Source organism: Sapientia aquatica, assembly GCF_004358105.1.
Lineage (GTDB): Bacteria > Pseudomonadota > Gammaproteobacteria > Burkholderiales > Burkholderiaceae_D > Solimicrobium > Solimicrobium aquaticum.
In genome coordinates this window covers 1-57,671 of record NZ_SMYL01000005.1, presented here as the reverse complement: position 1 = coordinate 57,671, position 57,671 = coordinate 1, and the positions used below count along the sequence as shown (strand labels likewise).

Below are 57,671 nucleotides of genomic sequence, written 5' to 3'. Positions count from 1 at the left end.
AAAATTATGCGTTTGGGGTAACCACTCTCCAACAATGTACGCTGACTACCGTTTCGCAACTGTTGACGGCCAATCGGTCAAAGATTTGATCAACGATCACGTATGGAACAAAGACGTATTCCTGCCAACAGTTGGTAAGCGCGGTGCGGCAATTATCGAAGCGCGCGGCTTGTCTTCAGCAGCATCTGCTGCGAATGCGGCAATCGATCACGTACGTGACTGGGTTTTGGGCACAAACGGTAAATGGACCACGATGGGTATTCCATCTGACGGTTCGTATGGCATTCCAGAGGGCACAATCTTTGGTTTCCCAGTAACGACTGCAAACGGTGAATACCAAATCGTTCAAGGTTTGGCAATCGATGAATTCTCTCAAGAGCGCATCAATGTCACATTGAAAGAATTGTCCGAAGAACGTGAAGGCGTTAAGCATTTAGTTGGCTAATTTATTTTGCGAATTTTTGTTTGCGGATTTTGTTTGCAAATAACAGGTTTGATCCAGATCAAGCCAGCCAACAGTTCGCAAGGACTAGAGTAGTTAATTTTAAATGTAATTAAACATGTAAAACCACTACGTAAGCGCGGCGATTTTCAGTCATCTAAAGTCGCCAAGTTTGCGTAGTCTATACATACAAACAATGCACCCATCCAACGTATTATTCCAAGACGAACTTCAACCTCTATCGCTACCGGTTTGCGACCACTATGCGGGCTCCGAAAAGCTCATGCGCAAGTCGATGGCACTGCAACAAGAATCCACTACCCTATTTGATATTACGTTTGACTGCGAAGATGGCGCAGCCTTAGGTAATGAAGAACAGCACGCACGGCAAATTCTGGAATTAATCGACAGCGACGACAATCAATTGAATCGAATCGGTGTGCGCGTGCACGCGCCGTCCAGTTCTTTCTTTGCGCAAGACGTCAACATCATTTGTGCCAGCCGTAAATTGGCCTATGTGGTGATTCCTAAGATTCATTCACTCGCCGAGCTGCAAAGCGCGATCAAAGCAATTAGTTTGCAACGCGACTTTTCTGGGCTGCCGGCCATTCCAGTCCACGTCCTAATTGAAACCCACGGCGCATTAGCGCAAGTTGAACAGATCGCTGCGCTAAAACAAGTGGAATGCCTGTCATTTGGCATCATGGATTTTGTTTCGGCGCATTATGGAGCGATTCCCGGCAATGCCATGCGCACGCCAGGCCAATTTACACATCCTTTGGTAATTCGCGCTAAATTAGAGATCGCCGCCGCTTGTCATTTACACGGCAAAGTAGCTGCGCACAATGTGACGACCGAATTCAAAGACACTTCGATTGTGGCGAACGACGCACAACGCGCTTTCAATGAATTTGGCTACACTCGCATGTGGAGTATTCACCCAGACCAAATCAAGCCGATCATCAAGGCCTTATCGCCGCGCAGTTCGGAATTACAAGAAGCAATCAGTATTTTAACGGCAGCAAAAGAAGCCGCTTGGGGACCAATCCAATTGAACGGACGTCTGCATGACCGAGCGAGTTATCGCTATTATTGGATGGTATTAAAACGTGCCAAAACCAATGGTTTAGCGCTTTCTGATGCCGCGTTAGAACTACTCTAAACAGGAGATATTTGTGAAATTAAGCGCTCTTTGCACCACCTTATGTTTGTCGTTTTGCGCCACCCTGCTGCTAACTAATCAATTAGCCTTCGCGCAATCAACCACCACACCAACGACTAAAACTGTCGTAAAAAAGAAAGTCGCACCGGTAACCGAAGATGGCATACCTAACGACGACGAAGCTTCCCAAGACGTCAGCGGCAGCTCGACCTTCGAATACCGCTGCGAATTAAATGATTTTTTAACCATTTACACCAATACCGACGACAACGACCATTTGGCGCTGCGCTGGCGCAACCGCTTATTCCGCCTGACCCGCGTGGAAACCACAACAGGTGCTAACCGTTTTGAGAATAAAAAAGTCGGGCTAGTTTGGATCGGCATTCCAACAAAAGGTATGCTGCTAGATTCACGTCATGGAAAACAATTAGCAAACGAATGTAAAACTGCTGGCCAATAGCAACAAATGTAACGAAAGCGCTGTAATTTTTTAGTTAAGTAATGCATTGATTAATACATCTAAAGGAAGAGTCATGAGCCAAGACGCATTTAAAACCCTGAAAGAATTCAAAATTTCAGATTCCAAAAAAGGTAAGTTCTATTCATTACCTGCGTTAGAAAAAAAACTGGGCGCGAAAATCTCTCGCTTACCGGTTTCGATTCGTATTGTTTTAGAGTCCGTTTTACGTAACTGCGATGGCAAGAAAGTGACCGAAGAACACGTTAAGCAATTGGCCAATTGGGGCGCAACAGCAGAGCGCAACGACGAAATTCCATTCGTTGTATCGCGCGTTGTATTGCAAGACTTTACTGGCGTTCCATTGTTGGCTGACTTGGCTGCCATGCGTAACGTTGCATCAAAAATGGGCATCAAAGCGAAAAACATCGAACCCTTGGTTCCGGTGGATTTGGTTGTCGATCACTCAGTGACGATCGACCACTATCGCGAAAAGAAAGCGCTCGACTTAAACATGAAACTGGAATTCTCACGCAACAATGAGCGTTATCAGTTCATGAAATGGGGTATGCAAGCCTTTGATACCTTCGGCGTTGTTCCTCCAGGCTTTGGTATCGTTCACCAAGTCAATTTGGAATACTTAGCACGCGGCGTGCACAAAGTCGCTAAACAAGACATCTACTATCCAGACACCTTAGTGGGAACAGACTCCCACACGACGATGATTAACGGTATCGGTGTGGTTGGTTGGGGCGTGGGCGGTATCGAAGCCGAAGCAGGTATGCTCGGCCAACCAGTGTATTTCTTGACACCTGACGTAGTCGGCGTGAACTTGACTGGCAAATTGATCGAAGGCGTAACTGCTACCGACTTAGTTTTGACCATCACCGAATTGCTGCGTAAAGAAAAAGTCGTTGGTAAGTTTGTTGAATTCTTCGGCTCAGGCACAGAGACCTTAACCCTGACAGACCGCGCAACGATCGCCAACATGGCACCAGAATACGGCGCAACAATGGGCTTCTTCCCCGTTGACGACGCGACGTTGGATTACTTCAAAGGCACTGGCCGCAGCAAAGCAGAAATCGACGCATTCGAAGCCTATTTCAAAGCACAAAAATTGTTCGGCGTACCGAAAAAAGGCGACATCGATTACACCAAGGAAGTCACTTTAGATTTGTCGACCGTTACTCCTTCGTTGGCCGGTCCAAAACGTCCACAAGATCGTATCGAAATCGGTCACGTTAAATCAACCTTCACTGATTTGTTCTCCAAACCGGTATCGGAAAACGGCTTCAACAAAAAGCCAGAAGATTTGAATGCCGTCTATGAAAACGCCGATGGCGTAAAAGTCAAAAACGGTGACATCTTGATCGCCGCGATCACTTCTTGCACCAACACTTCTAACCCTAGCGTCTTGTTGGCCGCTGGTTTGTTGGCCAAAAAAGCGGTTGAAGCTGGCTTGAAAGTATCGCCACATATCAAAACATCGTTAGCCCCTGGATCGCGCGTGGTAACCAAGTATTTGGAAGCGGCTGGCTTGTTGCCATACTTGGAAAAACTCGGCTTTGGCGTTGCAGCTTATGGCTGTACTACTTGTATCGGTAATGCCGGTGATTTGACTCCAGCAATGAACGAAGCCATCGTTAAAAACGATATCGTGGCGTCTGCTGTGTTGTCTGGTAACCGTAACTTTGAAGCCCGTATTCACGGCAACATTCGTTCTAACTTCTTAGCATCGCCTCCATTGGTGGTGGCTTACGCGATTGCTGGTAACGTCACTCGCGATTTGATGACGGAGCCAGTTGGCCGCGTCAAAGGCAAAGATATTTTCTTGGGCGACATCTGGCCTACCAGCGCAGAAATCCAAAAACTGATGAAGTTCGCGATGAACTCCAAAACGTTTAAAGATAACTACGCTGACGTAAAAGGCGCGCCCGGTAAATTGTGGGAAGGTATCCAAGGCGTGGCAGAAGGTGACGTCTACAACTGGCCAAATTCAACCTACATTGCAGAACCTCCATTCTTCAATGACTTTGAAATGACGCCAAAAGCGGCAGCAACGAGCATCACTGGCGCACGCGCTTTGGGCGTATTTGGTGACTCCATCACGACTGACCATATTTCCCCAGCCGGTTCGATCACTGAATCGAGCCCAGCCGGTAAATGGTTGTTAGCCAATAACGTGCTCAAAGCGGATTTCAACTCCTACGGTTCACGCCGTGGTAACCACGAAATCATGATGCGCGGCACATTTGCTAACGTGCGGATCAAAAACAAAATGATCCCATTGAAAGCAGATGGCGGCCAAGTTGAAGGCGGCATCACAATTCACCAACCAACTGGTGAACAAATGGCGATCTACGACGCAGCAATGAAATATGTTGCTGACGGCGTGCCGACTATGATTTTCGGTGGCGAAGAATACGGTACAGGCTCATCCCGTGACTGGGCAGCGAAAGGCACACAACTGTTGGGCGTTAAAGCGGTCATCGTGCGTTCATTCGAGCGTATTCACCGTTCTAACTTAGTTGGTATGGGTGTATTGCCGTTGCAATTTATCGGCGACGACAGCGTGCAAACCTTGGGCATCACTGGTAAAGAAACCTTTGACCTCAAAGGCTTGGATGGTGAAATCAAACCACAACAAAACGCGACTTTAGTCATCCACCGTGAAGACGGCACATCACAAGAAGTCACCGTGTTGTTGCGCATCGATACACCAATCGAAGTTGATTACTACAAACATGGCGGTATCTTGCCGTTTGTGTTGCGTCAGTTGTTGGCAGCGTAATCGTTAGAGGAATTAGCGATGTGAAAAACAGGGACTTCGGTCCCTGTTTTTTATTGCGCTCTTGGTTCTAACGGATCGCTTTGAAGATGGCTTTATGCCTAATCGAGGTAAGAATTGCCTAGATTCAATATCTGCTTTACTATTTCCAGACAAAATTTCGCCTAGGTATCGGCTAAATGTCGTGCGTGGGATTTCGTTGAATCGATGCAATTGAAGCAAATTGGCCGTTCAATGTAAGAATCGACATTCGGTCGGAAGACATGTCACTTGTATCCACTGAGTAGAATTCCCGACTATTTCGAGTAGATATCGACCAACAAATCCTGACGCAGCCGTCTCAGAATGATTCATTGATTAGCTAAAATTTAGAACTTCTCTTGGAGCCCAGTATGTTGTTAGTTACTTCAATTATTGCCTCAGTTGCGACCATCTTCTTTATAAAACTCTCGTTCGCTGTTATTGGCCTGAGAAGGAAGAATAAAGTTGTCTTGGGCAGTGGCGGGCACGAGGACCTGGAGCGAGCAATTCGTGCTCAAGGTAATTTTGCTGAATATGTCCCAATCGGTCTGATCTTGATCGCGTGTCTTGAGTTAAACGGAGCTCCATGGTGGTTGAATAGTATTCTCGGCACGGCGTTACTTAGTGGTCGCTTGATCCACGCCGCCGGTATCAATGTACCTCCGCCTAATTTCCGCAAGCGGGTTTTGGGAATGCAACTTACTTTTGTGACACTCATAGCCTTAGTTATGTTGAACTTGGGATGGTCGCTGTACAAATTCGTTGGATAACGCGGCCACCTTGGCTGCAATCACTGCATTCCACGCGTTAATGGTGGGATTGCCCCGGCGCCCACCCGCGCTGCCATTCAGGTTTAATCCGCATCATGAGAAACCCCTCACCAAATTTAAACGAGGCTATCAATGAAATTCGGCTACACAATAATCTACGTCACATCAGTTCCCGACACACTCGCTTTCTACGATAAAGCATTCGGCTTCAAAACCCGCTTCCTGCACGAATCCAACATGTACGGCGAATTGGATACTGGCGAAACCGCGCTAGCCTTCGCTAGCCTTGAAATGGGCGACATGAATTTGGGCGATCAATTTCTGCCAGTCCAAGCCAGTGGCAAGCCGTTTGGGATTGAATTAGCCTTTGTCGCCGAGGACGTGGACGCCGCATTCAAGCAAGCGGTCGATGCGGGAGCCACTGCCATCAAACCGCCCACCGCTAAACCGTGGGGCCAAACCGTGGCTTATGTGCGCTCGCTAGAAGGCTCGTTAATTGAGCTGTGTTCGCCCATCGGCGGCTAAAGGTCCGAACTAACATCTTGTTACTGCCTAAGCTAAGTGTAACTAAGCCGAAGTTGACTTCACCCTGCCGGTATCCTATAAATAATAGGATAGTTGCGCATTAGAAATATATAAATTTCACTCATTTTAGTGCGACAGGAATTCCCCACGCTCTATGGCGACTAGAGCTGAACGCTCGAATTCTGCTCAATTTAACAACACACAATAATTGATCGCTAATGGAGAACAAGCATGGACAGACTTGAAGCCTTTCGCAGTATTGCGGCCCAGGCTAACAAAGGGGAAATCACCTTCTCGTCCAATATCAATGCCACCTTAAAGGTCAAGCAACTATTAGACGATCCAGACACGCATTTGGCCAGCGCAACCAAATTGGTGCTGGCTGACCCGCTGTTCTCGGCGCGCACTGTGGCAATTGCCAATTCCGCCGCCTACAACCGCACAGGCACAAAAATCAACAATGTGACCACTGCCGTGATGCGTCTGGGTTTTGGGACGCTGCGCTCACTGGCTATATCGCTCATCGTGCGTCAAATGAATAGCGGCATTAGCGACCCAGCGATCCGTCAAAAATCGGTTGAGCTTTGGGAGCACACCGCGTGCGTTGCTGCTTTGGCCCATGTGATCGCGCGCCGCATGACGCGCATTGATCCCGACACGGCGCTATTCGCCGGTATCGTGCACGAAGTTGGCGGATTTTACTTACTGTCCCGCTCGGATGAATTTCCTGGCTTGTTGGACGGTGAACTGGAAGGTTGGGTGGAATACGGCGAAAAAATTATTGGTCGCGGCGTGTTAAAAGCACTAGAAATCCCCGACGTTATTTGCGAAGGAATTGAAGCTGTTTGGGTAGGTCATGGAGCGCAACCGCCGGTCACCTTGGGTGACGTTTTAATTTTGGCGAATGACTTGGCAACCACCCTCTCCCCATTACAGCCAGCGTCCGAATTAGCCATTCGTGATGAGGCGACGCGTATCGACTTTGCGGTCGGGGATGAGACACTGAGTTCGATTTTGGATGACGCGACCGAACAAATCGAGTCGCTCAGAGAAGCCTTGCTGAATTGAGCGCTACCGGAACAGATCCGGTAGCAATCAAACGTTCAACACAAGTAATTACAGAGGTATTAGCGCGCCTATCTCAAATCGTTTTTGAGTAACGCAACGGTTCTTCTTTCTTACCTAAATACGCATCGAACACCATACAAATATTGCGGATTAATAAGCGCCCTTTTAAGCTGACTTTTAACGCGTCTTTTGATAAGGTCAACAAACCATTTTCTTCGAATGGCGCAAACTTGGCTAATTCGTTTTTAAAATAATCCACAAAAGCGATGCCATACGCCGCATTCAATTTGGCATAGTCCAACTCAAAATGGCACATTAATTGGCCAATCACATCGCGCCGCAAGACATCATCATTGCTTAATTTAATCCCACGGGCGATGGGCAATTCGCCTTGATCTAAGCGCGCATAGTACGCATCCAAGGTTTTTTCGTTCTGGGTATAACACGCACCAACCGCGCTGATAGCGGACACGCCGCAGGACAGCATTTCGGTCTGTGCATGAGTTGAATAGCCTTGGAAGTTACGCTGCAAGCGCCCTTCTTGTTGAGCCAGACATAAGTCATCGCTTGGCTTAGCAAAATGATCCATGCCGATGTACACATAACCGGCATTGGTTAATTTTTGAATGCATAAAAACAGCATCTGCAGTTTAGCTTCTGGATCGGGCAATTCATCGACATTGATGCGACGCTGCGGCTTAAACAAATGCGGCATATGCGCGTAGTTATAAATAGCGATACGGTCTGGATCAGCGCCAATAATTTGATCTAACGTTTGCGTCATGCTGGCAATAGTTTGCTTGGGCAAGCCATAAATCAAATCAACGCTGATCGAGCGGAAGCCTACATCACGCGCAGCCTTCATCACAGCCAGCGTATCTTCTTCTGGCTGAATCCGATTGACCGCTTTTTGCACCACATCGTTAAAATCTTGGATGCCCAAACTTAAGCGATTAAAGCCTTGTTGACGCAATACCGCGATGCGTTCTGGACTGACTGTTCTGGGATCAACTTCAATCGAATATTCACCAATTTCATCCGGTGCGAATTCAAAATGCTCACGCAAATTGGCTAACAAATCGCTCATCTGCGCATCGTCGATATACGTCGGTGAACCGCCACCAAAATGCAATTGCTCGACTTTTTTCATGCCATCGAACAGCTTGGATTGCAGCGCGATTTCGCGTTTTAAATAGTCGAGATAAGTAACCGCTTTGCTACGATCCTTGGTAATGACTTTATTGCACGCGCAGTAGTAGCAAATTGATGCGCAAAATGGGATATGGATATAGAGCGACAACGGCAAATGCTGCGTTTGCGCTTTTAATTCAGATACCGTCGATTCGTAGTCGGGAATGTGAAAACTATCGGTAAAACGATCTGCGGTTGGATACGAGGTGTAGCGCGGGCCGAGTTGGTTTAATTTGCGGATTAATTCCACATCAAACACCGGCGTGGTGTTGGCAATGTGCGTTTGGCTGTGGTTGGTTGGTGGCGCGCTGGATTGCTCTGCGTTGCTGGAATAAGCGGCCTCTGCTGCGGACTGTATCGTCGTATCTAACATGATTGTTTTCCATTTTTCGATTACCCATGACAGGTGGATAAGGTCGATTGGCTTGAGTGTACAAATGAATTACTTTTAGGAGCTTGATCTTGCACAAAAGGAATTCGCAAAGTTTCGCAACTTGGGAGAGCTTTATTATCTTTTTAGCAGCAAAACCAAATTCTCAGTGTCAACTGGTTCTATATGAGCGAAGAGCATAAGTAAATTTCAACATTGACTAGGATTGTTGACGTATAAAAAAGCCATCAGCAATAACGTTTGCTAAACTAGCGCGACATATATTTAACAGCGCAACAATCTTCGCCAACTATGAGCCAACTTCACATTCAATCCCGCTTACCCAATGTCGGAAGTACGATTTTTTCGGTGATGTCCGCCCTCGCGGTGCAGCACAAAGCCGTCAACCTTGGCCAAGGCTTCCCCGACTTTGGTTGCGATCCGCATTTATTGGAACTCGTCACCGAAGCCATGCAGCAAGGGCATAATCAATATCCGCCGATGGCTGGCGTTCCGGTACTACGTCAAACCATCGCGCAAAAAGTAGCACGCCTGTACGGACATCAATACGACCCGGAGACCGAAATTACAGTGACCGCTGGTGCCACGCAAGGCATCATGTGCGCCATTCAATGCAGCGTGCATCCGGGTGACGAAGTGATTGTGATTGAACCGGCTTACGACTGTTATTTGCCAGCGATTCAATTGGCCGGCGGCATTCCAATTACCGTATCAATGGAAATTAACGAGCAAGGTTTCAGCGTTAACTGGGCTAAGTTGGCGGCCAAAATCACGCCTAAAACACGATTAATCATTATCAATAGCCCCAACAATCCCACCGGCTCGGTATTGCAGCGATCCGACTTAAACGCCTTGGCGGACATCTTGCGCGAACCGCACAATGCGCATGTGCTGCTGCTCTCGGACGAAGTCTATGAGCACATGGTGTATGACGGTGCACAGCATGTTTCAGTAAGCGCGCATCCAGAATTGGCAAAACGGGCTTTTGTGATTTCTAGCTTTGGGAAAACCTTCCATGTCACCGGCTGGAAAGTCGGTTACGTCACCGCTCCCGCTGCCCTCATGACGGAATTCAAAAAGGTGCATCAATTCACCGTTTTTACCGTCAACACGCCGATGCAATATGGCTTGGCGGCCTATCTGCAAAATACTGCGCCGTATGAAAACTTATCCGATTTTTATCAAGCCAAACGCGACTATTTCCGCGCTGGCTTAAGTCAGTCGCGCTTTAAATTATTGCCAGCGCAAGGAACCTACTTTCAATGCGTGGATTATTCAGCGATTTCGGATTTGCCGGAGTTGGCGTTTGCGGAATGGCTAACCAAAGAAATCGGCGTGGCGGCGATTCCGGTGTCGGCGTTTTATCGGTCTGGAATGGAATCGGGATTGGTGCGTTTTTGCTTTGCTAAACAAGAGCAAACGTTGGCCTTAGCGTTGGAAAAGCTAGTGCGGATTTAAGCACCAATCTAAGCAGTCATTGAAACAAAATCATTCAAGGCGAATGCTGGCGTTGATCAAATTGATCAACACCCTGTTGAATCAACTCAATCATCCCGCGAAATTCTAACTTTTTCGCCATATCAAGCGCGGTTTGTTGCTGATTGTTCTGAATCGTCGGATCAGCGCCCTGGTCCAACAGCAATTTGACGGCGCTAGTTTTGTTTCCCTTTAATGCCAGCATCAGCGCCGTGTCTCCATTCGGCGTCTGCGCATCGATGTAGGCTGCGTGCTCCAGCAAAGCTGAAATGATTACGTCGTTACCGGACATCGCCGCGTAGTGCAGCGCAGTCCAGCCAGTTTTATTCACTTCCGCACCGCGCTCAAGCAGCGCCGTGACGGCATGACTATTTTCTAAATACGCTGCCAACATAATCGCGGTATTACCGTTTTTGGCTTGGGCGTTAATATCAACACCCTTTAGGCTCAATAACCAATCAAACACATCGTTGGCATTTTCATGCACCGCTAAGATCAAGGCCGTTTCGCCCCGAAGCGGTTCTTTGGCATTTGGGTCAACGCCGCGCGCCAACATAACGGGCAAGCTGCTGACATGATTGAATTGGATCGCGCTAAAAAAATCAGCTTGATCGCTGGCATAGGCTGATAGCGCAAATAGTGCAGCCAACAAGCCAACTAGAGTATTTCTGAAGACAGACGAAACAAACGACATTACAAAGTAACGTTAAACAAGGTGCAGAAATTTTCGGTAGTTTGTTGCTCGACTTGAGCAAGTGGAATTTGTTTTAAGTCGGCTAAATATTCCGCCACATGTTTGACCCAACCTGGCTCATTCATTTTGCCACGATGCGGAACCGGCGCTAAATAAGGCGAATCGGTTTCGATCAAAATACGTTCAAGTGGCAAAGCTTTGGCCACCTCTTGAATTTGCTTAGCGCTTTTAAACGTCAAAATGCCCGAGAAGGAAATATAAAATCCCAACTCAACCGCCGCCAAAGCCACTTCCAAGGTTTCGGTAAAACAGTGCATCACACCACCAGCACCGCCCTGCTCTACGCCAGCACCGGCTGCGCGCATGATATCGATGGTGTCTGCGGACGCGGCGCGGGTATGAATAATGAGCGGCTTGCGGGTGATACGGGAAGCTTCGATATGGGTGCGAAAACGATTGCGCTGCCATTCCAAGTCGCCTGTTAAGCGAAAATAATCCAAGCCCGTTTCGCCAATTGCGATTACTTTGGGATGATTAGATAGCTCGACTAATTGCTCCACAGTCGGTTCGGGCGTCTCAACATAATCAGGGTGCACACCCACGGAAGCATACAAATGCGGATAGGTTTCCGCCAATTTCAGCACACGCGCAAAATCCGGCAAATCAACCGCGACGCATAAAGCGCGCCCTACTCTGTTCGCTTCCATGGTCGCAAGAATGTCCGGCAGACGCTCCGACAATTCAGGAAAATCAAGATGGCAATGTGAATCGATGAACATGGTTATTTGCCAGTCGCTGATTGATTAATAATTTGAAGAATCGCCTGCGCGCTTTCGCGAGCGCTATCGCGCAATAAACTGTGATGCATGTCTAAAAATCGCTGCTTCAATCGGGCTACCAATTTATCGTCGTGCAGTTGCTTCCATAACGCATCAGCCAGAGCCAAGGGATTGGCTTCATCTTGCACAAATTCTGGCACCAAGAATTCACGCGCCAAAATGTTGGGCAAACCGATCCAAGGTTGATAAGCCATACGGCGCATGATTTGCCAACTTGCCCAAGTCTGCTTGTAGGCAATTACCATCGGTTTTTTTAATAACGCCACTTCTAACGTGGCCGTGCCTGACGCGACTAACACGCTATTGGCCGCGGTGATTGCCGTGTGCGAAGCGCCGTTGATCAGCAACACAGGCACATCCGACAACTGCGCCTTGACGACCTGTTCAATATACGCGTTGCGCTGCTTGTCACCCACCATAGGCACGATAAAACGAATCGATGGATCACGCTGCGCGAGAATTTTGGCAGCACCAATAAACGCGGCGGTATTGTAGTTGATTTCTGACAGGCGGCTGCCCGGCATAATGGTGACAATCGTCGCATCCAACGGCAGGCCTAATTCTTGGCGCGCTGCCATTGTGTCCGGCTCTAGTGGTAAGACTTCGGCTAGCGGGTGGCCGACGTATGTAACAGGGACATTAGCGGCTTTATAGATTTCTTCCTCGAACGGAAAAATCACCAACATGTGCGACACGGATTTAATGATTTTATTAATCCGTCCTCGACGCCAAGCCCAAATTGAGGGGCCAATAAAATGCACCGTTGGAATGCCCGCTTCTTTTAGCCGTTGCTCTACCGTGAAATTAAAATCAGGCGCATCAACGCCGATAAACACATTCGGACGCTCAGCAAGCAATTGATCGATTAAATTGGTCTGCACCGCTTTTATCTCGCGGTAGTGCATTAGCACTTCAAACAGCCCACGCACCGATAAGGTTTCCATCGGATAGTCGGACACAAAACCATATTCGGCCATATGCTTACCACCAATACCGTGCAAATTAGCGTGCGGAAGCTGGGGTCGCAGGCCGGACAACATGCGGCTGGCCAACAAGTCGCCGGAGCTCTCGCCAGCGACAACCGCAATTGTGGGATTCGTGATCAAAGACATTCGGGGGCAGGAATTAGCGCACAATGCCGCGAGTCGAGCGTTCGAGGAAATCCAGCATCACTTGGATTTGCGACGCTGAATCAGCCTGCTCAGCTTGCAACTGCTGCAACGCTTGTTTGGCCTCATCCAAAGTCAGGCTAGATTTGTACAATAATTTATATGCTTGGCGTATCGCGTTAATGCTCTCGCGAGTGAAACCCCGCCGCTTCAAACCTTCTAAATTTAAGCCGTGCACGGCGGCTGGATTACCCGACAAAATCATGTAAGGTGGCACGTCTTGGGTCAAACTGGTATTCATCCCCAGCATCGCGTGCGCGCCGATTTTGCAAAATTGATGCACACCAGCAAAGCCGCCAAGAATTACCCAGTCATCCACGTGGACATGGCCGGCGATGGAAGCGTTGTTAGCAAAAATAGTGTGACTACCGACTTGGCAATCGTGCGCAATATGCACATAAGCCATCATCAAATTATCGCTGCCGATACGCGTAATACTGTTATCTTGCACAGTCCCTAAATGGAAGGTGCAAAACTCACGAATCACATTACGATCACCAATTTCTAACAGCGTAGGTTCGTTAGCGTATTTTTTATCTTGCGGCGTCGCCCCAATCGAAGAAAATTGGAAGAATGTGTTGTCGCGCCCAATCGTTGTGCGGCCCTCTAAGACCACGTGTGGGCCGATTTTTGTACCGGCCCCGATTTGCACATGCGGCCCGATAATGCTGTACGCACCAACCTCTACCGAACTATCTAAACTCGCTTCTTTGGCGATGATCGCGGTGGGATGGATGTTACTCATTATTGCCCCGCTGCTGCTGGTGCTGGGTCTTTGCCTTCCACTGTGCGCAAGGTACACATCAAATCAGCTTCAACTGCTAATTGACCATCGACCGAGGCCGTGGCTTTGTATTTCCAAATACCGCGCGCGACTTTGATAATTTCAACTTCCAGCTTTAACTGGTCGCCCGGTTCAACCGGACGTTTAAAACGCGCATTGTCGATACCCAAAAAATACACCAAGGTATTTTCATCCGGCTTTTGTCCCATGGTCAAAAAGGATAACAAAGCAGCAGCTTGCGCCATCGCTTCGATCATCAACACGCCTGGCATTACTGGCTTATTGGGGAAATGGCCGTTAAAAAATTCTTCGTTGGCCGTAACGTTTTTAATCGCAGTAATGTTCTTGCCGGATTCCCAATTTAAGACCCGATCAACCAATAACATTGGATAGCGATGCGGCAAATATTCTTTGATTTGATTAATGTCTAAGGTAGTCATGGGAGCTTTCATTATTCGAGTCGTAAACGGTATGAATTAGGTTAAATCTTTAGTCGGAGTGGCATTAGTCGATTCTGTCAGTGCCTGTATTGTTTTTTCCATCGCACGTACTTTGTCGCGCAAGCTATCTAGGTTACGCACGATGACGGCGGTTTTTTCCCAATCCGCATTCTTGGCCAACGGGTAAAAACCAGTGTACTGGCCGGGTTCATTGATTGAGCGCGAAACCATGCTGCCCGAGGAAATATGCACGTTATCGGCAATCGTCAAATGCCCAAGCACCATGGCTGCGCCACCAAAAGTGCAATTACGACCAATCTTTGCGCTTCCAGCGACACCCACGCAGCCAGCCATGGCGGTATTCGCTCCGATAAAACAGTTATGTCCAATTTGAATCTGATTGTCTAACTTAACGCCATCCTCAATGATGGTATCGGATAGTGCGCCGCGATCGATGCAAGTATTGGCGCCGATTTCCACATCGTCACCAATAGCAACGCCACCGGTTTGCGGGATTTTGATCCAACGACCAGCCTCGCTGGCAAAGCCAAAACCTTCGCCACCAATCACGGCGCCCGAATAAATAATCGCACGTTGCCCGATGCGGCAATCGTGGTGCCACGAAACGTTGGCATGAAAATGACTATCGGCACCAATCTTTGCGCCGCGCCCGATAAAGCAGCCTGCGTCAATTCGGACATTGTCTTCAATCACAACATCGGCTTCGATGCACACCAACGGGCCGATTGACGCGCTAGCAGCGATTTTGGCGCTGGGGTCAACGACTGCGCTGGGATGAACCCCAACTGCGATGGGTTGTTTAGTCAACGCCGCGAAAAATTGCGCTGCCTTAGCAAAATAGGCGTAAGGATTATCAACAACGATTAACGTGCCGTTGAATTGATCACGCAGAAATTCTGCATCACTTGCTTTGACAATGATGGCGGCGGCAAGTGTGTCGCCTGCCTGTTTGCGTAATTTGGGATTTGAGAGAAAGGTAATGCTGCTTGCATCGGCGTGCTCGAGCGGTGCAATGCCCGCTACTATTAAATTCGCATCACCGGATATTGAACCACCTAAGTGTTCGACCAAGTCCGCTAGCCGAACGCCAATCGAACTCGACATTATTTGGCCAGTGCTTTCATGACTTTTTCGGTGATGTCGATGCGCGGATTAATGTAGACCGCGTCTTGGATGATCACGTCAAATTTATCTGTTTCAGCGATTTGTTTGATAGTCTTAGTGGCAAGATCATTGAGCTTAGCGATTTCTTCGCGTGAACGCTGGCTCAAATCTTCACTGTAGGCGCGCTGTTTGCGCTGGAAATCTTGATCCATGTCGGACAATTCGCGCTGACGCTTGATGCGATCTGATTCTGGAATAACAGTAGAATCTTTATCGAGCTTCTCAGCCATGGCTTTGATTTTGAGAGTGAAGTCGTGCAAATCTTTACGGCGTTGAGAAAACTCAGCATCGAGTCGCGCTTCCGCCGCTTTTGCAGGAGCAGATTCACGCATTACACGTTCGGTACTGACGTATCCAATCTTTGTCTCTTGAGCGCTGGCGCTAGAGACAAACACCATGCAGCTAGTAGCTATCGTTAACTGCAACAAAGTTGAAATTGCAAAGTGTTTCAAGATAATTCTCCGCAGAAAAAATTTCTATTACCAAACCACAACATTCTAGCCATTTACGAACAACTCTTCAACGGGATTAGAAACCACCGCCAATTTGGAAATCAAAGGGTTTCTTACGATCCAATTCTTTGGCATTCAAATCATGCGCCAAGCTCAGCTTCAACGGTCCCATTGGGGACAGCCATTGGATACCAATACCATAGGAAGAACGAACTCCGCCACGGAATGCCGCACCTTCATCATAAACGTTACCCGCATCGGTAAATAAGAACCAACGCAATGAACGGTCACCAGAAGAACCCGGGAACGGGAACTGCAATTCGGCATTTAAAATTAAGCGCGACGCACCACCGGTTGAGTCGCCCGTGACTGGATCGCGGCTACCCAGAGTAGAAGTTTCATAACCGCGCACTGAACCAATACCACCGGCATACCAGTTCTTAAAGATTGGGAACGGTTTGCCGTCAAATCCACGTCCATAATCTACCTCGCCATTCAACGCTAAGGTAGCGAAATTATTAAATAATGGTAGGTAATATTGGCGGTTATACACGGCACGCATGTATTTCAAATCACCTAACAGAGCAATCTCTAAGTTGGCACGTTGATAACTACCAACACTTGGTGTTAACGCACTGTCGCGGCTGTCGCGTTGCCATGCCGCTGTTAATGGGAATGCAAACGTTTTGGCTTCACCAGGAATAGAATTAATGTAAGCTGGTGTGCCGCTGACCGGGTTTTCTGGCACGTAGAAAATTTTGCCATCACCATAATCGGTCACGTATTTTTGATACCGATATGGACTTCCTTCATGTGTTCGGACGTTGGTATGTTCCACACCGATACCAAAGAAAATGGTATCCAGTTCCGTGAATGGCACACCAAATTTCAACGCAGAACCTAAACTTTTTACATTGTACCCACCGATACTGCCCAAAGGTGCGGTATTGGTACGCAAATAGATTTCTTCACTGCGGCTAATGCCCTCATCGGTGATGTAAGGCTCAAAACGCGATAACGCGATGGTTCGGTTGATGATACTAGTGTTGACGTTAATCGCAATCGTATCGCCGCTACCAAAGGCATTGCTTTTTGACAAACCACCGGAGAAAGTAAAGTGTTCCGCCTGAGAGTAACCCGCACCCAGAGTAAAGTTACCAGTCGGGTTTTCAGTCACATTGAGGTTAACGTCGATCTGATCCGTACTACCGGCGACTTCGGGCGTTTCAATTGTTACTTCTTTAAAGTAACCTAAACGATCTACCCGATCACGCGACAATTTGATTTTTTGTCCGTCGTACCAAGAACCTTCGAACTGACGGAATTCACGACGAATAACTTCATCGCGGGTCGTTGTGTTGCCAGAGAATCCAATCTTGCGCACATAGACGCGTTTGCCAGGATCAAGGAAGATGGTGAAGGCGACTTCTTTCTTTTCACGATCTACGTCTGGATTGGCATTAACGTTGGCGAATGCGTAACCAAAGTTACCCATGCGATCAGTGATGCGCTTGGTGCTCTCAGTCAATTTGGCGGCAGAGTAAATCTCGCCCGATTTCAAGGTCAGCAACGATTTGAATTCAGCATCGCGACCAAAGGTTTCGCCTTCTAAGCGCAAATCAGTTACGGTGTATTGCTCACCTTCAGTCAAATTTATGGTGATGTAGATGTCTTTTTTGTCGGGCGTAATCGAAATCTGGGTTGAATCGACGTTCATCTCGATGTAACCGCGATTTTGGTAGAACGATTTTAACGACTCTAAATCACCCGACAATTTTTGTTTGGAATATTGATCGGCCTTGCTGTACCAAGTAAACCAACCGGGGGTGCGCAGGCTGATAATATCTTGTAGCTCTTTGTCGCTAAACGCTTTATTTCCAATGAAACTGATTTTTTTGATCCGAGCAACATCACCTTCATCCACCACAAAATTGACGTTGACGCGGTTACGCTCGATTGGGGTAACTGTCGTGGTTACTTGAACTCCGTATAAACCGCGAGATAAATATTGGCGCTTTAATTCTTGCTCGGCCCGATCAACCGAGGCTTTATCAAATACCCGACCTTCACCAACGCCGATTTCTTTTAACGCTTTAATCAAAACGTCTTTTTCAAACTCTTTCATCCCGGTGAATTCAATCAACGCAACCGAGGGACGCTCTTCTAATACGATGACGAGGACATTACCTTGCACTTCAATTTGAACGTCTTTAAAAAAGCCCGTGGCATACAGTGACTTAATCGCTGCGGTACTTTTTTCGTCGGTAAATGTATCGCCCACACGCACCGGCAAATAGCTAAAAATTGTACCTGCTTCAGTACGTTGAGCACCTTCAACACGAATATCTTTGACAACGAAAGGTTGGATTGCGAAGGCAGAACCACTACTAAGTGCAAATGCGGCAATAGCAATTAAACGACGTGGAAAATTAGGCAACGGAAAAAACGCAGAATGTAATGTCATCGGTAAGAGTTCTTTAACAGTATTCTTATTAAGTAAAGCAAAAAATTAAGGCAACGCCGCCGTCTAGGCATGAATTGTGAACTACGCTGGGAACAATCTTACGATGTCATTAAAGAAAGCAAGCACCATCAATAGCATCAAAATAGCCAATCCTGCACGCTGAGCGATTTCCCAATAGCGAACCGGCACTGGGCGCCCAGATAAAACTTCCAGCGAATAATACAACAAATGTCCTCCATCTAATATAGGTATGGGAAGTAAATTCATTACTCCTAGACTAATACTTATAAAAGCCAGAAAGCTGACATAGCTAATCCATCCGGATTGGGCCGTTTGCCCTGCGTAATCGGCTATCGTAAGTGGGCCGGTAATATTTTTTACCGATACCTCACCTATGATCATTTTGCCTATCATCTTGACGGTGAGAATTGAAGTCGCCCAAGTGCGCTGGGCTGCTTTTTGGATCGCCGCCAATGGCGCATCTTGATGATTTAACATCTCAGGTGTTGAACGTACTTCTACATTGAGCTTGCCAACCGATTTGCCGTTGTCGCTAACCGCAGCCGGAGTTACCGAAATATCAAGCAAATTCCCCAATCTTAAAACAGTAAAGTTGAGCGGCTTATTGGGCGACAGGCGCACAATTTCTATCAATGCGAGGCTATCGGGAATGGATTTTCCATCGATTTGGGTAACCACATCCCCCTCTTTCAATCCCGCCCGCATCGCAGCACCATCCGGCACAACATGACCCAATTGGGCTTTGGATAGGTATAGATTTAAGCCTAATTTAGCGAGAAAATCGGAATCCAAATCGTGCGCATTTAGTCCCGACAAGGAAAGAAAAACGGAATGTGGTTGGTGAGAACGGCTTGCTGGACTAGCCGGACCATTTTGGGTGGTCGATCCTGAAATCACGTCAATGCTCACAGACTGCTTTTCTAATGCAAGCTGCATCAACTCCCAGCGCAATTCAGACCAAAGTTCGATTGTTTTGCCCTCAACCGCAACAATTCGATCTCCGGCATGCAATCCGGCTTGGTAAGCCACGCTTGAGACTGCGGGCTCACGCACTTTCGCGGTTGGCTCAGGAATCCCCACCATAAACACAAGCGCGAACAGAATGATTGCCAAGATAAAATTGGCGATCGGGCCGGCTGCGACGATGGCAATACGTTTCCAGACCGATTGGCTGGTGAATTCGCGCTGAATATCTTCCTTGGAAAGCTGCAGGTTCTCTTGCTCGCGCAAGTCGAGCATCTTGACATAGCCACCGAGCGGCAAAGCGGAGATCACCCACTCGGTCTGATCCGGACCAAAGCGACGAGAAAAAATCACCTTCCCCATACCCAACGAGAAGCGCAGTACTTTGACATTACAGAGCCGCGCCACCCAGTAATGGCCTAATTCGTGAAACACAATCAATACGCAAATTGCGAACAAAAAGGCTATTGCAGTGTGAATCAAATTCATGGGGATATTATTTCACTCGACTGATAAATTGCTGGGCACTGATGCGCGCCAAACTATCTTGCTGCATGATCGTTTCCAAGTCAGTAGCAGCTCGATTTTCGACTGCATTGAGGACTGAGGAAATCAATTCTGGAATATGAAGAAAGCCAATTTTGCCATCCAAGAAAGCTTGTACCGCGACCTCATTGGCGGCATTCATAATTGCTGGCGACGTAGCACCCGCCCGCAACGCATCAAAGGCTATGGCTAGACAAGGGAAGCGTTCAAAATCGGGCTTATAAAATTGTAGCTGACCAATTTTCGTAATATCGAGTTGCGCCACGCCCGAATCGATACGCTCGGGATAGGCCAATCCATAAGCAATTGGAGTTCGCATATCAGGATTACCCAATTGTGCGAGCACCGAGCCATCTTGGTATGACACCATGGAATGAATCACACTTTGCGGATGAATCACGACTTCAATCTGATCGGCCGGTGTACCAAACAGCCAATGTGCCTCGATAACCTCTAAGCCTTTATTCATCATCGTCGCCGAGTCTATCGAAATCTTTTTGCCCATCACCCAATTCGGATGAGCAATCGCCTGCTCTGGCGTGACCTGACCCAAGGTAGAGAGATCGCGCTGCAAGAATGGGCCACCCGAGGCTGTCAATAAAATCTTAGCGACGCCGCGCCCACCTTGCTGACGATTGAAATCATGTGGCAAGCATTGGAAAATCGCATTATGTTCGCTGTCGATAGGCAGCAAAGTCGCGTTATTTTCGGATACGGCATCCATAAATAACTGGCCCGACATGACCAAGGCTTCTTTATTGGCCAACAACACTTTTTTACCAGCGCGAGCAGCAGCGATCGATGGCGCCAACCCCGCCGCGCCAACAATCGCAGCCATGACCACATCAGCGTCGCGCGCCACTTCACATAGCGCCGCTGCGCCGAACAGCACTTTGGTGGCGATATCATGCGAGCGCAATTTATCAGCCAATAAGGATGCGGCGTCTGACGTGCCAAGCACTGCAAATTTGGGTTTAAATTGAGCACATTGCTGAAACAATTCATCGACCCGACTATGCGCCGTCAGGGCGAATACTTGGTAGCGTTCTGGATGACGTGAAATTACATCTAGCGTTGAAACACCGATAGAGCCAGTTGAGCCCAAAATGGTAATTTGTTGCTTCATGATTTGCTGGCTATTTCAAGGAGAATGGCGAACGGCAAGACAGAGATTAAGGCATCAATCCGATCAAGAACACCGCCGTGGCCGGGCAATAGATTGCTACTGTCTTTCATTTCGGCGCGACGTTTAAGTTGCGATTCGACCAAATCCCCGACAACGCTGGCTGAGGTCAATAAACTCAACATAATGGCTAAACCCAACCATCCCCAGCGCTGTTGCAACATGACTGGAAAACTATCCTGCAATGCTGGGATTTGCGTGCTGGCTACACTCAATACCAATACCGACAACCAACCGCCAATAGCGCCTTCCCACGATTTACCGGGCGAAATCGTCGGAGCTAATTTACGCCGACCTAATGCTTTACCAGAAAAATAAGCACCAACATCGGCCACCCAAACAATAATCAATACCGATAACAAATAGCTGGTGGAATGCTGCTGAAATTTAAGCATCGCCAGAAAACAAGCCAAGATCGAAATTAAATACAAAGCGCTAAAGATGCGATTCGAGCCGCTATTTAAACGCGGCAAACCGAACTTTAACGATGGAATAAATTTACCTATCCAAGCCGCCGCACTGATCGCCCAAATCAGCAAAAGCTGCGGCCCAACGCCCATCCATGCGAGCCAAATAAAAATTCCAGTCCAAATGACGGCAGTGGGAATAATGAAATGATGACCAAACAGACGTAAGCTTTCCCAGCAAGCAGCGCCAAAAAATAGAGCGCACAGCAGCCGAATCGCGGTAGGAGAGCCAAAAAACAAAACCGGCAACAGCACGGCTAACAAGACAATTGCGGTGATGATGCGAGTCTTTAACATTATGACGCTTTCTTAGACGCGATAACTTGCGCGCTCGTGCGACCAAAACGCCGCTCGCGCTGCTGATAAGATTGAATCGCGCTAGCTAATTCGGCACGGCCAAAATCGGGCCAATAGGTATCGGTAAAGTACAGTTCGGTATAGGCCAACTGCCACAATAAAAAGTTGGAAATACGCTGCTCTCCGCCGGTACGAATAAATAAATCCGGTTCCGGCGCGTAAGCCATTGATAAATGCGGGGTGAGATGATGCTCTTCGATTTGGGTAATTCCAGGTTCGCTGACGAGCAATTTATTCATCGCTTGGATCACATCCCAGCGACCGCCGTAATTCGCGCAAATAGTCACTGTCAAACGGGTGTTGTCATTCGTTAGGGCTTCGGCCTTACGAATTTTTTCTTGTAGCTCTGGGCTAAAGCGAGTTAGGTCGCCGACGACTTTTAATCGAATATTGTTGGCGTGCATACGATTAACTTCGCGCTCTAGGGCAATCATAAATAGACGCATCAGAATCGACACTTCGTCTTCGGGTCGGCGCCAATTTTCAGAACTGAAGGCAAACAAAGTAAGGTAACTCACCCCCTGTTCAATACACGCTTCGACTATGGTGCGAACGGCTTCGACACCTTTTGAATGCCCGGCTACGCGAGGCATGAAACGTTGCGTCGCCCAGCGTCCATTGCCATCCATAATGATAGCTACGTGATTGGGAACCGCATCGACCGGTGGAATAGTTTGAGTGGTACTGAGTTCAGACATTGATAAGCAATTCAAAAATAAATTAAGCACTATCCTAGGAGCGGATAGTGCTAATTTAGTTACAACATAACATCAAGAATAATTGACCTTAAACGGTTAACAATTCTTTTTCTTTTTCAGCGATCAACTTATCGACTTCTGCGACGAATTTGTCCGTCAATTTTTGTACGTCATCTTGCGCACGACGCTCATCGTCTTCGGAGCATTCTTTGTCTTTCAACATTTTTTTGAATGCTTCGTTGGCATCGCGGCGGATATTGCGCACAGCGATCTTGGCGTCTTCGCCTTCAGTCTTGACCAACTTAACGAATTCCTTACGACGCTCTTCAGTCAGCGGTGGGGTTGGTACGCGGATCAAATCGCCTTGGGATGATGGATTCAAACCTAAATCGGAATCGCGAATCGCTTTTTCGACCACCGACAACATTTTCTTTTCCCATGGCTGCACACCGATCGTGCGCGCATCAATCAACGTCACGTTGGCGACTTGGGTGAGTTGAGTTGGACTGCCATAGTAATCCACTTGAATGTGATCCAAAATACCGACGTGAGCTCGGCCAGTGCGGACTTTTGCTAAATCGACTTTCAATGCTTCCAGCGACTTTTGCATTCTTTGCTCTGTATTTTTTCGAACCTCAGCAACACTCATGTAAATCTCCTACTTCAAAATAATTAATTAAACATGGACTAACGTACCTTCGTCGTCACCTAAGATGACGCTTTTTAACGCGCCCGGCTTAACGATGGAAAATACTTTAATCGGTAAATTACGATCACGGCACAAAGCAAAAGCAGTGGCATCCATTACCTGCAATTGACGTGAAATCGCTTCATCAAAACTAATTGTGCTGTAGCGCACCGCACTCTTATCTTTATTCGGATCGGCTGAATATACACCATCTACCTTGGTGGCCTTTAGCACAATTTCCGCACCAATTTCAGCACCGCGCAATGCTGCTGCAGTATCGGTGGTGAAGAATGGATTGCCGGTACCGGCAGCAAATACGACGACTTTGCCTTCTTCCAGATATTGCAACGCTTTAGGGCGCACATATGGCTCAACGACTTGATCAATCGCAATGGCCGACATTACGCGTGCGGTGATGCCCGCTTGACGCATGGCATCAGCTAAGGCCAAAGAATTCATCACGGTTGCCAACATACCCATGTAATCTGCGGTTGCGCGATCCATACCTTGCGCGCCAGGTGCTACGCCGCGAAAAATATTACCACCGCCAATAACAATAGCAATCTCAACGCCGAGCGCTTTAATTTCTGCCACGTCAGCAACCATGCGCTCGATGGTGGCGCGATTGATACCGTAGGCATCGTCGCCCATCAAGGCTTCACCAGAAAGTTTCAGTAGTACACGTTTGTAAGCTGCTTTTTTCAAGATTTTTTCTCCACTGTTTTATCTGGTTAATTTAACTTTCGGAATTATCCCTGCAAATTTACAAAAGAACAAAGAAAAAGCACAAAAAACCGCGTCATTTCCAAAAAAATTCATAATTTCCAAGCACCAAATTCCATACCCAAGCGCAACCTTATTCAGACCTTAAAAAAAACGGGCCTAATGGCCCGCCTCACGCACTTCATAGATAAATCATCAACACCAACCGAGGCTCAACAACACCTGTTTTGGCTTTGCCTCGATTGGTTAGGTTGAAATTCATCTTAAGTCCTGACAATGTCATGCACTTGAAAGATCAAGTTTGAATTACGCTTTTTGTGCAGCAGCTACTTGAGCCGCAACTTCAGCAGCGAAATCGTCTTGCTTCTTCTCAATGCCTTCACCAACAACATACATAGTGAACGCTTTAACAGAAGCAGATTCTGCTTTCAACATTTGCTCAACAGTTTGCTTGTCGCTCTTGACGAATGGTTGGTTCAACAAAGACACTTCTTTCAAGAATTTTTGTACTGAACCTTCGATCATCTTAGCGGCGATATCAGCAGGCTTGCCTGATTCTGCGGCTTTCAATGTTGCGACTGAACGCTCTTTTTCGATCAAATCAGCAGGTACTTGCTCGATCGACAAGGAAACTGGCTTCATCGCTGCGATGTGCATTGCAACGTCTTTACCAACTTGCTCGTTTGCTGCGTCGAAATCAACGATAACGCCAATACGTGTGCCGTGCAAATAAGTGCTCAATTTTGAAGTGGATTCAAAACGTACAAAACGACGAATCGACATGTTTTCACCGATACGGCCGATCAAAGTAGCGCGCAAGCCTTCTACTGTTGTGTCGCCCAATGGCAATGCGGACAATGCAGCTACGTCAGCTGGATTGTGTTCAGCAACCAATTTAACGCACGCATTTGCCAACGCTAAGAATTCATCGTTTTTAGTCACGAAGTCGGTTTCGCAGTTGATTTCGATCAACGCACCAACGTTACCGGAAACGTAAGCAGCGATAACGCCTTCTGCTGTAACGCGGGAAGCTGCTTTAGATGCTTTACCACCCAATTTAACACGCAGAATTTCTTCTGCACGTTCCATATTGCCTTCGGCTTCAGTCAAGGCTTTTTTACATTCCATCATCGGCGCGTCTGTCTTTGCGCGCAATTCACCCACCATTGCTGCTGTAATTGCCATGCTTCTCTCCTAGTTCAGTTTGCTCAATGTTGAGCGCATCAAATTAAATATCTAAAAGGCTTATGTAGAATCTAAATAAACCCAAAAATCTGTTTTAAAAAAAAGGGGCTAAGCTGCCCCTTTTTTGAATAAAGTCGTTACGAAAACAACTTCATTTGGCTAATTACGCCTCTTCGCTAACTTCAACGAAATCGTCGCTACCAGCTTTAACTGCTTCAACTACTTCGTTCAATGCATTAGCACGACCTTCGAGGATAGCATCTGCCACACCGCGAGCGTACAAAGCGATTGCTTTGGATGAGTCATCGTTACCAGGAATAATGAACTGAACGCCTTCTGGTGAATGGTTTGTATCAACCACGCCAATAACTGGGATACCCAATTTAGCTGCTTCAGTGATCGCGCCTTTGTGGTAGCCAACGTCCACCACGAAAATTGCATCTGGAACGCCGCCCATATCTTTGATACCGCCGATTGCTTTTTGCAATTTGACCATTTCGCGGTCAAACATCAGCGCTTCTTTTTTAGTCAACTTCTCAACGCCGCCTTCTTGAACCAACGCTTCCATGTCTTTCAAACGTTTGATCGAAGTTTTGACTGTTTTGAAGTTAGTCAACATACCGCCCAACCAACGTTGATCAACATATGGCATACCTGCGCGTTGCGCTTCTGCTGCGATCAATTCGCGCGCTTGACGTTTGGTACCAACCATCAACACTGTGCCGCGTGATGCAGCGGTTTGACGGATAAATTTCATTGCTTCTTGGTACAAACCTAAGGTTTTTTCCAAGTTGATGATGTGGATTTTATTGCGATGACCGAAGATGAACGGAGCCATCTTTGGATTCCAAAAACGAGTTTGGTGACCGAAATGAACACCAGCTTCCAACATTTCACGCATTGTTACTGACATAATTTTCTCCAGGGTTTGGTCTTGAATCCAATCAGTGACTCAATAAAGTCCGTATTGAGCACCCTTTTATCGATGGGATTCGCGATTTCAATAAAACTAATAATTTCTATCTACACCGACAAAGTCATTCACAACTTTGCCGACCACCCACGACCGAGTCATGAGTTAGCGCAAGATTGTACATCAACTTAGCCTCCCTACTCAAGTTAAACAATCGGAATTCAGCCCAAAACGAGCGCTTAACGTTCTCGATTGTTGTATAGATACCCAGAAAACAGTGCAATTAGAGCAATAATTAACTGGCTTAACATGGTCACTCCGTTCGCCACACCATTAAATGCCAAAATATCCAGCTCAGGGGCGCGCGGCACTTGCGTTGCGATATACAACCAGAATAAAAACAGCGCCAAGAACAGCCGCGATGTGCGTGAGGTGCGTCCTAACAAGGCAGCGACTGCGCTCAAACTCAGTAGTCCGATGAGCAACTCAAGTAATAAAAATGGATGCGAAAATGCCATTTTCACGACAATCACACCAACAAATAACAGCCCCAGTAATACCGAAGTCAGCACGTAGCGCAAATAACGTCGAGAAACTCCACCCAACGCCACGCCGGTCATATCCTCGCAACCGACAACAAAATCTCTCGTGCTGAGGTCTGAAATCAAAATCCCCCAAATTGCAGTGGCTGGCAACAACAAGGCATTAACATGCGCAATCGGGGTAAATAAGGCGAACACAGAAATCAGCACCAAGGCCAACATTGCGCTCGGCGCAGACATCAGAATCACCGCAATGTCAGCCAGCGCCTGCCCTAAAACTCCAGGTGCTTTGAGTGCAAGCGTAAAGATCGGACGGGCCAATCCCGACAGAGGACGCAACCACGCATTCAACACACCCAATGGAGAACGTCGGACACTAGCCTGGCTCAATTTCACTTTATCACTGGAATAACGATGAAATAGCCACACCGCCGGTAACGCCAAGCAAGCAGCAAGCAACGTCGATAAAGCGCGCACTGCGATTAAAGGGGCAGACCATAACTCAGCGCGCAATGTTATGGGCGCTAAATGCGGATCAAATTCGGCCATTCCTAAAGCAATATTTGCCGTATGCAGTTGTGTATTGAGCGCTTGCATGCAGGATGCCAATCCGTAAAAGTCCAAAATCATTAGTGCAGAGACCACGCTCGCCCCCTGCGACATGTGCTCACCCATCAGACCAAGCTGAGCCACGACCGACACCCAAATAAAGAAGTAAATCACATCCCCAAGCTTGCCCATCAAGGGCGCGATACTATCGAAGAGAATCGCGCAACTGACCGTAAAGCAAATGAGTGGCAACAAGATCAAAGCATAGGTTTGAAGATAAATCAGTGGCTCAATCGGACCAACTCCACGAAATACCTGACAAACCATAATCGACAACATAAACGCCATACTTAAGACGAATAAATAACTCACACCGCCGAGCCAACGCCCAAACAAAAACAGAGAATTAGTTATTTTGCTTGCACCAATCACACCGCCCAAACCGCAGCGCACATCCTCACTAATTCTGCCCCGCACTAAATAAAATCCAGCCATGCTAAATAACATGCCAAACAGGGTGACGCTGGCAAGCGCTAACGCCGAACTGGTATAAAGAACGCGCGCCCCTTCAACGACCAATAACGAGCTACCCGTTGCAGGATCTTCAAAGACCATCCACGCCAATACGATCATTGCCAGCAGAGTGACCAAGGTGCTGAGCCGGCGCAAGCGAATTCGAACCTCGGTTAACAACACTATTTTTAATGTTGAGAAGCTCATGAAATCACCTGCAGGCCTTCATTCTGCACATATTGTTGTGCCATCAAAGCCTCTTCTAGGCTCGGCTCAACCACAATCGCATCAATGCATGGTTGATGCGGATGCAAGATACGCAGAAGCATCCGATTGCCCTGCCGCTGTGCCTGCAAAATATGCACCTTGGTGCGTAAGGATTCGTAGTAGTGCATTTCCACTTCCGCCATCCAAATCTGCCCTTCTGCTTGATCCAAAACCTCATCTGGCGTAGCGCAAGCGATTAATCGCCCTTGACGCATGATGGCAAGCTGGGTCGCAATCGTCTCCACGTCGGACACGATATGGGTCGACATGATGACCAGTTTCTTGAAGCCCAATTCGGCTAACAGATTTCTAAAGCGCATGCGTTCTTCTGGATCCAAGCCTGCCGTTGGCTCATCCACAATCAAAATATCAGGATCATTGATTAATGCTTGCGCGATTCCAAGACGACGCCGCATGCCACCCGAAAATGTCGAGGCAGGACGATGGGCTTGTTCATGCAAGTTGACCAATTCCAGCAAATAGCGCAAGCGCGCGGGATTGTTACAGCCTTTGAGCGCTGCAAAATATTGCATAAACTCCAGCGCGCTTAAATTTGAGTAGATACCAAAGTCTTGCGGAAGGTAGCCAAGTCGCGCTCGAATTGCATCAGGCCGCTTCACGATATCTTGACCATCAAATAAAATTTGCCCGCTGCTAGGTTTGCTTAATGTCGCAATCATCTGCATTAAACTAGTCTTACCTGCGCCATTATGACCAATCAATCCGATGACACCTTGACTCAACTTGAGTGACACATCGTCAACCGCCACAATTTGTCGACCAAATCGTTTTACTACATGGCTTAGCTCCAACATGACGTTTCCTTTGCAAACTTTATTGTGATGGGTTGACTGTATAGGATGTCACTGGCGACCATAATCAGAATCCGACGAAATGTAAAACAGTGGGTATGGAACGTCTAAACCGACTACCTTTTTCCAACGATAGCTACGCCCAAGGTGCGAGACAGGAATAGTCAACCACGCGAACTTCGCGCCAGCGCAAGTTCGGTTCTCTCTAGGCGAAAGTCCAAGTTAGCCCTAGATAGTCTATAATTTCGAGCTATATTAAATTGATGGCTGACCTGTTTTTCACCTCAAACAGCCCAATTTCTCAATCAACAAAATCTATTTTTTTACCATTCAGGCAACATAATGAGCGCTATCACGATTAAAACAGAAGAAGATATTCAAGGCATGCGCGTAGCTGGCCGTCTCGGGTCAGAGGTACTGGATTACATCACTCCTTACGTCAAAGCAGGCGTTACCACGGGCGAGCTTGATCGCTTATGCCATGAATACATGGTCAACGTGCAAGGCACGATTCCTGCGCCGCTCAACTACTGCCCACCGGGTTACACGCCTTATCCAAAGGCGATTTGCACCTCAGTCAACGATGTAATTTGCCACGGCATTCCGGGTGATAAAGTGTTAAAAAATGGCGATGTGGTCAATCTGGACATCACCATTATTAAAGATGGCTACCACGGCGATACAAGTCGCATGTTCTTTATTGGTGAGCCATCGATATTAGCCAAGCGCTTATCCACCATTACGTTTGAATGCATGTGGCTAGGCATTTCCAAAGTCAAACCGGGCAACCATTTAGGCGACATCGGCCACATCATTCAGCAACACGCGGAAAAAGCAGGCTACAGCGTGGTGCGCGAATTCTGCGGTCATGGCATCGGTAAAATTTTCCACGAAGACCCGCAAATTCTGCATTACGGCAAACCAGGCACATTGGCTGAAATGAAGCCAGGAATGATTTTTACGATCGAACCGATGATTAACGCTGGCCGCAAAGAAATCCGCGAAATGTCGGATGGCTGGACGATTAAAACCCGCGACCGCAGTTTGTCCGCGCAATGGGAACATACCGTCTTGGTAACTGAAACTGGTTTTGAAATTTTGACGACCTCCGCAGGCGCGCCGCCTTGTCCTGAATTTATTTCCGCCACCTTTTAACTCGACCAATAGCCTATGCAACCGTTAGCACAGCGCCTAAAGGAACAATTAAAAGCGCGCCACCAGGTTTTAACCACCCAATTTTCTCAAAACCTAAAAAAGCCCGAAGCGCTGCTGCACGATCTTTGTCACAGCGTTGATCTAGCGCTGACCGAACTTTGGCAAGTGCTGGAATTACCGTCCGATGCAGCATTGATCGCGGTGGGCGGCTATGGGCGTGGCGAATTGTTCCCGTATTCAGACGTGGATGTGCTGGTGTTGCTTTCACACTCGCCGGATGATGTCTTGCGTGGCAAACTCGAAACGCTGGTGCAGCAGTTCTGGGATCTAGGTTTAGAAGTAGGACACAGCATCCGCACTATCGACGAATGTTTGCAAGAATCGGTGGCGGACATAACGGTGCAAACCAGTTTGCTCGAAGCGCGGCTCATTGTTGGTAACCGCAAGCTATTCCGCTCATTGCGCGAGCAATATAACGCGGCAATGAATCCTCAAGCGTTTTTTCAAGCCAAGACCTTGGAACTACGCCAGCGCCATGTGAAGTTTGAAGATACGCCCTACTCGCTCGAACCCAACTGCAAAGAAAGCCCAGGCGGCCTGCGCGATTTGCAAGTAATTTTGTGGATTGCTAAAGCAGCGGGGTTAGGCAATTCTTGGTCAGAACTCGCGGCCCGCGGCCTGATTACCGGCCCAGAAGCACGCCAATTAAAGCGCAACGAACGTGCATTTAAAGATATCCGGATTCGGCTCCATATCTTCACGAAACGGCGTGAAGACCGCTTGGTCTTTGACGTACAAAATCCCATCGCAGAAACCTTTGGCTTCACCTCCACCACTACTCATCGCGCGAGTGAATATTTAATGCAGCGCTATTACTGGGCGGCCAAAGCGGTTACCCAGTTGAATACGATTTTGCTACAAAACATTGAAGCAAAATTAGTCGTTGCGCCGAGCAAGCGTCAAAGCATTAATGACGAGTTCAGCGAAGTAAATGGCTTTATCGAACCCAACGACGCGCAATTATTTGAAAAACGTCCTTCCGCCATTTTTGAAGTGTTCTTGCTCTTAGCACAGCATTCAGAACTAAAAGGCATGTCGGCGCTCACGATGCGCTCACTCTGGCATGCGCGCTTTAAGATCAATAGCAAGTTCCGCCACGATCCAGTCAACCACGCCCTATTTTTACAGATTCTGCAAGCGCCGCAAGGCATTACCCACGCGTTGCGCGGCATGAATCAAATGAGTATTTTAGGTCGCTACTTACCGAACTTCCGACGCATCATTGGGCAGATGCAGCACGACCTTTTTCACGTCTACACGGTTGACCAGCATATCTTGATGGTGGTGCGAAATCTGCGTCGCTTTACTATGCCTGAGCATGCGCACGAATATCCGTTTTGCAGCCAATTGATTGCTAACTTCCCGCAACATTGGGTGTTGTATGTGGCTGCCTTATTCCATGATATTGCCAAGGGCCGTAACGGCGATCATTCCGAGTTAGGTCGCGCTGATGCAAAGCGTTTTTGCCACCAACACGGGATGAGCAAAGATCAAACTGAATTAGTAGTTTTTTTAGTGCAGCATCATTTATTGATGTCACAAGTCGCACAAAAACAAGATTTATCGGATCCCGAAGTCATTCAACAATTTGCTAGCGTAGTTAAAGATGAGCGTCACTTAACGGCGCTGTATTTATTGACCGTCTCCGACATACGCGGCACCAGCCCTAAAGTCTGGAATGCATGGAAAGGCAAGTTGCTGGAAGATTTATACCAGCTCACCTTGCGCGCTTTGGGCGGCGTCATCCCATCCCCCGATCGGGAATTAAAAAACCGCCAAGACGAAGCCTTAAAAAATTTACGTTTATATGGATTGCCCGAGAACGCGCATTTAGAACTCTGGAAGCAACTCAACGTCGTGTATTTTTTACGCAATGAAGCAACCGATATCGTTTGGCAAACGCGCGCCTTTTACGACAAAGTGCACAGCCCTACGCCAGTGGTCAAATGTCGCACCGCGCCCATCGGCGAGGGCTTGCAAGTTGCCGTCTACACACCGGATCAGCCTGATTTGTTCGCGCGCATTTGCAGTTATTTCGACAGCAAAGGTTTTAGCATTTTAGATGCCAAGATTCACACTACCCAACATAACTACGCGCTCGATACGTTTATGATTTCGGCTTCCGCATTCGCCAAAAGCTACCGCGACATTATCAGTTTGGTCGAGCATGAATTAACCGAGTTGCTCAGCTCCAGCGAAGATTTACCAACACCAAGCAAAGGTCGTTTATCGCGCTTATCACGCACATTCCCGATTGTGCCGACTATCGATTTAATTCCGGATGAGCGCGGGCAATATTACTTGCTGTCTGTATCGGCTAATGACCGAAACGGCTTGCTGTATTCGATCGCCAAAGTGCTGGCGAAATACAAAATCAATTTACACACAGCCAAAATCATGACCCTGGGCGAACGAGTTGAAGACGTATTTTTAATCGATGGCGCGGTGCTGCAAAATGCACGCATGCAAATCCAATTAGAAACCGATTTACTCGACGCACTCACTGTATAAATTAAACAGCAATAACGATGACAACTTCAAATAACGAACCGCTCCGCTTATCGAAACGCATGTCCGAACTAGGCCTATGCTCACGCCGCGAGGCGGATGAATGGATTAGCCGCGGTTGGGTTCGGGTCGATGGCAAAGTAATCTCCGAGCTTGGCACCAAAATTTTGCTCACCCAGAAGGTCACGATTGAGCGCCAAGCCGCTGCCGAGCAATCTAAACGCGTCACAGTATTAATCAACAAACCAGTCGGTTATGTCAGCGGCCAAGCCGAAGATGGCTATGAGCCAGCGATTTGTTTAATCAAACCTGAAAATCGCTGGGAAGACGATGCGGTCGCAACGCATTTTCATCCTACTCAACTGCGCAGCTTAGTTCCGGCTGGCCGTTTGGATATCGATTCAACTGGTTTGCTAGTACTGACGCAGGACGGTCGAATTGCGAAACACTTAATTGGTCAAGACACGTCGGTAGAAAAAGAGTATTTAGTGCGAGTGAGTTATTCCAAACCAGGCCGTTTGCCGGAGGCAGATTTAAAGCGCCTAAATCACGGTTTGTCGCTCGATGGCAAAGCCTTGCTGCCAGCCAAAGTGCGTTGGCAAAATGATGATCAGCTCAACTTCATTTTAAAAGAAGGTAAAAAACGCCAAATTCGCCGCATGTGTGAAGCTGTCGGTTTAACCGTAATCGGCTTGAAACGTGTACGAATTGGGAAAGTTAAATTGGGCAACCTACCCGAAGGAAAATGGCGCTACCTCAGCGAAGCAGAAATGTTTTAAGGCGTCCGACTGAGCGCAGGCCAAGAGGGCAATTAATCTTCCGTCCTCTTTGCAAAGCGCTCAGCCAGTACCGCACACACCATCAATTGAATTTGGTGAAACAACATCAGCGGTAACACAATCGACCCGACCATACTGCTGGCAAATAACACCTTTGCCATCGCCACACCGCTAGACAAACTCTTTTTCGAACCACAGAAAATAATCGTGATTTCGTCGGCTTTATTAAAGCCAAGCTTACGCGAAACAAATTTGGTCAAGAACAAAACAATCCCCAACAAGACGCAACAAATAAGCGTCAAACTGAGCATCGTAGTGAGCGACATGCGCGTCCAAAGTCCCTCGATAATCGCCTCACTAAACGCGGTATAAACCACCAACAAGATCGAACCCTGATCCACCATCGACAATACTTTGGCATGGCGCTGCACCCAAGCACCAATCCAATGACGCGCTAATTGGCCGGCGATAAACGGCAACAATAACTGACACGAAATCCGCAACACCGAATCCCACGATCCACCGCCGTCATGCGACACCACCAATAAGCCAACTAAGACTGGCGTAATAAACACGCCCAATAAATTCGAAGCTGTTGCCCCGCACACGGCAGCCGATACGTTGCCGCGTGCAATCGAGGTAAAGGCGATGGACGATTGCACGGTAGAAGGCAAGACGCATAAAAACAAAATCCCAATGTATAAGTCGGGCGTCACGAAGGGCAAAAAAATGGGTTTAAGGACCCAGCCTAAAAGCGGAAATAGCACATAGGTAAAACTGAGCACCGTTAGATGAAGTCGCCAGTGCTTCAAGCCAGCAATCAAAGTTTCCCTAGGTAACTTGGCACCATGCATGAAAAACAGCAGGCCAATGGCGAACACGGTGGCGTCATTAAACATCGCCGCGCCACGACCTGAAGTAGGTAGCAACGTGGCTAACAAGACCGTGACTAACAACGCCAAGGTAAAGTTACTCGGCAAAAATTTGGTCAAGCTGCGCAACATAGGGCAATTCTCTCGATATTGTTGAAACTAGCGATTCTTCGATCAGTAACAGATCGCTCAAAGTAGCCCCGCATTTTCACACAAATCAATTTACTTTTCCGATCGAGTTAACTTTTCAGATAGATGAATTTGAATTGATTAATGGGCGACTATGCCGATACCGAACTAAAACCACGCAGTTCAACAGTAAATTACCGTCCACAAATCGCATTTCTGCGTCACAAAAACCACGTTGCACAAAAGACTTCTTGCATTCGAATAAATACTGTATAAAATTACAGACTGCTAATAAACACAGTTGGATTACATTGCCATGCAAAAACTTACCGCCCGCCAAGAGCAAATTTTAAATCTCATTCGCGATGCTATCCAAAACACCGGATTTCCCCCGACGAGAGCCGAGATCGCTACCGAACTAGGCTTTCGCTCCGCTAACGCTGCGGAAGAGCATCTACAAGCCCTAGCGCGCAAAAAAGTAATTGAACTAACACCCGGCACATCGCGCGGTATCCGTTTATGCGAATCGGGCCAATCGAGAATTTCAGAACAATTCGCCATCTCCACCAATTTCGCGCCGCAACTAACTCTGCCACTTGTTGGTCGAGTTGCAGCAGGTTCACCCATCATGTCAGAGGAGCATATTGAAGCGAGTTACAACGTTGATCCGAGTTTGTTCTCCGCCAAGCCAGATTACCTGCTCAAAGTACGCGGCATGTCGATGCGCGACGTTGGGATTTTAGAAGGTGATTTGTTAGCCGTTAAAAAAACCAGTACCGCCAACAATGGGCAAATCGTGGTCGCCAGAATTGGCGATGAAGTCACCGTTAAGCGCTACAAGAAAACCGGTTCGTTAATCGAGCTATTTCCCGAAAATCCCGACTACAGCGTTATTAAGGTCGAAACCGATGATTTCGCCTTAGAGGGTTTAGCGGTTGGTTTATTGCGCAGCTGGAATTAGCTGTAGAAGAACGATCTAATTAATGTATTTTATGCAGAATTTTGGACTAAATTGCACATAAAAAGCGCCCGACGAATCGGGCGTTTTTTGTTTTCTGGCAGAACTAATTAGTGCTTAACAACTGGATCAACTGTCTCACCAGCCGCTGGCGCGGCGGAAGCAACAACCACTTCTTCCTCCACCAGCTCGGTCGGTAATTTTTCCAGCGCAATTTCTAGAACGCGATCAATCCAACGTACAGGAATAATTTCCAAGTGATTTTTGACGTTATCAGGGATATCGGCTAAATCTTTGGCATTTTCCTCTGGAATAATGACGGTTTTAATACCCCCGCGATGCGCTGCCAATAATTTCTCTTTCAAGCCACCAATTGGCAACACTTCACCACGCAAAGTAATTTCACCCGTCATCGCTACATCAGCACGCACCGGAATTCCGGTAAAGATCGAAACCAAGGCAGTTGTCATCGCGATACCAGCCGAAGGACCATCTTTCGGGGTAGCGCCTTCAGGTACGTGAATATGGACGTCGGTTTTTTCAAATACATCGGCTTTAATACCTAGACGTTTTGAGCGACTGCGAACAACTGTGCGCGCAGCTTCAATTGATTCCTTCATCACGTCGCCCAAAGTACCTGTGCGAATCACGTTTCCTTTACCAGGCATCGATACCGCTTCGATTGTCAACAAATCTCCACCAACTTCGGTCCACGCCAATCCAACAACTTGACCTACTTGGTTTTCTTTAACCGCCATACCAAAGTCGTAGCGACGCACACCTAAATACTTATCCAAGTTTTTGCTGGTGATCGTGACCTTTTTGTCTTGTTTTTTCAAGAGCAATAATTTCACGACTTTGCGGCAAATTTTAGAAATTTCACGATCTAAAGAACGTACACCTGCTTCGCGTGTGTAATAACGAATAATGTCACGAATAGCTGTTTCGGAAAGAGAGATTTCTTCTTCCTTTAAGCCATTATTTTTGATTTGCTTAGGCAACAAATAACGCTGCGCAATGCTGCTCTTTTCGTCTTCGGTGTAACCAGACAAGCGAATCACTTCCATCCGATCCAACAACGCCGCTGGGATATTGTACGAGTTCGATGTCGCAACAAACATCACATCCGACAAATCAAAATCAACTTCTAAATAATGATCAGAGAAAGTATGGTTTTGCTCAGGATCCAACACTTCGAGCAACGCCGAAGAAGGATCGCCGCGGAAATCCGCACCCATTTTATCGACTTCATCCAACAAGAATAATGGATTGCGAACACCGATCTTGGACAGGCTTTGCAAAATCTTACCTGGCATCGAACCGATGTAAGTGCGACGGTGGCCACGAATTTCGGCTTCGTCACGCACACCACCCAATGCCATCCGCACGAACTTGCGATTGGTTGCGCGCGCAATTGATTGACCGAGCGAAGTTTTACCAACGCCTGGAGGCCCAACAAAACAGAGAATTGGCGCTTTTAGCTTATCCACCCGCTGTTGCACCGCTAGGTATTCCAACACGCGTTCTTTTACTTTTTCCAAACCATAGTGATCGGCGTCCAATACCTTTTCAGCATTCGCCAAATCGTTCGTCACCTTGGATTTTTTCTTCCAAGGCAGATTGATTAAGGTATCGATGTAATTACGCACCACGGTCGCTTCAGCCGACATGGACGACATCATTTTGAGTTTTTTCAACTCAGCCAGCGCTTTATCTTTGGCTTCTTTCGGCATTTTTGCCGCGATAATTTTCTTATCAATTTCTTCGAGATCAGCGCCCTCTTCGCCTTCGCCTAATTCTTTTTGAATCGCTTTAACTTGCTCGTTCAAATAGTATTCGCGCTGGGACTTTTCCATCTGGCGCTTTACGCGACCACGAATGCGCTTTTCGACCTGCAAAATGTCCAACTCGCCTTCAAGCTGACCGAGCAGATGTTCAAGACGTTTCGCAACGCTGAAAATTTCGAGAATTTCTTGTTTTTGATCGAGCTTTAATGGCAAGTGCGCAGCAACTGTATCTGCCAAGCGACCCGCATCGTCGATACCCGACAAGGACGCCAGAATTTCAGGTGGAATCTTCTTGTTTAATTTAACGTACTGATCAAACTGTTGAACGATGGCGCGACGCATTGCTTCAACTTCTGAGTCGTCGCTTTCTTCAGTTTCAACCGGATTGATGGTCGCAACAAAATGCGTATCCAACTCACGAATCTGATGGATGCGTGCACGCTGCACACCTTCGACCAAAACCTTAACGGTACCGTCTGGCAGCTTGAGCATTTGCAAAATATTGGCGATACAGCCAATTTCGTAAATGTCTTCTGGTGAAGGTTCGTCTTTTGCCGCGGCTTTTTGTGCAGCCAGCAAAATACTCTTGCCCTGCTCCATTGCTGCTTCAAGTGCTTTAATTGATTTAGGACGTCCCACGAAAAGCGGGATGACCATGTGCGGGAATACGACTACATCCCGCAAGGGCAACAATGGCAACTGGGTAGGTTCTGTAATGAGAGTCGTCGTCATGGTTTACCTTATTTAGTTAATTCCCAACAACATGTTGGCATGGATCGTTAAAACACAAGCCCATTTAAAAAAAATTCAACCAAAAGTTCACTGCTATTTCACTGCTTACAACACTTATTGCTAGGTAATTATGAGCACATTAAAAAAGCCACCGACGAGGTCAACCCGAGGTGGCTTTTCGACCTAACATTGCTTCATTGTATGTTTTATCGGTCGCAATTTCAGCTTATTTCGATGTAATTTAACGCAATCAAGCCTATAAATTAATTCTCACCAGAAACTTTTGATTTCTCATGATAAATCAGTAAAGGCTTAGCGCCTTGAGTGATTGTGTTTTCATCAATAACCACTTTTGCGACATTGGATTCGCTCGGCAAATCGTACATAACATCCAATAAGGCGTGCTCCAAAATGGAACGCAAACCACGCGCACCGGCTTTACGAGCAATCGATTTTTTCGCAATCGCGTGTAAGGCAGAAGGACGGATTTCCAATTCTGCGCCTTCCATTTCGAGCAATTTTGCGTATTGTTTGATCAAGGCATTTTTTGGCTCGATCAGAATTTGAATCAAAGCGTCTTCATCCAATTCGTTCAAAGTTGCAACGACTGGCAAGCGACCAACCAATTCGGGGATCAATCCAAATTTAATCAAATCTTCTGGTTCGACTTCCTGTAAATGCTGGTTCGAGGTGGCTTCTACTTTGCTTTTTACGCTGGCTGAAAATCCAATTCCGCCTTTTTCCGAGCGACTGGAAATTAACTTAGCCAAGCCATCAAACGCGCCGCCACAGATAAACATGATGTTAGTTGTGTCGATTTGCACAAAATCTTGGTTTGGATGTTTGCGACCGCCTTGCGGTGGCACTGAGGCCATCGTGCCTTCGATCAATTTTAACAGCGCCTGCTGAACACCTTCACCGGACACATCGCGCGTGATCGATGGGTTGTCGGATTTACGCGAAATCTTATCGATTTCATCGATGTAGACAATACCTTTTTGCGCTTTTTCTACGTCGTAATTGCAATTTTGCAGTAATTTTTGGATGATGTTTTCAACGTCTTCGCCAACGTAACCGGCTTCGGTTAATGTCGTCGCATCAGCGATAACAAATGGCACATTCAGCATGCGCGCTAAGGTTTGCGCCAACAATGTTTTACCGGAACCGGTTGGGCCGACCAACAAAATATTGCTCTTGGCTAGTTCTACGTCATCTTTTTTGCCGAGGTATTTTAAGCGCTTGTAGTGGTTGTACACGGCAACCGACAAAATACGCTTGGCAGTTTCTTGACCAATCACGTACTGATTCAGCAAGTCGCAAATTTCTGACGGGGTCGGCAAATCCGCTTTATTACTGCCTATCGTTTCAACGCTAGAAATTTCATCGCGGATAATGTCGTTGCACAAATCTATGCATTCATCACAGATAAATACAGACGGCCCTGCGATGAGTTTTTTAACTTCGTGTTGGCTTTTGCCGCAAAATGAGCAATACAGCAATTTTTCACCACTTGATGATTTTTTATCTGGCATGATACAAATGTAAGGAGAGAAGTGGTTTGATATTACCTGTAAATATCGGATTCGTCATCGAGAATAGACCGATTTTTACGTTAGGTAATACGAAATTAAAGAAATGTACAAGGCAATGTGGATGGCAAAGCACAACGTATAAATAACAAAACGCCCTGCTGGGCGTTTTTTAGATGCTAGCCAGATTAGGCCCGATGTACCATCACTTTATCAATGAGACCGTATTCGACGGCTTCGGATGCAGACATGAAATTATCGCGGTCAGTATCTTTGGCGATTTGCTCGGCTGATTTGCCAGTATGCTCGGCCAACATGCCATTGAGACGTTCACGCAAATACAAGATCTCACGCGCTTGAATTTCAATATCCGAAGCTTGCCCCTGAGCGCCACCCAAAGGTTGATGAATCATGATGCGCGAATTTGGCAATGAGAAACGCTTACCTTTTGCGCCGGCTGCTAATAAAAATGCGCCCATTGACGCGGCCATTCCGGTACACAGCGTAGAAACTTCAGGCTTGATGAATTGCATCGTGTCGTAAATCGCCATACCTGCCGACACGGAACCACCTGGGGAATTGATGTAGAACGAAATATCCTTGTCTGGATTTTCACTTTCCAAGAACAATAACTGAGCAACAACTAAATTAGCTGTTTGATCATTAACTGGACCAACTAGAAAAACAACGCGCTCTTTTAATAAGCGTGAATAAATATCGTATGAGCGTTCACCGCGTCCACTCTGCTCAATGACCATCGGAACCATGCCGAGCATTTCAGTATTGAGTGCAGAATTTCGAATTAAGCCTGTCATGTGTTTTCCTTGTTGGTTAGTTTATGACCTGATTATGAGCATAATCAGGTCAATAAATCACATTAGCCTAATTATGCCTGAGCTTGGTTACCCATCAATTCATCAAAAGAGATGACTTTATCGGTTACTTTTGCTTTACCGAGTACGAAGTTGACGACGTTTTCTTCTAATACAAGGGCTTCTACTTCAGCTAAACGATTTCTGTCGTTGAAATAGTAACGCATGACTTGTTTTGGATCTTCGTAGCTCTTTGCAAAATCAGCAACTTGCGCTTCAACTTGTTCAAAAGTCGCTTTCAAGCCGTTAACTTTTACCAATTCAGCCAAGATCAAGCCCAAACGCACACGGCGTTCTGCTTGCGCGTGGAACATTTCCAATGGGAATGGAACGTCTTTCACATTCATGCCGCGTTGCGCCATGTCTTGACGAGTCATTTCTGCTAAACGCTCGGAATCTTGGTTGATCAATACTTTTGGTACGTCAAATTCAGAAATCTTTAACAATGCATCCATCACGCTGTTTTTGGTTTGCGCTTTTACGCGACCACCGACTTCACGCTCTAAATTTTCTTTAATGTCTGCGCGCATTTTAGCTAAATCGCCGTCTTCCACGCCCAACATTTTCGCAAATTCAGCATCGACTTCTGGCAAGTGCGCCCATTCTAACTGAGTCAATGTAATGGTGAATTCTGCTGTTTTGCCTGCAACGTCTTTACCGTGGTAATCCGCAGGGAAAGTCATTTGGAATACTTTGGATTCGCCAGTTTTCAAGCCGATTGTTGCGGCTTCGAATTCAGGCAACATGCGGCCTTCGCCTAACACGAAAACGAAACCGTCTGCTTTACCGCCTTGGAATTCAACGCCGTCGATAGTGCCGACGAAATTTACTGTGGCACGGTCGCCGTTTTGAGCGGAAACATCTGCACCGCCGTCGCCGTGTTCGCCGGCTTGGCCTTTAACGTGGAAATGCACGCGCTGTTTGCGCAGAATGTCGATCGTTTTATCGATTTCTACATCGCTAACAGTGGTTTTAACTTGGGTAACTTCGGCTGCAGTCAAATCACCGATGGTGACATCAGGATAGATTTCGAATGTTGCGTCAAATACGGCTTGGCCAGTCGTTACATCTGCACCTTCTTTTGGTGCAATGCTTGGGTAGCCAGCTACGCGCAGTTTGTTTTCGTTAGCGGCATCGCTGAAAGCGCGGCCAACTTTGTCGTTCAATACTTCCGATTCCACTTGATAACCGAACTGCGCGGCAACCATTTTCATCGGCACTTTACCCGGACGAAAACCCGGTGCTTTAGCTGTGCGAGCGCGGACTTTTAAGCGTTTTTCAACTTCCACACGCACTTCGGCCAAAGGCACAGTGATAGTGAGGCGGCGTTCTAATTTACCCAATGTTTCGACAGCAGTTACCATTTAATCGTCCAAATAAAAATTGTCTGTGGTGCGAGAAGGGGGACTCGAACCCCCACACCATTACTGGCGTCAGGACCTAAACCTGGTGCGTCTACCAATTTCGCCATCCTCGCGGTAGTGTGCATACTTGATGAATATGCATATTTAGTGTGCAGAAAAAACAAAAGCGACTAAGTCGCTTAAATTTCCACATGCATTTCTGCATGAGGCACTTTAACTCCAGCCGCATATTCTACAAGAAAATAAGCCGTATTGCGCTGATTTTATGAAAAAAACTGTGTTTTCTTACACTTTTCCGGTTCGACCTGTTGTGATTTTCTATAAAAGAATCTTGTTCTCGCGGTAACTTGGACGTTTGAAATAACGGCGTCAATTCCAACTGGCCGTGATTAGCGTCGCCCCACAATTTAAACTTTATTTTCAAACGAGGCGATTTTGACGCCTGGCCCGGTCGCGCCGTCAAAGCCAAGTTGCTCTAAAGTACTCATTTCTGCTTGCTCGGTCACGCCCTCGGCAAAGATTTGCATCCCTAAATTGTGCCCAATGCTGATTAAGCCTTTCAAAAACACTTGATTGCCGGAGTTATGAGCAATATCGCGGATAAAACTTGCATCCACTTTTAAATAATCCAATTTCAATTCTTGCAGCAAACCAATTTGACTAAATTGCCGTCCAAAATGCTCTAAGCCAACTTTGCAGCCGGTTTCTTTCATCTGCCGGACGAACTCGGTGAATGCCGCAATATGAGCAAAAGCGCCGTATTCTGGAAATTCAATCCAAAGCCGTTTGCTGGCTTTCGGATTGGCCAACAACATCGTGCGCACATAATTACAGAATGTCTCGTCCTCTAAGGAACGCGCCGATAAGTTAATTGCTAAACCTGCGATTTGGCGATTTGCATTCAGCTCCTCAATACCCAAAGTGAGCGCGGTGGTGTCCATGGTGGAACTCAAGCCCAAGCGCTCGGCGACCGGGAAAAACCGCCCTGCTGGCAACCATTCACCCGCCACGCGCATGCGCAGTGGACATTCGCTGTGCACCAATTGTTGATTGAAGTCGGTGACCGGAAAAGCGCCCAACTTAGTTTCTCGATTCTCAATCGCTTGATAGAGTAAGCGCAGCCATTGCTCATTGCTGCGCGGCGCATCGGCATTCACCACAACGCCCGCATCGCGGATACAATTAATTCCCTGTGCCTCAGCCGCCGCTAGCGCGGAATCAACCTGACTTAAAAGATTGGCAGAATTCAGACCGTAGCTGAACTGCCCCGCGCCGATATACGCAACCGTGCCCTGTTGAATGTAGGCGGAAGTTCCCACCACAAGTTGCTCAAGCAACTGATCAGAAATTGGATGCTGCTCGGTGAGGGGCAACAACACGCCAAAGTCTGCGCCATTCAAGCGAGCCGACAACGCGTTGGGGATTTTTTCTGTCGCGCGCAATAAAACTGCCGCGACTGCTTTGAGCATTTCGTCGGTTTGACTCCGACCCAAGCGCTTATTGATATCGGCTAAGTTGGCAATACGAATTAATAAGAGCGTTCCAGAATTAGCATCTTCCATTTCAAACAGCGCTTGCAACTGCGCCATGAAATAGCTGCGATTCGCCAAGCCAGTCAGGGAATCTGAATTCGCTTCCAAGCGCACCCGCTCTAGGCGAATTGCTTCTTCAGCGAACATCTTTTTCAACAGTAGAACGGTTGTATTCATGGCCGAAGTCAATTGACGCAATTCCGGCACATTGGATTCTGGCGTAGTAATGAAATGATGTTCCGTAATGGCCTGCGCTTGGGCGATCACTTCGTTGAGCGTTTTTTTCAGACGGCGCAAGACCAGCGTTCCTAACCAACCGCCCAAGAAGCTGCTGAAAAATAACGCCCCAACCATCGCCAGCGTTGATTCCCACAATGTTCGGTATGCAAATCGGGTATTACTAATAATAGTGACCTTGCCGACCTGATTCCAACCATTGCTGATTTGTGCTTCGCCGGGCAGCGAACGCAGCGGGACTAAATTTACAAACCACATTGGTGCATCATAGATTTCAGTATTGGCTTTACGTGCAACGACTTCCACCCCATGCGGATCCACCACACGAATTAATTCGTAATGACCGTTATCAAACATCGCGGCGACCGCCAATTTAATGTCGACCGGGTCCTGTCCATGCTGACCTAGCGACAACGCCAACGACGCCGCATTGTCGGAATTCTTAATGCGCAATTGATCTTCAAGATAGCCTCGCGCGCTATAGGTCGAGGCTAACAAACCTCCGGCCAAACTTAACGCTGCGGTTAGCAATAGCGAAAGCCATATTTGGCGATACATTGACATCGTCAACTCCTATTTATGATTCAGTTAATTCTAAATTTAGTTTAAAAACCTTCAGCATGGGCTCGCTGCAGCAAATCAGCCCAACGTGACAATCGCCCCACTCCGCCCGGCCCGACTGATGCGCTTCCCGTCACGCCGACAAAGACGCCCTCGCTATTAAAACTAAATATTGGTCGCAGGTCGGGACGTCTTGAAGCGGGTCGGATATCGGTAATTAAGTTATCGAGAATGAGCGGCTCCTCATCCGGCGTTGGGTAATACGCCAAAATCATGTGGGCCTGCTCAACTTGACTGTCAACTCGTCCGATGTGCGCTTTAACATATATTAAGCGAAGTTGCTTTTCAGGAACATTTAATTCACGCAATACAAAGTACTTCGCGATCACATAATCTTCACAATCCCCGCGCCCCTTTGAGAGCGACTCCATCGGCGTAGCCCAATAATCGTCTTGCCCCCACACATCAATGTCTTCGGCAAAAGTAATGTGGTGATTAAAGAACGTGTTCACCCGTTTTAATTTTTCATTAATCGGTAAATCCTTCGCCTCTTGCAGCAGGTTTTGCCACTCCGCCAAGGCCTGAGGCTTGCCACCCATGCGCTTAAAAGTTTGCTGAACCAGATTCATATCGAGCGCAAATGCCCATTGCGACGATTGCAAGCACCAAAGCGATAAGGCAACAATCGTCATTAATAGCAACAAAACCTTATTAATACGTTTGATCATTATTTATTGCGGGCTGAGTTGTATTTTCGCCTAGCGCCAAAGCTGATTGCAGCTAGCGTTAAACAGGAATCGGGAAGTTGCTGCCGCAACGGTGGCCTTAATTTTAGGATGTATAAAAAGTTTTGCTGAAATACTTTCCAGAACCACACAAGTTAAAATAAAGTAAAATTAATTCGCTAATTTTGTAAATTAAAGTTTCACTCAGGACACAAAAGAAAAAATAAATCTTAAATTATGAGAAAATGTTACACACATTACATTTGCATCAACAATTTGTTAACGCCTCACACGTTAGAACTATCAACTATTTCCTTTTGCTCAAAAGATTGTGTATATGCTGAAAAAAAAGAACTTGTTACTACTTAGCTTGCTCCCGGTTCTAGCTAACGCCCAAGTCACGACAGTGCAGCAAGCGGCGCAAGAGGCTGTGCTGACCAATCCAGAAGTTCAAATCAAATGGCATGCTTTTCAAGCAGCAAATGGTGAGCGCGATGTGGCATCGGGCGGCTATTTGCCCAAGGTCGATGTGCAAGCAGGTAGCAGTTATGAGATGCACAATGAACCGTTGCTACGCAACAACTATAATTCCCACTCGCAATCAATTACGTTGACGCAAATGTTGTACGACGGCTTCGCTACCAAAAATGAAGTCGCGCGGCTTGATCACAACCGCTTAGTCAAGCTGTACGACTTGTACGACGCAACTGAAACCACCACGCTTGAAGTTGTACGCGCTCATCTCGATGTGTTGCGCTACCGCAAATTAGTCGGCTTGGCCGAAGATAATTACGTACAACATCGCGCCCTATACGAACAACTACAAAGCAAAGCCAAAGCCGGTGTTGGCCGACGGGTTGACTTAGAACAATCATCAGCCCGCCTTGCGGTGGCAGAAGCCAACTTATTAACAGAAACATCCAATTTGCACGACGTTAGCGCACGTTATCAGCGTTTAGTTGGGCAACCACCAGGGCCAATGCTGGCTGAAACACGCGGACTAGACAAAGAAATTCCGCCAGAATTAAGCGCGGCAATCAGCACCTCAAATTCAAACAATCCAGCATTGTTGGCCGCAATCGAAAATATTCGCGCCGCCAATAGCGAAGCGAGTGGACGCAAAAGTGCCTTCCAACCGCGCGTTGATGTGCGCTTAAGTGGTCAGCACGGCACCAATATCAACAGCGAAATCGGTGAAACCAACGACAAATCGGCGCAAATCGTTTTGTCATGGAATATCTTTAATGGCTTTAGCGACCGCGCCAAATTGCATCAACTGGCCGATCAAATCAACGTAACCCGCGACTACCGCGATAAAGTGTGCCGAGACACGCGCCAAAACCTTGAAATTGCCTATAACGACAGACACAAAATCACTGAATTACTGACCTACCTCGATCAACATCAATTGTCGATCGAAAAAGCGCGCGATGCGTATCGCCAGCAGTTCAACATTGGTCAACGGACGTTGCTGGATTTATTGGATACCGAAAACGAGTTATTCCAAGCAAAGCGCTCCTACATTGAAGCGCAATACGATCAACAAATTGCGTTCGCACGAATGCAGGCTGGCATGGGCAATTTATTCCGAACATTAGGATTAACACGCCCCGATGCAGGCCCGCTGCCTAAGTTTGATGGCGACGACGAAACTCAAGCGGCCCATTGCCCAATCGAAGCGCCGCAAACTTATGTCACCAATAAAGAAGAGTTAAATCAACGCGCGATTGCATTGTTAAAAGATTCTGCTCCAGCGGCGGCGGCGACGGTTTCAGAGCGCGACAAAACGGCTGTTTCCCCGGCGCCAACTGCGGCCGCCGAAGTATCAACAGTCCCAGCGCAAAAAGCGATCGAAGGCATGATTTCTGTGTGGCGCAAATCGTGGGAAGGCAAAAATATTACAGCGTACTTAAATTGCTACAGCAGCACCTTTAAGGCGAGCATGGACAAAGATCACGACAAATGGAAGGAACGCCGCAATGCGCGCATATCCGAGAAAAAGTCCATTTCGGTCAAGATCAGCAATATTGAATTCACCTTCAAAGATGCCAACCATGCGGTAACGCAATTTCATCAAGAATACGTCAGTGACATTTACAGTGACCTAGTTGAAAAAACAATGGAATGGGAAAACATCAACGGTCGTTGGTTGATCGTGTCGGAAATTCCAGAAGCCCGATAAGCACTTCCCGGCCAAGCATAACCCTCCCGTTTTTGCTGCTAATCGCAGTAAAAACGGACTGCGTTACAAAACAAGTTTAAAAAATTCTTTCAGGCAATGATTTTTAGTACTTTTTGAACTACTATGTAAAAGCCATTCGGCGCGTCTTGGGCAAGATACGTCGGTAATGGCGGGTAAATTTATTAGCGTAGGTCGATTGCCATTAAAAACCTGTGATCTATTGGCGCAACGAACCGCCCAAGTTTAACCGCCGCATTCCATTGCAGGCTCATCGACTAGACCGGAAAAAGCAATGATAGTGAACGACACGCAACCACCGAACAATCCGACAGTGTCAAACCAAAGCACCCCACTCCATTCACGCATCGACATTGACTTACCCGAAGATCAACTGCACACCGATCCCCTGCTCGATTGCTTGGTGGAATTAACCCGCATTTATGGCCGACCAAATACCAAGGCTGCGCTATCGGCCGGATTGCCACTTTCTGCCCAAGGTTTAACGCCCGCGTTATTTACCCGCGCCGCGTCAAACGCAGGATTTTCCGCCAAGGTCGTGCGCCGCGAATTAACCAAAATCGATCCGGCATTATTACCAGCCATCCTGTTATTAAAAAACAATCAAGCCTGCGTTTTGCTGAGCTGGAATCCGGTGACTAGTAACGCTAAATTGCTGTTCCCCGATTCTGGGCAAGGCGAAGTTTTTTTACCTCTCGACGAATTAGAACAGCGTTACGAAGGCGTCACTCTGTTTTCACGTCCACGCTTTCGCTTCGATAACCGCACTCCGCCAATTAGCGACACACCACAAAAACATTGGTTTTGGGGCACGATACTCGATCAGGTTTCACTGTTCAAAGACATCATGGCGGCGGCTCTGTTGATCAATCTGTTCGGGATTGCGATGCCGTTGTTTTCGATGAATGTGTATGACCGCGTGGTGCCCAATTACGCGCTAGAGACGCTGTGGGTCTTTGCTGCTGGCATGACTTTGGTACTAATTTTGGATTACGTCATTCGCTTATTGCGTGGGCATTTTGTTGATTTAGCCAGCGCGCGGATTGATCTGAAATTATCGGCATTAATCATGGAGCGCGTCTTGGGAATGCGCTTATCGCAGCGCCCTGCTTCGGTTGGCGCGTTTGCGTCTAACTTGCGCTCGTTTGAAGTGGTGCGCGATTTTATCGCGTCAGCTACGGTGACGACCTTGATCGATTTACCGTTCGCGCTGGTGTTTTTAATCGTTATCGCATGGATTTCTTGGCCGCTGGTTTTCTTGCCGGTGTTAGGCATTTTGGCGGTGATTATGTATAGCTACGTGATTCAGCATCGCATGCGCGAATTGTCTGAAACCACCTTCTGCGCTTCGGCCTTACGCAATGCGACTTTGGTTGAAAGCTTGACCGCCTTGGAAACCATTAAAGCTAATGGCGCTGAGAGTCAGATGCAAGCCAAGTGGGAAAAAACTACCGCCTTCCTAGCCCGTGTCAGCGCTCAATTGCGCTTATTGTCGGCCACCAGTATGAACGGCGCATCAGCGATCCAGCAATTCGTCAACGTAGCAATTGTGGTCGCCGGCGTGTATCTGATTCACGAAAAAATGTTAACCATGGGCGGCTTAATTGCAGCCACGATGTTAGCGGGTCGCGCCATGGCACCGCTTGGTCAAGTGGTGGGCTTGTTGCTCCAATTTGAAAACGCTAAAAACTCGATGAATGCGCTCGAAGGCATCATGAATACGCCAAGCGAACGCAGCGATGAAGCGACTTTCGTTCATCGACCAGAAATTCGCGGCAATATCGAATTCAAAGACGTGCATTTCGCCTATCCGGGGCGTGAAGAAACCGCATTGCGGGGAGTGAGTTTTAGCGTTAAACCGGGCGAACATGTCGCCATTATTGGTCGAGTCGGTTCAGGTAAATCGACCATGCAAAAGTTGATACTCGGCTTATACGCTCCGACCAAAGGCGCTGTGCTACTGGACGGAATCGACTTGCGCCAACTCGATCCCGCTGATTTGCGCCGCAGTCTGGGCTATGTCGCGCAGGATTCAACCTTGTTTTATGGCACCTTGCGCGAAAACATTGCCATACGCGCCCCCTACGCCGATGACCGCGCATTGGTTGCGGCCGCCGAATTGGCAGGTTTAGCCGACTTTGTGAATAGCCATCCCGAAGGTTTCGACATGGTGGTCAGTGAACGTGGCGAATCCTTGTCTGGAGGCCAACGCCAAAGCATTGCGATTGCGCGCTCGGTGCTGCTCGACCCACCGATCATGTTGCTCGATGAACCGACTAGCGCAATGGATTTTATTTCTGAATCGCAGTTAAAAGAGCGTCTGGGCCAATTCGGCAGACATAAAACCATGATTATCGTCACGCATCGCTCGAGCCTCATGGATTTGGCCGACCGAATCATTGTGATGGATGGTGGATTAATCGTCGCCGATGGTCCCAAAGCGCAAATTATCGCTGCGCTGCAAGCTGGCAAAATCACGGGGGCGAAATGAGTAATTTCATTATGCGCTCTGGTGCTAAGCTCCTTCAGTTTGTGCGCTGGGTTACATCCAAGATGGAATTCGTTCGGGTTCGGCTAGATCGCGTTTTGGCGCCGTTTTTTGATCGTTGGAAGGAAAACGAACCGTCGTCTGAACGCGATTTTTTACAAGATGCCGACCGCGTCATTATCGAGCAAGAGCCGTTGCGTGCGCGCATTTTGTTGCGCGCCTTATGTGCTTCGTTTGTGCTGTTTATCATTTGGGCTGGCTTGGTCGATATCGATGAAATTACCCGCGGCGATGGCAAGGTGATTCCATCGCAACAGCTACAAGTTTTGCAAAGTTTAGACGGCGGAATTGTGTCGCAGATTCTGGTTAAGGAAGGCGATAGCGTCAATGTCGGACAAGTCTTGCTACAAGTCGATTCCACTCGCTTTGAAGCCTCGGTAAAAGAAAATCGCTCCGAATATTTATCGCTCTCAGCCAAAGCAGCCCGTTTACAGGCGATTCGGGAAGGTAAGCCATTTTCACCACCGGCGGACGTGATGTCGGAAGATCCAACCACCGTCGAACAAGAGCGGCAGTTATACAACTCGGCCAATTCAGAAGTTCAAACGCAAATCTCCATTGCACGTCAAGAATTGGAGCAACGTCGGCATGAATTAGCGGAAGCAATTTCTAAGCAAACGCAAAGTTCGCAGTCGTATGAATCGTCGCTAAAAGAATTAAATGTCACCAAGCCGTTATTAAATTCGGGTGCAGTATCCGAGATGGATTTACTGCGCTTGCAACGCGACGTGGATCGATATCGCAGCGAGCGCGACATCGCCAGTTCGCAAATCTCCCGCATGCGCGCCGCCGTCAACGAAGGCGAACGTAAAATTACCGAGGTCGAACTCAACTACCGCAATTTAGCCAGCAAGGAATTTTCCGAAACAATGGCTAAGCTCAATGCGTTAACCCAATCGAGCGCAGGCTTGAATGACAAAGTAAAGCAGTCGTCAATTCGTTCGCCAGTCAAAGGCACGATCAAACGCTTGCTGGTCAATACCGTGGGCGGGGTGGTACAGCCAGGGCGCGATATTGTTGAAGTGGTGCCAAGCGAAGGTAAATTGATCTTGGAAGCCAAAGTGCAGCCACGCGATATCGCTTTTTTACGCCAAGGACAAAAAGCGATGGTGAAGTTTACCGCGTATGATTTTTCGATCTATGGCGGCTTGGATGCCACCGTAGAATTAATCGGCGCGGATTCGGTGACTGATGATCATGGCAATACGTTTTATGTGGTGCGCGTGAGTACCACCAAAACCTTTTTAGCCAATAACCTGCCCATCATTCCCGGGATGGTGGCCGAGGTGGATATTATTACTGGTCGCAAAAGCATTCTCTCTTACTTGTTAAAGCCGGTATTACGGGCCAAACAAGCAGCCATGACGGAACGCTAAGAACTTATTTAAAGATTCGATTGTGACTACCAAAAAACATCTTTTTATTTCCGCCAACGCTGAGCTACTCGCTCGGTGGACGCAAGCTTTTCCGACCGCAGTTGGGATAACGGCAGCGGATTTACCAAAGCATGAACAAGTCGATTTTGTGTGGCTGCGACTACAAAATCCGGCTGAGGGAATTGCGGCGCCCCAACAAATTAACGCAGTACGCGAACACATTGGCGGCGCTGCGTTGATTGTATTGAGCGATATGCCCAATGACGACGATGCGATGCAAGCTTTTTCTAGCGCAGCCCGCGCTTACTGCAATAGCCATGCAGCGGCAGAAGTCTTGCAGCAGGTCGCGGTCGTGGTCGAACAAGGTGGTTTGTGGATCGGTGAATCGTTAATGTCGCGCTTATTGGTGGGAATTAATCAGGTCACGCCGTCTGTCACGCAGACTGAGGCAAATACTAAAGCAAGCGCGCCGGACAGCACTAAATGGCAAGACAAATTAACCGAACGTGAAATCGAGGTGGCAGCAGCCATCGCCGCGGGCGCGAGTAACAAGGAAGTCGCCCGTCAGCTAGCGATCACCGAACGTACCGTCAAAGCGCACGTTAGTGGATTATTTACCAAGCTAAATGTGCAAGATAGGTTGCAATTAGCCCTAAAAATTCGCGGCATGTCATCCTAACCACGTTTTATCCGCACTTTTTAGTCGCCCTACTGTACTTCGGTACAATATCTTCCCCTGTATTGCCCTGTTAAAGTTCTCCCACTCTTATCAAATGGCGTGAGGCTTAACCATGGCAACTTCAAACATCGTTTCTGGCACCGTAATCGGCACTGTTACCGCGATTCAAGGACAAGCATTTATTTTGCATCCGGATGGCACCAAGGTAGCGTTGAAATTGGGCGACGCGGTGCATGAAGGCGATGTGGTGGTGACTGCCGCTGGTTCTAGCGTTGAACTGAGTTTGCCGAACGGTCACAGCTTTATTGCTCATCAAAATGAGACGGTGACGCTGGATTCAGCCTTCCTTGCGAGCGACGCAACGGACGCGCAATCGTTAGCTCAGAATGCGGCCATTAGTGCGCAAAACGCCCAATTTGGAAATCAATTAAACGATGTTGGCAATCTGATCGCTGCTAACGCCAGTTTAGATCAATTATTAGCCGACCCAGCCGCTGCCGGTATTACCGGTGGCACCGACGACAATAGCTCGCACTCGTTTGTGCAGTTGTTACGAATTGTCGAAAATTACACCACCGCTAATTTTGCGACCTCCGGCGTAGTAACAGCAGCGCAATTTATTCCACCAACCAATGTGCCACATATCGGCGCGGTGACGGAACCAACGATTAGCATCAATCCGATACCAACGATTAACAATGCGATTGCCAACAGTGGTAATTCGATTGCCGTTACGGGAACTGTCAGCGCTAACGTGCCGGTTGGCGACACCGTTCGTATTATCGTTGATGGTCACACCTACACCGGATTCGTGCGTGCCGGCGGAACCTATAGCGTCGAAGTGCCAGCCAGTATTTTGGCCGGGGCGCAAAGCGACACAATTACCGCGAGCGTTGGCATCACGAATACTTCCGGCGGCATTATCAGCAGTGCCGCTACCCAAGGATATTCGGTCGAATTAGTGGCTCCGCCAGTGAGCGTGAGCATTAACGCCATTCCAACCATTAACGGCGCGCAAGCGGCGAGCAGCAATCCGATCAATGTTACCGGAACCGTTTCAAGCAACGTGCATGTGGGCGACACAGTTACCATCACGGTTGGCGGACAAACATATACAGGTACCGTTCAAACTGGCGGCACGTATAGCATTGGTGTGCCGGGCAACGTGTTAGCGAATGCCTCAACCGATTCGATTCACGCTAGCGTTTCATCCACGGATGCAGCGGGCAATATCGCCACCAGCACGGCAGATTTACCTTACACCGTTGAATTAGTTGCACCACCAGTTAGCGTCACAATTAACGCAATTCCAACCGTAAACGGCGCGGCTGCCGCTAGCAGTAATCCAATCAACGTCACCGGCACAGTGTCCAGCAATGTGCATGTGGGTGACACAGTCACCATCACAGTCGGCGGTCAATCCTACACAGGCACTGTTCAACCTGGCGGCACTTACAGCATTGGCGTGCCGGGCAATGTATTAGCGAATGCCCCTGCCGATTCGATTCACGCCACTGTTTCTTCGACCGATGCAGCCGGAAATACAGCGACAGCAAGCGCAGATTTGCCGTATTCGGTCGAGTTGGCATCGCTGCCAGTTAGCGTCTCAATCAATGCAATTCCGACTGTGAATGGCGCGCAAGCCGCTAGTAGCAATCCGATTAACGTCACCGGCACGGTTTCAGCGAATGTGCATGTGGGCGATACGGTTACTATTACTGTCGGTGGTCAGACCTACACTGGCGCAGTGCAAACTGGCGGAACCTACACCATCGGCGTGCCGGGCAATGTATTAGCGAGTGCGGCGACGGATTCGATTCATGCGTCTGTCTCTTCGACTGATGCCGCGGGCAATACCGCAACCGCTACCGCGGATTTACCTTACGCAGTTGAGTTGGTTGCGCCGCCTGTCAGTATTGCGATCAACGCAATTCCTGCCATTAATGGTGTCGAGGCCGCTAGCAGCAATCCAGTCGCAATTACCGGTACGGTTTCAAATACGGTGCAAGTTGGTTCGACCGTTACTCTGAGCGTAGGTGGACAGTCCTACACAGGTACGGTGCAACCGGGCGGCACGTACAGCATAGGCGTTCCGGGCAATGTGTTGGCGAATGCGCCCGTTGATTCCGTCCATGCGACCGTGACGGGCAATGATCCTGCAGGCAATCCGTATTCTGGTAGCACCGATGCGCCCTACTCCGTCAATGTTGATCTTCCTAACGTTGTAATCAATGGTGCAAATGCTGGTGGTCTGTTAATCGACGCTCCGGGCACGAGCACGGCGACCGCTTCAGTTGGCTTGAGCGCTGGCGATACGTCAATTTTAAATAATGGTGGAACGCTCACTATTACGGTCAATGATGCGGGCGCTACCCAAACATTAGCACTGCATTTGAATGCTGCTGGTCAGTTAGTGGATGGCACAGGAACAACTCCAAGCTCGGTTTCCTACAATGCTGCCACCGGCGTAGTAACCTTGACCGAGGCTGCACCGGGTAACGGCAATTCAATCGGCGTGACCGCTTCCGTCATCACGAGCTCGGGCGTTGCATCGACCTCAACGGCCACCGCAACCGAATACGTAACGACAGCACCTACCGTTTCCATCCCCGGTGCAACCGGTTCTGCGAGTGCGGGCGTTTTGGTCGAGCCTGCCACAGCGACAACGGTGTCAGCGTTGGTGGGCATCAATCCGACTAACGCGATTATTTTAAGTAACGGTGGCACGCTGAATGTGACTGTCAACGATGCCGGCACAGCGCAATCATTGGCATTACATTTAAATGCCGCTGGTCAGTTGGTTGATAGCACTGGCGTGACTCCTAGCTCGGTTTCGTACAACAGTGCAACTGGCGTGGTAACGCTCACCGAAGCCGCGCCGGGTAATGGCAATACGCTCAGTGTTTCAGCGGCGGTGGTCGATTCATTGGGTAATTCATCTAACGTGGTCAATACCAGCGCGACCGAATATGTAGTGAGCGCACCGACTGTGACCATCAATGGCGCAACGGCTGGTTCACCGTCTTTCTACAATGCAGCCAATGGCGCAAGCACAACGACTGCAACGGTTGGCATTAGCGCGTCGGACGCGGTGATTTTGGCTAACGGCGGCAATATCGTTATCAGCAATAATGGCGTGGCTGGCCCCGCCCTGCACTTAAACGGCACACAATTAGTTGACGCGAGCAACAATCCTGTCGGCACGTACAACAGCGCCACCAATACGATTACCGTCACGGAAGCATTACCAGCAGGTGGCAGCGGCTCGATGTTGATTTCTGCAGCCATTACTGATTCACTCGGTAACAGCGCTCAGGGCAGCGCGGCGACAACCGAATACAGCGCCACCATCACCGCGCCGACTGTTACCATTACTGGCGCAACGACTGGAACGCCGTCGTATTTTAACGATGCTTCTGGCGCAACTAGCACGACGGCTGTGATCGGCATTAGTCCAGCCGATGCAACGATTTTGGCCAATGGCGGCAATATCGTCATCGCCAATAACGGCGTCGCTGGCCCGACTTTGCATTTGAGCGGCGGTCAATTAGTCGATGCAAACAATAACCCCTATGGCAGCTACAACAGCAGCAATAACACGATTACCGTTTCAGAAAATTTACCAGCTGGCGGCAGCGGCACATTAGCGATTAGTGCAACGATTACCGATGCCTACAACCACTCCGCTAATGGCAGCGCCAGCACGATTGAATACACGGGCACAGAAACGCAGCCTATCGTCACCATCAACAGCGCAGTCAACGGATTTATCAGCAACGCCAGCGGCGCGACCACGACTACGGCGACTGTTAGCATTAGCCCAGCCGATGCGACCATTTTGGCAAACGGCGGCAATATCGTTATTAGCAATAACGGCGTAGCTGGCCCAAGCTTGCATTTGAATGGCACCCAATTAGTCGATAGCAATAACAATCCTGTGGGTGGCTACAACAGTGCCAATAACACGATCACGGTTACTGAAAATCTACCTGCTAGCGGCACTGGCCCGATTGTAATTTCCGCCACCATTACTGACGTGAACAACAATTCGCTGCAAGGCACTGCAAGCGCAACAGAATATGCTCCTGTGACCGACACGCCGAATGTGTCCATCGCTAATGGCGCGATTAACAGCAATGTTTTGTTGAACGCCTCCCTTAGCGGCAGCACTGTCGCGGCGACGATTACTTTAGATACCAACGGCCTAGCGGTATTGAATTCTGGCGGAACGGTCACTGCGACCCTGAACGACAACGGCGTGACTGAATCGGTCAGTCTCAAACTCAACAGCAGCGGTGTCTTAGTCGATGCTAACGGCAACACCAATTTCAGCTATAACCCAGCTACTGGTGCAATTACGTTCACCGAGGCAGCACCAGGTAACGGCAACACGTTAACTATTAGCTCTAGCATTACCGATGCAGCCGGTGCGAGTTCACCAACCCATACTGCGACGGGCACCGAATACACGCCCGTCACCGATGTTCCAAACGTAGCAGTTGCCAACGGCGCAGCCAATAGTGCGGTTTTATTGAATGCCACAACAACCGGCAACAGCGTGGCAGCCACAATCGCGTTGGACGCTAACGGACAAGCTGTATTGAACTCCGGTGGCACGTTGAATGCCAGCTTAAACGACAATGGCGTAACCGAATCAGTTAGCCTCAAGTTCAACAGTAGCGGCGTACTAGTGGATGCCAACGGCAACACAAATTTCAGTTACAACCCAGCTACTGGGACAATCACCTTTACCGAAGCGGCTCCGGGTAATGGCAACACATTAAGCATCACTGCCAGCTTGACCGATTTAGCCGGTACGACGTCAACATTCCATTCAGCCAGCGGCACTGAATACACCCCAGCGACGGATATTCCGGACGTAGCAATCGCGAATGGCGCTGCCAACAGCAATATTTTGTTGAATGCATCCACCACCGGCAGCACTGTCGCGGCAACGGTCACGTTAGATGCTAACGGCCAAGCCGTATTGAATTCCGGCGGAACTGTCATTGCCACCTTAAACGACAATGGCGTAACCGAGTCGGTTAGTTTAAAACTCAATGCCAGCGGCGTTTTAGTGGATGCCAACGGCAACACCAATTTCAGCTACAACCCAGCAACTGGCACCATCACGTTTGCCGAAGCAGCACCGGGCAATGGAAATAGCTTGACCATTACATCCAGCGTGACCGATGCAAATGGAGTCAATGCCGGCTCAAACACGTCCACCGCAACCGAATACACAGCATTGACCGACACACCAAACGTCTCAATCGCCAACGGCTCACCCAACAGCGCAACCTTGTTAAGCACAACCACCACCGGCAGCACGGTTGCGGCTAACGTCGTGTTAGACGCCAATGGACAAGCGGTACTCAATTCCGGTGGCAGCGTGCAAGTCACGCTCAACGACAATGGCGCAGTGGAAACCGTTAATTTGAAATTAAACGGTGTCGGCCAGTTAGTCGATTCCAACGGCAACACCAATTTCACCTACAACCCAGCCACCGGAGCGATCACATTCAATGTAGCAGCCCCGGGCAATGGCAATAGTTTGACGATTACGTCTGGCGAAACCGATGTTACAGGTCATAGCGGTAGCACGAATACGGCATCCGCGACCGAATACACACCAGTTGCGACTGGCGCGAATGCAGCATTGACGGTCGCGATTCCAGGAACCGTCGTCAACGGCGTAACAGAGATCAGCAGCGCATCGAGCACAACCAACAATGCGTCGGTCACCTTGACGCCAACCGGCATTGCCACTTTAGCGAGTGGCGGTAACGTGGTCTTGACGGTCACTGAAGGCACGAACTCGCCACAAACTGTGACCTTAAAATTAGATGCCCAAGGTCATTTGACCGACGGCACCAACACCTATACTTACAACAGCACAACAGGCGTTATTTCCCTGTCCGAAGCTTTACCGGGTAATGGTCAAACATTGACGATTTCGGCAGTTGAACACGATGTCACTGGCGCCGTTTCTGCTACCAGCACCGCTTCCGCGACCGAATACACACCCGTTGCGACTGGCGCAAATGCGGCCTTGACGGTCGCCATTCCAGGAACTGTGGTCAACGGCGTGACGGAAATTAGCAGTACATCGAGCACGACCAACAATGCGTCTGTAACCTTAACGCCAACTGGCATTGCGACCTTGGCCAGTGGCGGCAACGTGGTTTTGACTGTGACCGAAGGAGCGAACGCTCCACAAACTGTTACCTTGAAATTAGATGCCCAAGGTCATTTGACCGATGGCACCAACACCTATACTTACAACAGCGGCACCGGCGTTATTTCTCTGTCCGAACCTTTAC

43 protein-coding genes and 1 tRNA gene (1 of these 44 running past the window's edge) are annotated in these 57,671 nt (G+C 48.1%); 17 read left to right on the top strand and 27 right to left on the bottom strand.

The annotated features are described in order from the left end of the window. The 7 genes from E2I14_RS11215 to E2I14_RS11185 form a co-directional block, all read left to right on the top strand. Positions 1–445 carry the final stretch of a malate dehydrogenase gene (locus tag E2I14_RS11215; protein ID WP_133328500.1) on the top strand. 545 nt of this gene lie to the left of the window's left edge, so the window shows 445 of its 990 coding nt (coding positions 546–990); the start codon falls outside the window, past its left edge; its stop codon occupies positions 443–445. A 193-nt stretch (positions 446–638) separates the two neighbouring features. Then, the gene (locus E2I14_RS11210; RefSeq protein ID WP_133328498.1) at positions 639–1,604 is read left to right on the top strand and encodes an HpcH/HpaI aldolase/citrate lyase family protein; all 966 of its coding nucleotides are present in this window, start codon (positions 639–641) and stop codon (positions 1,602–1,604) included. A 13-nt stretch (positions 1,605–1,617) separates the two neighbouring features. Next, entirely contained in the window at positions 1,618–2,064 is a 447-nt protein-coding gene (locus E2I14_RS11205) for a hypothetical protein (protein WP_133328496.1), read from the top strand. A gap of 73 nt (positions 2,065–2,137) precedes the next feature. Further along, positions 2,138–4,852: an aconitate hydratase AcnA gene (acnA, locus tag E2I14_RS11200; protein WP_133328494.1), complete on the top strand. Its 2,715-nt coding sequence runs from the start codon at positions 2,138–2,140 to the stop codon at positions 4,850–4,852. Positions 4,853–5,241: 389 nt separating this feature from the next. Continuing rightward, entirely contained in the window at positions 5,242–5,640 is a 399-nt protein-coding gene (locus tag E2I14_RS11195; RefSeq protein ID WP_133328492.1) for an MAPEG family protein, read from the top strand. A 132-nt stretch (positions 5,641–5,772) separates the two neighbouring features. Continuing rightward, positions 5,773–6,165 (top strand): VOC family protein, encoded by a 393-nt coding sequence (locus E2I14_RS11190; RefSeq protein WP_133328490.1) that lies wholly within the window; start codon positions 5,773–5,775, stop codon positions 6,163–6,165. A gap of 231 nt (positions 6,166–6,396) precedes the next feature. Further along, positions 6,397–7,233, top strand: a complete 837-nt coding sequence (locus tag E2I14_RS11185; protein ID WP_133328488.1) for an HDOD domain-containing protein — start codon at positions 6,397–6,399, stop codon at positions 7,231–7,233. 73 nt (positions 7,234–7,306) lie between these two features. Here E2I14_RS11185 and hemN read toward each other — a convergent pair whose 3' ends face one another. Further along, entirely contained in the window at positions 7,307–8,797 is a 1,491-nt protein-coding gene (gene hemN / locus E2I14_RS11180) for an oxygen-independent coproporphyrinogen III oxidase (RefSeq protein WP_133328486.1), read from the bottom strand. A gap of 309 nt (positions 8,798–9,106) precedes the next feature. Between hemN and E2I14_RS11175 the strand changes: the two genes are divergently transcribed. Further along, entirely contained in the window at positions 9,107–10,273 is a 1,167-nt protein-coding gene (locus E2I14_RS11175) for a pyridoxal phosphate-dependent aminotransferase (RefSeq protein WP_133328484.1), read from the top strand. Positions 10,274–10,307: 34 nt separating this feature from the next. Here the strand turns inward: E2I14_RS11175 and E2I14_RS11170 are convergent, their stop codons facing one another. The 18 genes from E2I14_RS11170 to E2I14_RS11085 all read right to left on the bottom strand — a co-directional run bounded on the left by E2I14_RS11170 (position 10,308) and on the right by E2I14_RS11085 (position 28,748). Then, on the bottom strand, positions 10,308–10,985 hold the full coding sequence (locus E2I14_RS11170; RefSeq protein ID WP_133328482.1) for an ankyrin repeat domain-containing protein: 678 nt from the start codon (positions 10,983–10,985) through the stop codon (positions 10,308–10,310). Continuing rightward, a complete protein-coding gene (locus E2I14_RS11165; protein WP_133328480.1) occupies positions 10,985–11,764 on the bottom strand; it encodes a TatD family hydrolase in 780 nt (259 codons plus the stop codon). The genes E2I14_RS11170 and E2I14_RS11165 overlap by 1 nt, the downstream gene beginning before the upstream one ends. 2 nt (positions 11,765–11,766) lie before the next feature. Then, complete coding sequence (gene lpxB / locus E2I14_RS11160) at positions 11,767–12,936, bottom strand: lipid-A-disaccharide synthase (protein WP_133328478.1); 1,170 nt, start codon at positions 12,934–12,936, stop codon at positions 11,767–11,769. Between the two features lie 13 nt (positions 12,937–12,949). Then, positions 12,950–13,738, bottom strand: a complete 789-nt coding sequence (gene lpxA / locus E2I14_RS11155) for an acyl-ACP--UDP-N-acetylglucosamine O-acyltransferase (RefSeq protein WP_133328476.1) — start codon at positions 13,736–13,738, stop codon at positions 12,950–12,952. Then, positions 13,738–14,217: a 3-hydroxyacyl-ACP dehydratase FabZ gene (gene fabZ / locus E2I14_RS11150; RefSeq protein WP_133328474.1), complete on the bottom strand. Its 480-nt coding sequence runs from the start codon at positions 14,215–14,217 to the stop codon at positions 13,738–13,740. The genes lpxA and fabZ overlap by 1 nt, the downstream gene beginning before the upstream one ends. A gap of 36 nt (positions 14,218–14,253) precedes the next feature. Further along, the gene (gene lpxD, locus E2I14_RS11145) at positions 14,254–15,330 is read right to left on the bottom strand and encodes a UDP-3-O-(3-hydroxymyristoyl)glucosamine N-acyltransferase (RefSeq protein WP_133328893.1); all 1,077 of its coding nucleotides are present in this window, start codon (positions 15,328–15,330) and stop codon (positions 14,254–14,256) included. Positions 15,331–15,341: 11 nt separating this feature from the next. Next, entirely contained in the window at positions 15,342–15,854 is a 513-nt protein-coding gene (locus E2I14_RS11140; protein ID WP_319945930.1) for an OmpH family outer membrane protein, read from the bottom strand. A 76-nt stretch (positions 15,855–15,930) separates the two neighbouring features. Then, positions 15,931–18,318 (bottom strand): outer membrane protein assembly factor BamA, encoded by a 2,388-nt coding sequence (gene bamA, locus E2I14_RS11135; RefSeq protein ID WP_133328472.1) that lies wholly within the window; start codon positions 18,316–18,318, stop codon positions 15,931–15,933. 81 nt (positions 18,319–18,399) lie between these two features. Next, the gene (gene rseP / locus E2I14_RS11130) at positions 18,400–19,791 is read right to left on the bottom strand and encodes an RIP metalloprotease RseP (protein WP_133328470.1); all 1,392 of its coding nucleotides are present in this window, start codon (positions 19,789–19,791) and stop codon (positions 18,400–18,402) included. A 7-nt stretch (positions 19,792–19,798) separates the two neighbouring features. Further along, positions 19,799–20,974: a 1-deoxy-D-xylulose-5-phosphate reductoisomerase gene (gene ispC / locus E2I14_RS11125; protein WP_133328468.1), complete on the bottom strand. Its 1,176-nt coding sequence runs from the start codon at positions 20,972–20,974 to the stop codon at positions 19,799–19,801. Then, positions 20,971–21,795 carry a phosphatidate cytidylyltransferase gene (locus E2I14_RS11120; RefSeq protein ID WP_133328467.1) on the bottom strand — a complete coding sequence of 275 codons (825 nt, stop codon included), beginning with the start codon at positions 21,793–21,795 and terminating at the stop codon, positions 20,971–20,973. The genes ispC and E2I14_RS11120 overlap by 4 nt, the downstream gene beginning before the upstream one ends. Further along, on the bottom strand, positions 21,795–22,553 hold the full coding sequence (gene uppS / locus E2I14_RS11115; RefSeq protein ID WP_133328465.1) for a polyprenyl diphosphate synthase: 759 nt from the start codon (positions 22,551–22,553) through the stop codon (positions 21,795–21,797). The genes E2I14_RS11120 and uppS overlap by 1 nt, the downstream gene beginning before the upstream one ends. A gap of 88 nt (positions 22,554–22,641) precedes the next feature. Then, the gene (frr, locus tag E2I14_RS11110; RefSeq protein ID WP_133328463.1) at positions 22,642–23,202 is read right to left on the bottom strand and encodes a ribosome recycling factor; all 561 of its coding nucleotides are present in this window, start codon (positions 23,200–23,202) and stop codon (positions 22,642–22,644) included. A 27-nt stretch (positions 23,203–23,229) separates the two neighbouring features. Continuing rightward, the gene (gene pyrH, locus E2I14_RS11105) at positions 23,230–23,946 is read right to left on the bottom strand and encodes a UMP kinase (protein WP_133328461.1); all 717 of its coding nucleotides are present in this window, start codon (positions 23,944–23,946) and stop codon (positions 23,230–23,232) included. 324 nt (positions 23,947–24,270) lie between these two features. Continuing rightward, on the bottom strand, positions 24,271–25,149 hold the full coding sequence (gene tsf, locus E2I14_RS11100; RefSeq protein WP_133328459.1) for a translation elongation factor Ts: 879 nt from the start codon (positions 25,147–25,149) through the stop codon (positions 24,271–24,273). A 163-nt stretch (positions 25,150–25,312) separates the two neighbouring features. Continuing rightward, positions 25,313–26,062 carry a 30S ribosomal protein S2 gene (rpsB, locus tag E2I14_RS11095; RefSeq protein WP_133328457.1) on the bottom strand — a complete coding sequence of 250 codons (750 nt, stop codon included), beginning with the start codon at positions 26,060–26,062 and terminating at the stop codon, positions 25,313–25,315. Positions 26,063–26,301: 239 nt separating this feature from the next. Beyond that, a complete protein-coding gene (locus tag E2I14_RS11090) occupies positions 26,302–27,873 on the bottom strand; it encodes a hypothetical protein (protein ID WP_133328455.1) in 1,572 nt (523 codons plus the stop codon). After that, entirely contained in the window at positions 27,870–28,748 is an 879-nt protein-coding gene (locus tag E2I14_RS11085; protein ID WP_133328453.1) for an ABC transporter ATP-binding protein, read from the bottom strand. Before E2I14_RS11085 ends, E2I14_RS11090 begins: the two co-directional genes overlap by 4 nt. Before the next feature lie 264 nt (positions 28,749–29,012). Between E2I14_RS11085 and map the strand changes: the two genes are divergently transcribed. Genes map through E2I14_RS11070 form a run of 3 tightly spaced genes read left to right on the top strand, consistent with a single transcriptional unit; the run spans position 29,013 to position 33,247 of the window. After that, on the top strand, positions 29,013–29,900 hold the full coding sequence (gene map, locus E2I14_RS11080) for a type I methionyl aminopeptidase (protein WP_319945933.1): 888 nt from the start codon (positions 29,013–29,015) through the stop codon (positions 29,898–29,900). Positions 29,901–29,915: 15 nt separating this feature from the next. Beyond that, positions 29,916–32,471 (top strand): [protein-PII] uridylyltransferase, encoded by a 2,556-nt coding sequence (locus tag E2I14_RS11075; protein ID WP_133328450.1) that lies wholly within the window; start codon positions 29,916–29,918, stop codon positions 32,469–32,471. Positions 32,472–32,488: 17 nt separating this feature from the next. Beyond that, positions 32,489–33,247 carry a pseudouridine synthase gene (locus tag E2I14_RS11070; RefSeq protein WP_264757058.1) on the top strand — a complete coding sequence of 253 codons (759 nt, stop codon included), beginning with the start codon at positions 32,489–32,491 and terminating at the stop codon, positions 33,245–33,247. A gap of 32 nt (positions 33,248–33,279) precedes the next feature. On the opposite strand, the gene E2I14_RS11065 is transcribed toward E2I14_RS11070, so the two are convergent. Beyond that, a complete protein-coding gene (locus E2I14_RS11065) occupies positions 33,280–34,251 on the bottom strand; it encodes a bile acid:sodium symporter family protein (protein WP_133328448.1) in 972 nt (323 codons plus the stop codon). Positions 34,252–34,564: 313 nt separating this feature from the next. Here E2I14_RS11065 and lexA point away from each other — a divergent pair, with 313 nt between their 5' ends. After that, complete coding sequence (gene lexA, locus E2I14_RS11060; RefSeq protein ID WP_133328446.1) at positions 34,565–35,209, top strand: transcriptional repressor LexA; 645 nt, start codon at positions 34,565–34,567, stop codon at positions 35,207–35,209. Between the two features lie 107 nt (positions 35,210–35,316). On the opposite strand, the gene lon is transcribed toward lexA, so the two are convergent. From lon to E2I14_RS11025, 7 genes are all read right to left on the bottom strand, one after another. Beyond that, a complete protein-coding gene (gene lon / locus E2I14_RS11055; RefSeq protein WP_133328444.1) occupies positions 35,317–37,725 on the bottom strand; it encodes an endopeptidase La in 2,409 nt (802 codons plus the stop codon). Positions 37,726–37,988: 263 nt separating this feature from the next. Beyond that, positions 37,989–39,257 carry an ATP-dependent Clp protease ATP-binding subunit ClpX gene (gene clpX / locus E2I14_RS11050; RefSeq protein WP_133328442.1) on the bottom strand — a complete coding sequence of 423 codons (1,269 nt, stop codon included), beginning with the start codon at positions 39,255–39,257 and terminating at the stop codon, positions 37,989–37,991. Between the two features lie 185 nt (positions 39,258–39,442). Continuing rightward, a complete protein-coding gene (gene clpP, locus E2I14_RS11045; protein ID WP_133328440.1) occupies positions 39,443–40,069 on the bottom strand; it encodes an ATP-dependent Clp endopeptidase proteolytic subunit ClpP in 627 nt (208 codons plus the stop codon). Positions 40,070–40,140: 71 nt separating this feature from the next. After that, positions 40,141–41,490 carry a trigger factor gene (gene tig, locus E2I14_RS11040; protein ID WP_133328438.1) on the bottom strand — a complete coding sequence of 450 codons (1,350 nt, stop codon included), beginning with the start codon at positions 41,488–41,490 and terminating at the stop codon, positions 40,141–40,143. A gap of 26 nt (positions 41,491–41,516) precedes the next feature. Continuing rightward, positions 41,517–41,603: transfer RNA gene (locus E2I14_RS11035), tRNA-Leu, on the bottom strand. 294 nt (positions 41,604–41,897) lie between these two features. After that, positions 41,898–43,823 (bottom strand): bifunctional diguanylate cyclase/phosphodiesterase, encoded by a 1,926-nt coding sequence (locus E2I14_RS11030; RefSeq protein WP_133328436.1) that lies wholly within the window; start codon positions 43,821–43,823, stop codon positions 41,898–41,900. A gap of 41 nt (positions 43,824–43,864) precedes the next feature. Continuing rightward, positions 43,865–44,548 (bottom strand): transglutaminase-like cysteine peptidase, encoded by a 684-nt coding sequence (locus E2I14_RS11025; RefSeq protein WP_227544714.1) that lies wholly within the window; start codon positions 44,546–44,548, stop codon positions 43,865–43,867. 334 nt (positions 44,549–44,882) lie between these two features. Between E2I14_RS11025 and E2I14_RS11020 the strand changes: the two genes are divergently transcribed. The 5 genes from E2I14_RS11020 to E2I14_RS11000 all read left to right on the top strand — a co-directional run. Then, positions 44,883–46,727 (top strand): TolC family outer membrane protein, encoded by a 1,845-nt coding sequence (locus E2I14_RS11020; RefSeq protein WP_133328434.1) that lies wholly within the window; start codon positions 44,883–44,885, stop codon positions 46,725–46,727. A 292-nt stretch (positions 46,728–47,019) separates the two neighbouring features. Further along, positions 47,020–49,236, top strand: a complete 2,217-nt coding sequence (locus tag E2I14_RS11015) for a type I secretion system permease/ATPase (protein ID WP_133328432.1) — start codon at positions 47,020–47,022, stop codon at positions 49,234–49,236. Next, the gene (locus tag E2I14_RS11010) at positions 49,233–50,669 is read left to right on the top strand and encodes an HlyD family type I secretion periplasmic adaptor subunit (protein WP_227544713.1); all 1,437 of its coding nucleotides are present in this window, start codon (positions 49,233–49,235) and stop codon (positions 50,667–50,669) included. Before E2I14_RS11015 ends, E2I14_RS11010 begins: the two co-directional genes overlap by 4 nt. A 22-nt stretch (positions 50,670–50,691) precedes the next feature. Next, the gene (locus tag E2I14_RS11005; protein WP_133328430.1) at positions 50,692–51,348 is read left to right on the top strand and encodes a response regulator transcription factor; all 657 of its coding nucleotides are present in this window, start codon (positions 50,692–50,694) and stop codon (positions 51,346–51,348) included. Between the two features lie 112 nt (positions 51,349–51,460). Beyond that, on the top strand, positions 51,461–57,671 hold a 6,211-nt coding region (locus tag E2I14_RS11000; protein WP_133328428.1), incomplete at its 3' end, for a retention module-containing protein.

What these genes read in the sequence shown, in the direction of transcription:
- E2I14_RS11210 (WP_133328498.1), top strand. Translation starts at nt 639, where the DNA reads ATGCACCCATCCAACGTATTATTCCAAGACGAACTTCAACCTCTATCG.
- acnA (WP_133328494.1), top strand. Translation starts at nt 2,138, where the DNA reads ATGAGCCAAGACGCATTTAAAACCCTGAAAGAATTCAAAATTTCAGAT.
- E2I14_RS11195 (WP_133328492.1), top strand. Translation starts at nt 5,242, where the DNA reads ATGTTGTTAGTTACTTCAATTATTGCCTCAGTTGCGACCATCTTCTTT.
- E2I14_RS11190 (WP_133328490.1), top strand. Translation starts at nt 5,773, where the DNA reads ATGAAATTCGGCTACACAATAATCTACGTCACATCAGTTCCCGACACA.
- E2I14_RS11185 (WP_133328488.1), top strand. Translation starts at nt 6,397, where the DNA reads ATGGACAGACTTGAAGCCTTTCGCAGTATTGCGGCCCAGGCTAACAAA.
- hemN (WP_133328486.1), bottom strand. Translation starts at nt 8,797, where the DNA reads ATGTTAGATACGACGATACAGTCCGCAGCAGAGGCCGCTTATTCCAGC.
- E2I14_RS11175 (WP_133328484.1), top strand. Translation starts at nt 9,107, where the DNA reads ATGAGCCAACTTCACATTCAATCCCGCTTACCCAATGTCGGAAGTACG.
- E2I14_RS11170 (WP_133328482.1), bottom strand. Translation starts at nt 10,985, where the DNA reads ATGTCGTTTGTTTCGTCTGTCTTCAGAAATACTCTAGTTGGCTTGTTG.
- E2I14_RS11165 (WP_133328480.1), bottom strand. Translation starts at nt 11,764, where the DNA reads ATGTTCATCGATTCACATTGCCATCTTGATTTTCCTGAATTGTCGGAG.
- lpxB (WP_133328478.1), bottom strand. Translation starts at nt 12,936, where the DNA reads ATGTCTTTGATCACGAATCCCACAATTGCGGTTGTCGCTGGCGAGAGC.
- lpxA (WP_133328476.1), bottom strand. Translation starts at nt 13,738, where the DNA reads ATGAGTAACATCCATCCCACCGCGATCATCGCCAAAGAAGCGAGTTTA.
- fabZ (WP_133328474.1), bottom strand. Translation starts at nt 14,217, where the DNA reads ATGACTACCTTAGACATTAATCAAATCAAAGAATATTTGCCGCATCGC.
- bamA (WP_133328472.1), bottom strand. Translation starts at nt 18,318, where the DNA reads ATGACATTACATTCTGCGTTTTTTCCGTTGCCTAATTTTCCACGTCGT.
- rseP (WP_133328470.1), bottom strand. Translation starts at nt 19,791, where the DNA reads ATGAATTTGATTCACACTGCAATAGCCTTTTTGTTCGCAATTTGCGTA.
- ispC (WP_133328468.1), bottom strand. Translation starts at nt 20,974, where the DNA reads ATGAAGCAACAAATTACCATTTTGGGCTCAACTGGCTCTATCGGTGTT.
- E2I14_RS11120 (WP_133328467.1), bottom strand. Translation starts at nt 21,795, where the DNA reads ATGTTAAAGACTCGCATCATCACCGCAATTGTCTTGTTAGCCGTGCTG.
- uppS (WP_133328465.1), bottom strand. Translation starts at nt 22,553, where the DNA reads ATGTCTGAACTCAGTACCACTCAAACTATTCCACCGGTCGATGCGGTT.
- frr (WP_133328463.1), bottom strand. Translation starts at nt 23,202, where the DNA reads ATGAGTGTTGCTGAGGTTCGAAAAAATACAGAGCAAAGAATGCAAAAG.
- tsf (WP_133328459.1), bottom strand. Translation starts at nt 25,149, where the DNA reads ATGGCAATTACAGCAGCAATGGTGGGTGAATTGCGCGCAAAGACAGAC.
- rpsB (WP_133328457.1), bottom strand. Translation starts at nt 26,062, where the DNA reads ATGTCAGTAACAATGCGTGAAATGTTGGAAGCTGGTGTTCATTTCGGT.
- E2I14_RS11090 (WP_133328455.1), bottom strand. Translation starts at nt 27,873, where the DNA reads ATGAGCTTCTCAACATTAAAAATAGTGTTGTTAACCGAGGTTCGAATT.
- E2I14_RS11085 (WP_133328453.1), bottom strand. Translation starts at nt 28,748, where the DNA reads ATGTTGGAGCTAAGCCATGTAGTAAAACGATTTGGTCGACAAATTGTG.
- E2I14_RS11075 (WP_133328450.1), top strand. Translation starts at nt 29,916, where the DNA reads ATGCAACCGTTAGCACAGCGCCTAAAGGAACAATTAAAAGCGCGCCAC.
- E2I14_RS11070 (WP_264757058.1), top strand. Translation starts at nt 32,489, where the DNA reads ATGACAACTTCAAATAACGAACCGCTCCGCTTATCGAAACGCATGTCC.
- E2I14_RS11065 (WP_133328448.1), bottom strand. Translation starts at nt 34,251, where the DNA reads ATGTTGCGCAGCTTGACCAAATTTTTGCCGAGTAACTTTACCTTGGCG.
- lexA (WP_133328446.1), top strand. Translation starts at nt 34,565, where the DNA reads ATGCAAAAACTTACCGCCCGCCAAGAGCAAATTTTAAATCTCATTCGC.
- lon (WP_133328444.1), bottom strand. Translation starts at nt 37,725, where the DNA reads ATGACGACGACTCTCATTACAGAACCTACCCAGTTGCCATTGTTGCCC.
- clpX (WP_133328442.1), bottom strand. Translation starts at nt 39,257, where the DNA reads ATGCCAGATAAAAAATCATCAAGTGGTGAAAAATTGCTGTATTGCTCA.
- clpP (WP_133328440.1), bottom strand. Translation starts at nt 40,069, where the DNA reads ATGACAGGCTTAATTCGAAATTCTGCACTCAATACTGAAATGCTCGGC.
- tig (WP_133328438.1), bottom strand. Translation starts at nt 41,490, where the DNA reads ATGGTAACTGCTGTCGAAACATTGGGTAAATTAGAACGCCGCCTCACT.
- E2I14_RS11030 (WP_133328436.1), bottom strand. Translation starts at nt 43,823, where the DNA reads ATGTCAATGTATCGCCAAATATGGCTTTCGCTATTGCTAACCGCAGCG.
- E2I14_RS11025 (WP_227544714.1), bottom strand. Translation starts at nt 44,548, where the DNA reads ATGATCAAACGTATTAATAAGGTTTTGTTGCTATTAATGACGATTGTT.
- E2I14_RS11020 (WP_133328434.1), top strand. Translation starts at nt 44,883, where the DNA reads ATGCTGAAAAAAAAGAACTTGTTACTACTTAGCTTGCTCCCGGTTCTA.
- E2I14_RS11015 (WP_133328432.1), top strand. Translation starts at nt 47,020, where the DNA reads ATGATAGTGAACGACACGCAACCACCGAACAATCCGACAGTGTCAAAC.
- E2I14_RS11010 (WP_227544713.1), top strand. Translation starts at nt 49,233, where the DNA reads ATGAGTAATTTCATTATGCGCTCTGGTGCTAAGCTCCTTCAGTTTGTG.